The organism is Allofustis seminis DSM 15817 (assembly GCF_000374325.1).
In the GTDB taxonomy this organism is placed as follows: Bacteria; Bacillota; Bacilli; order Lactobacillales; family Carnobacteriaceae_A; genus Allofustis; species Allofustis seminis.
In genome coordinates this window covers 57672-115342 of sequence record NZ_KB894080.1, presented here as the reverse complement: position 1 = coordinate 115342, position 57671 = coordinate 57672, and the positions used below count along the sequence as shown (strand labels likewise).

50 protein-coding genes (1 of these 50 only partly in view) are annotated in these 57671 nt (G+C 38.7%); 38 read left to right on the top strand and 12 right to left on the bottom strand.

The genetic code is table 11. The features are described 5' to 3' along the window. The first annotated feature begins 94 nt into the window (after positions 1-94). The 12 genes from dnaN (at position 95) to dnaB (ending at position 15799) form a co-directional block, all read left to right on the top strand. Positions 95-1237, top strand: coding sequence for a DNA polymerase III subunit beta (dnaN, locus tag C231_RS0102500; protein WP_018659070.1), 1143 nt, complete (start codon positions 95-97; stop codon positions 1235-1237). 294 nt (positions 1238-1531) lie between these two features. Next, positions 1532-1765, top strand: coding sequence for a S4 domain-containing protein YaaA (yaaA, locus tag C231_RS0102495; protein WP_018659069.1), 234 nt, complete (start codon positions 1532-1534; stop codon positions 1763-1765). Between the two features lie 8 nt (positions 1766-1773). Continuing rightward, positions 1774-2949, top strand: a complete 1176-nt coding sequence (recF, locus tag C231_RS0102490) for a DNA replication/repair protein RecF (RefSeq protein WP_018659068.1) — start codon at positions 1774-1776, stop codon at positions 2947-2949. Between the two features lie 7 nt (positions 2950-2956). Continuing rightward, positions 2957-4861, top strand: a complete 1905-nt coding sequence (gene gyrB / locus C231_RS0102485) for a DNA topoisomerase (ATP-hydrolyzing) subunit B (protein ID WP_040407997.1) — start codon at positions 2957-2959, stop codon at positions 4859-4861. Between the two features lie 30 nt (positions 4862-4891). Further along, complete coding sequence (gene gyrA / locus C231_RS0102480; RefSeq protein WP_018659066.1) at positions 4892-7477, top strand: DNA gyrase subunit A; 2586 nt, start codon at positions 4892-4894, stop codon at positions 7475-7477. A 240-nt stretch (positions 7478-7717) separates the two neighbouring features. Further along, the gene (locus C231_RS07620; RefSeq protein WP_245533371.1) at positions 7718-9976 is read left to right on the top strand and encodes a C69 family dipeptidase; all 2259 of its coding nucleotides are present in this window, start codon (positions 7718-7720) and stop codon (positions 9974-9976) included. A gap of 231 nt (positions 9977-10207) precedes the next feature. Next, positions 10208-10516, top strand: a complete 309-nt coding sequence (gene rpsF / locus C231_RS0102470) for a 30S ribosomal protein S6 (RefSeq protein WP_018659064.1) — start codon at positions 10208-10210, stop codon at positions 10514-10516. Positions 10517-10562: 46 nt separating this feature from the next. Beyond that, positions 10563-11114: a single-stranded DNA-binding protein gene (locus C231_RS0102465; RefSeq protein WP_018659063.1), complete on the top strand. Its 552-nt coding sequence runs from the start codon at positions 10563-10565 to the stop codon at positions 11112-11114. A gap of 55 nt (positions 11115-11169) precedes the next feature. Then, the gene (rpsR, locus tag C231_RS0102460) at positions 11170-11400 is read left to right on the top strand and encodes a 30S ribosomal protein S18 (RefSeq protein ID WP_018659062.1); all 231 of its coding nucleotides are present in this window, start codon (positions 11170-11172) and stop codon (positions 11398-11400) included. A 413-nt stretch (positions 11401-11813) separates the two neighbouring features. Continuing rightward, positions 11814-13820: a DHH family phosphoesterase gene (locus C231_RS0102455; protein ID WP_018659061.1), complete on the top strand. Its 2007-nt coding sequence runs from the start codon at positions 11814-11816 to the stop codon at positions 13818-13820. 20 nt (positions 13821-13840) lie between these two features. Beyond that, positions 13841-14293, top strand: a complete 453-nt coding sequence (gene rplI / locus C231_RS0102450) for a 50S ribosomal protein L9 (protein WP_018659060.1) — start codon at positions 13841-13843, stop codon at positions 14291-14293. Between the two features lie 120 nt (positions 14294-14413). Further along, positions 14414-15799 (top strand): replicative DNA helicase, encoded by a 1386-nt coding sequence (dnaB, locus tag C231_RS0102445; RefSeq protein WP_018659059.1) that lies wholly within the window; start codon positions 14414-14416, stop codon positions 15797-15799. A gap of 68 nt (positions 15800-15867) precedes the next feature. On the opposite strand, the gene C231_RS0102440 is transcribed toward dnaB, so the two are convergent. Both C231_RS0102440 and C231_RS0102435 read right to left on the bottom strand, forming a co-directional pair. Next, positions 15868-16173 (bottom strand): YtxH domain-containing protein, encoded by a 306-nt coding sequence (locus C231_RS0102440; RefSeq protein WP_018659058.1) that lies wholly within the window; start codon positions 16171-16173, stop codon positions 15868-15870. A 20-nt stretch (positions 16174-16193) separates the two neighbouring features. After that, entirely contained in the window at positions 16194-16640 is a 447-nt protein-coding gene (locus C231_RS0102435) for a hypothetical protein (RefSeq protein ID WP_018659057.1), read from the bottom strand. 185 nt (positions 16641-16825) lie between these two features. Between C231_RS0102435 and yycF the strand changes: the two genes are divergently transcribed. The 8 genes from yycF (at position 16826) to C231_RS0102395 (ending at position 25865) form a co-directional block, all read left to right on the top strand. Further along, entirely contained in the window at positions 16826-17539 is a 714-nt protein-coding gene (yycF, locus tag C231_RS0102430; protein ID WP_018659056.1) for a response regulator YycF, read from the top strand. 48 nt (positions 17540-17587) lie between these two features. After that, on the top strand, positions 17588-19447 hold the full coding sequence (walK, locus tag C231_RS0102425; RefSeq protein ID WP_018659055.1) for a cell wall metabolism sensor histidine kinase WalK: 1860 nt from the start codon (positions 17588-17590) through the stop codon (positions 19445-19447). Between the two features lie 2 nt (positions 19448-19449). Next, positions 19450-20799 carry a YycH family regulatory protein gene (locus C231_RS0102420; RefSeq protein WP_018659054.1) on the top strand — a complete coding sequence of 450 codons (1350 nt, stop codon included), beginning with the start codon at positions 19450-19452 and terminating at the stop codon, positions 20797-20799. Beyond that, positions 20789-21643, top strand: a complete 855-nt coding sequence (locus C231_RS0102415) for a two-component system regulatory protein YycI (protein WP_018659053.1) — start codon at positions 20789-20791, stop codon at positions 21641-21643. The genes C231_RS0102420 and C231_RS0102415 overlap by 11 nt, the downstream gene beginning before the upstream one ends. A gap of 48 nt (positions 21644-21691) precedes the next feature. Beyond that, a complete protein-coding gene (locus tag C231_RS0102410; RefSeq protein WP_018659052.1) occupies positions 21692-22507 on the top strand; it encodes an MBL fold metallo-hydrolase in 816 nt (271 codons plus the stop codon). A gap of 116 nt (positions 22508-22623) precedes the next feature. Beyond that, a complete protein-coding gene (locus C231_RS0102405; RefSeq protein ID WP_018659051.1) occupies positions 22624-23787 on the top strand; it encodes a S1C family serine protease in 1164 nt (387 codons plus the stop codon). Between the two features lie 477 nt (positions 23788-24264). Next, a complete protein-coding gene (rlmH, locus tag C231_RS0102400) occupies positions 24265-24744 on the top strand; it encodes a 23S rRNA (pseudouridine(1915)-N(3))-methyltransferase RlmH (RefSeq protein ID WP_026314312.1) in 480 nt (159 codons plus the stop codon). 167 nt (positions 24745-24911) lie between these two features. Then, on the top strand, positions 24912-25865 hold the full coding sequence (locus C231_RS0102395) for a 2-hydroxyacid dehydrogenase (RefSeq protein ID WP_018659049.1): 954 nt from the start codon (positions 24912-24914) through the stop codon (positions 25863-25865). A gap of 125 nt (positions 25866-25990) precedes the next feature. On the opposite strand, the gene C231_RS0102390 is transcribed toward C231_RS0102395, so the two are convergent. The 5 genes from C231_RS0102390 to C231_RS0102370 form a co-directional block, all read right to left on the bottom strand. Next, a complete protein-coding gene (locus tag C231_RS0102390) occupies positions 25991-27262 on the bottom strand; it encodes a uracil-xanthine permease family protein (RefSeq protein WP_018659048.1) in 1272 nt (423 codons plus the stop codon). 170 nt (positions 27263-27432) lie between these two features. Continuing rightward, a complete protein-coding gene (locus C231_RS0102385; RefSeq protein ID WP_018659047.1) occupies positions 27433-28752 on the bottom strand; it encodes an Mbeg1-like protein in 1320 nt (439 codons plus the stop codon). Positions 28753-28755: 3 nt separating this feature from the next. Next, a complete protein-coding gene (locus tag C231_RS0102380; RefSeq protein WP_169333934.1) occupies positions 28756-32229 on the bottom strand; it encodes an FtsX-like permease family protein in 3474 nt (1157 codons plus the stop codon). 116 nt (positions 32230-32345) lie between these two features. After that, complete coding sequence (locus C231_RS0102375; RefSeq protein ID WP_018659045.1) at positions 32346-33047, bottom strand: ABC transporter ATP-binding protein; 702 nt, start codon at positions 33045-33047, stop codon at positions 32346-32348. A gap of 181 nt (positions 33048-33228) precedes the next feature. After that, a complete protein-coding gene (locus C231_RS0102370; RefSeq protein ID WP_018659044.1) occupies positions 33229-34962 on the bottom strand; it encodes a Na/Pi cotransporter family protein in 1734 nt (577 codons plus the stop codon). Positions 34963-35267: 305 nt separating this feature from the next. On the opposite strand from C231_RS0102370, the gene trpS reads away from it, so the two are divergent. The 11 genes from trpS to glpK all read left to right on the top strand — a co-directional run bounded on the left by trpS (position 35268) and on the right by glpK (position 45973). After that, positions 35268-36281 carry a tryptophan--tRNA ligase gene (gene trpS, locus C231_RS0102365; protein ID WP_018659043.1) on the top strand — a complete coding sequence of 338 codons (1014 nt, stop codon included), beginning with the start codon at positions 35268-35270 and terminating at the stop codon, positions 36279-36281. A 94-nt stretch (positions 36282-36375) separates the two neighbouring features. Further along, on the top strand, positions 36376-37257 hold the full coding sequence (locus C231_RS0102360) for an acetamidase/formamidase family protein (RefSeq protein ID WP_018659042.1): 882 nt from the start codon (positions 36376-36378) through the stop codon (positions 37255-37257). Positions 37258-37329: 72 nt separating this feature from the next. Next, positions 37330-37872, top strand: coding sequence for an NYN domain-containing protein (locus tag C231_RS0102355; protein ID WP_018659041.1), 543 nt, complete (start codon positions 37330-37332; stop codon positions 37870-37872). An 81-nt stretch (positions 37873-37953) separates the two neighbouring features. Further along, positions 37954-38706: an ABC transporter permease gene (locus C231_RS0102350; protein ID WP_018659040.1), complete on the top strand. Its 753-nt coding sequence runs from the start codon at positions 37954-37956 to the stop codon at positions 38704-38706. Next, positions 38699-39460, top strand: a complete 762-nt coding sequence (locus tag C231_RS0102345; RefSeq protein ID WP_018659039.1) for an ABC transporter ATP-binding protein — start codon at positions 38699-38701, stop codon at positions 39458-39460. Before C231_RS0102350 ends, C231_RS0102345 begins: the two co-directional genes overlap by 8 nt. 10 nt (positions 39461-39470) lie before the next feature. Beyond that, the gene (locus C231_RS0102340; RefSeq protein ID WP_018659038.1) at positions 39471-40451 is read left to right on the top strand and encodes an ABC transporter substrate-binding protein; all 981 of its coding nucleotides are present in this window, start codon (positions 39471-39473) and stop codon (positions 40449-40451) included. Further along, positions 40451-40975 carry a hypothetical protein gene (locus tag C231_RS0102335; protein WP_018659037.1) on the top strand — a complete coding sequence of 175 codons (525 nt, stop codon included), beginning with the start codon at positions 40451-40453 and terminating at the stop codon, positions 40973-40975. The genes C231_RS0102340 and C231_RS0102335 overlap by 1 nt, the downstream gene beginning before the upstream one ends. 217 nt (positions 40976-41192) lie before the next feature. Continuing rightward, positions 41193-42344, top strand: coding sequence for a glycosyltransferase family 4 protein (locus tag C231_RS0102330; protein WP_018659036.1), 1152 nt, complete (start codon positions 41193-41195; stop codon positions 42342-42344). Between the two features lie 82 nt (positions 42345-42426). Beyond that, positions 42427-43224, top strand: a complete 798-nt coding sequence (locus C231_RS0102325; RefSeq protein WP_018659035.1) for a TVP38/TMEM64 family protein — start codon at positions 42427-42429, stop codon at positions 43222-43224. 24 nt (positions 43225-43248) lie between these two features. After that, on the top strand, positions 43249-44262 hold the full coding sequence (locus C231_RS0102320) for an LTA glycolipid anchor biosynthesis glycosyltransferase, IagA/BgsA family (RefSeq protein WP_018659034.1): 1014 nt from the start codon (positions 43249-43251) through the stop codon (positions 44260-44262). Between the two features lie 196 nt (positions 44263-44458). Continuing rightward, positions 44459-45973, top strand: a complete 1515-nt coding sequence (glpK, locus tag C231_RS0102315; RefSeq protein ID WP_018659033.1) for a glycerol kinase GlpK — start codon at positions 44459-44461, stop codon at positions 45971-45973. Positions 45974-46095: 122 nt separating this feature from the next. On the opposite strand, the gene adhP is transcribed toward glpK, so the two are convergent. Beyond that, positions 46096-47106 carry an alcohol dehydrogenase AdhP gene (adhP, locus tag C231_RS0102310; protein WP_026314309.1) on the bottom strand — a complete coding sequence of 337 codons (1011 nt, stop codon included), beginning with the start codon at positions 47104-47106 and terminating at the stop codon, positions 46096-46098. Between the two features lie 289 nt (positions 47107-47395). Between adhP and C231_RS0102305 the strand changes: the two genes are divergently transcribed. Together C231_RS0102305 and mscL are read left to right on the top strand one after the other, a co-directional pair. Further along, on the top strand, positions 47396-48721 hold the full coding sequence (locus C231_RS0102305; protein WP_018659031.1) for a hydroxymethylglutaryl-CoA reductase, degradative: 1326 nt from the start codon (positions 47396-47398) through the stop codon (positions 48719-48721). 18 nt (positions 48722-48739) lie between these two features. Beyond that, entirely contained in the window at positions 48740-49132 is a 393-nt protein-coding gene (gene mscL / locus C231_RS0102300; RefSeq protein ID WP_018659030.1) for a large conductance mechanosensitive channel protein MscL, read from the top strand. A gap of 109 nt (positions 49133-49241) precedes the next feature. On the opposite strand, the gene C231_RS0102295 is transcribed toward mscL, so the two are convergent. Beyond that, positions 49242-50486: a thiolase family protein gene (locus C231_RS0102295; RefSeq protein ID WP_018659029.1), complete on the bottom strand. Its 1245-nt coding sequence runs from the start codon at positions 50484-50486 to the stop codon at positions 49242-49244. A 48-nt stretch (positions 50487-50534) separates the two neighbouring features. Then, positions 50535-51716, bottom strand: a complete 1182-nt coding sequence (locus C231_RS0102290; protein ID WP_018659028.1) for a hydroxymethylglutaryl-CoA synthase — start codon at positions 51714-51716, stop codon at positions 50535-50537. Between the two features lie 170 nt (positions 51717-51886). On the opposite strand from C231_RS0102290, the gene C231_RS0102285 reads away from it, so the two are divergent. Beyond that, positions 51887-52363 (top strand): YtxH domain-containing protein, encoded by a 477-nt coding sequence (locus C231_RS0102285; RefSeq protein ID WP_018659027.1) that lies wholly within the window; start codon positions 51887-51889, stop codon positions 52361-52363. A gap of 115 nt (positions 52364-52478) precedes the next feature. Here the strand turns inward: C231_RS0102285 and C231_RS0102280 are convergent, their stop codons facing one another. Further along, positions 52479-53144, bottom strand: coding sequence for a YoaK family protein (locus C231_RS0102280; protein ID WP_018659026.1), 666 nt, complete (start codon positions 53142-53144; stop codon positions 52479-52481). Positions 53145-53418: 274 nt separating this feature from the next. On the opposite strand from C231_RS0102280, the gene C231_RS0102275 reads away from it, so the two are divergent. After that, on the top strand, positions 53419-54081 hold the full coding sequence (locus tag C231_RS0102275; protein ID WP_018659025.1) for a cysteine hydrolase family protein: 663 nt from the start codon (positions 53419-53421) through the stop codon (positions 54079-54081). 427 nt (positions 54082-54508) lie between these two features. Here the strand turns inward: C231_RS0102275 and C231_RS0102270 are convergent, their stop codons facing one another. Next, positions 54509-55237 (bottom strand): MurR/RpiR family transcriptional regulator, encoded by a 729-nt coding sequence (locus C231_RS0102270; protein ID WP_018659024.1) that lies wholly within the window; start codon positions 55235-55237, stop codon positions 54509-54511. A gap of 66 nt (positions 55238-55303) precedes the next feature. Between C231_RS0102270 and C231_RS0102265 the strand changes: the two genes are divergently transcribed. From C231_RS0102265 to C231_RS0102255, 3 genes are all read left to right on the top strand, one after another. After that, positions 55304-55921: a hypothetical protein gene (locus C231_RS0102265; RefSeq protein WP_018659023.1), complete on the top strand. Its 618-nt coding sequence runs from the start codon at positions 55304-55306 to the stop codon at positions 55919-55921. 32 nt (positions 55922-55953) lie between these two features. Further along, complete coding sequence (locus C231_RS0102260; RefSeq protein ID WP_018659022.1) at positions 55954-57255, top strand: PTS sugar transporter subunit IIC; 1302 nt, start codon at positions 55954-55956, stop codon at positions 57253-57255. A 278-nt stretch (positions 57256-57533) separates the two neighbouring features. Further along, on the top strand, positions 57534-57671 hold the start of the coding sequence (locus tag C231_RS0102255; protein WP_018659021.1) for a sigma-70 family RNA polymerase sigma factor. 519 nt of this gene lie beyond the right edge of the window; only the first 138 of its 657 coding nucleotides appear in the window; it begins with the start codon at positions 57534-57536; its stop codon lies off the right edge, out of view.

The following is a 57671-nucleotide window of genomic DNA, read 5'->3' as shown; positions in this document are numbered from 1 at the left end:
ACTATTAATTATTATATAATATAAGAGTAATAGCACATCTCAAATGCAGAAGAAGTGTTACACTCAAAAATATGGACTAGAAAGAAGGAATATGATGAAATTTTCTGTTAATCGTCTTGTATTTTTAGACAAATTAAGAACTGTTCAACTTGCTATTTCAAGTAAGACTACGATTCCTATTTTAACTGGAGTCAAAATTGAAGTATCACAAGAAGGAATTAAATTGACAGGAAGCAATGCCGATATTTCCATTGAAGCTTTTTTAGAGACTACGGACGATGCTGCCCAATTAGTCATTGAAGAAACAGGATCACTTGTTTTGCAACCGGCGCGCTTTTTTGCTGATATTGTAAATAAATTACCGGATGAAACTTTCTCCTTTGCAACACAAGATAGCTTTCAAGCAATTATTAAATCGGCCACAAGTTCATTCAAAATTCATGGCATTGATGCCGATAATTATCCTTATTTACCTGATATGGATGAACATTTAGCATTTAAATTGCCAGTTCAACTATTAAAACAGGTCATTCAGCAAACCGTTCATTCTGTATCGCCCCATGAAACGCGCCCAATCTTAACAGGGGTAAAATTCGATATCGGCGGCGGAAAATTAAAAGCTGTTTCGACAGATAGCCATCGTCTGAGCCAACGTCAAGTAAGTGTTGCTGAAATAGACCATGTGGAATATTCTGTTGTTATTCCTGGCACAAGTTTAAATGAATTAGTCAAAATTTTAGATGATGAATTAGAAGAAGTGTCTGTTATTGTCGTTGAAAATCAAATTTTATTTATGACAGAAGATACTTATCTCTACTCGCGACTGCTTGAAGGAAATTATCCAAAGACTGATCAATTAATTCCAACAGAAACTAATACACAAATTACATTAAATATTGCAGCACTTCGTGGAGCTGTTGAACGTGCAAGCCTCTTAAGTCATGCAGGCAAAAATAATATTGTGACCTTAAATGTGGCTGAAGGCATCCTTCGTTTAACGGGTCAATCCTCTGAAGTAGGATCAGTTGTGGAAGATATTCCTTATATTTCTATGACAGGTGATCCTATTGAGATTTCATTTAATCCTGATTATTTAAAACAAGCTTTGCAAACTTTTGTAGGAAATGATGTCACCATTGAATTCATTTCAAGTTTGCGTCCATTTATTGTATTGCCAGCTGCAGCTGCTAATCGTGTAGATTTTGTTCAATTGATTACTCCAATTCGTACACGTTAAATATAGAAGCTATTTTTCATCATTTTAATTCTTAATGATGTCATAAAAAAATGTCCTAAGACACTGAATCGACTTGCCAATATTTGTTTGGAAGTCTTATTCAGGTAAAGGGCATTTTTTATTTTGAGCGTTAAAAATTCCATTTAAACGATTTTTTGTCAAAAAGAATTAAATTGAATAAATTACCAAAAATTAAAATTAGGGGGAATATGAGCCGATTAACGAAGTCGCCCTTTGAGTTTTGCTCATTTTTTTAGTATAATGGGAATATATTTTAAGTGAAGGGGTATGGGGATGGAAAAAGAGCAACTTACCATTAATCGTGAATATATTACATTGGGGCAATTTTTGAAAATGACGGACATTATTTCAAGTGGTGGCATGGCCAAAGCTTATTTGCAGATGATGCCAGTACTTTTAAATGGTGAAGAAGAACGTCGTCGCGGTAAAAAATTATATCCTGGCGATGAGATCGTTGTATCAAATGTTGGCACATTTGTGATTGTTCAAGATCATGTATCGGATTAGGAATTTTCATGTATTTGGAGCAATTACACCTTAAAAATTTCCGCAATTATACCCACGCCTCCCTTCAATTTTCAAAGCATGTCAATATTTTTATTGGCAATAATGCACATGGCAAGACGAACTTATTGGAAAGTATTTATTTTCTAGCACTTGCGCGCAGTCATCGCACGAATAAAGATAATGAATTGATTTTATTCAATAAAAAAAATGCCTATATTAGTGGCGATCTTTTTTTGCGTGGTCAAAAAGTAGCACTTGAGATTATGCTATCTGATCGTGGCAAGCAAGCGAAAAGCAATCATCTAGAACGCAAAAAATTAAGCGACTATATTGGCACGATGAATGTTATTATGTTCGCGCCAGAGGACTTAGAATTAGTTAAAGGCTCACCAGCAATTCGGCGTAATTTCATTGATCGTGAATTAGGTCAAATGGACAAAATTTATTTATATCATGTGAGCCAATATCAGCAAATTTTGAAGTTGCGCAATGAATATTTAAAGCAGTTACGTCAAAAAAAAGCACATGATACTTTATATTTGGACATTTTAACGGAACAATTAGCGGCCGAGGGAGCAGAAGTGCTTGCGCGCCGTTTGGTATTCACGCATCAGTTAGAAAAATGGGCGCAACCGATTTTGGCCGATATTTCGCGTCAAAAAGAAACATTAGCAATTAATTATCAGTCCAGCCTACCAAGTAGCGAAGCATTACTAGAAAATGAAGAAGAAAACACAATCACAATGGCCTTAAATGAAGCATTCTTAAATGCTTATCGAAAAATTCAAGCAAAAGAAATTGAACAAGGTACGACAACCATTGGTCCGCATCGTGATGATTTATCTTTTTTTGTTAATGGCCAAAATGTGCAAAATTTCGGTTCACAAGGGCAGCAGCGGACGACAAGTTTGAGTGTAAAGTTGGCTGAAATCGAATTAATGAAAGAACAAACAGGGGAATATCCTATCTTATTACTTGATGATGTATTAAGTGAATTAGATGATCAGCGCCAGACCCATTTGCTCTATAGTATTCAAAAGAAAGTGCAAACTTTTTTGACAACAACTAGTATTGAGGGCGTGCACACAAAGCTTTTACAGTCGCCTAAATTATTTGAAATTGAAAATGGACAGATCTTATCAGAAAATTATTTAGAAAAGGGGCAGATCCGTGAAAAACGATAAAGCAGCGATGAGTCATTATGATGCGAGCAATATTGAAGTCTTAGAAGGGCTAGAGGCTGTTCGCAAACGTCCCGGAATGTATATTGGAACGACCAGTCTAGAAGGCGTTCATCATCTTGTTTGGGAGATTGTTGACAATGGGATTGATGAAGTAATGGCTGGTTTTGCCGATGAAGTAACCGTAGAAATTCATCCAGATAATATAGTACGCGTAACAGATAATGGACGCGGAATTCCTGTTGATATTCAACAAAAAACAAAACGCCCAGCTGTTGAAACTGTTTTTACAGTATTGCATGCAGGTGGTAAATTCAGCGGTGATAGTTATAAAGTGTCCGGTGGACTGCATGGTGTAGGTGCAGCAGTCGTCAATGCACTTTCCAGTTTTTTAGAGATTAGAATTCATCGCAATGGCAAAATCTATCATCAACGTTATGAACGGGGTGTCGTTCAAAAAGATTTAGAAGTCGTTGGCAAGACGGATCATACGGGAACAGAAGTCTTATTCCGTCCAGATGAAGCGATTTTTCATGAAGGGATTGATTTTGACTATCAAAAATTAGCAACACGCATCCAAGAATTAGCTTATTTGAATAAAAATTTAAAAATCTCAATTACTGACTTTAGACCAGAAGAACCTATAACGAAAATCTTTCAATATAGTGGTGGTATTAAAAGTTATGTAAGTTATTTGAATGAGAATAAAACTGTTTTATATGATGAACCCATTTATTTAATGGGTGAACAAGATGATATTGAAGTCGAGCTTGCCTTGCAACATACTGATGGTTATCATATGAATTTAGTCAGTTTTGCTAATTATATTCATACGCATGAAGGGGGCACGCATGATTCTGGATTTAAAGCAGGACTAACACGTGCGATCAATGACTATGCACGCCGCAATGATTATTTAAAAGAGCAAGATGAAAATTTCTTAGGAGAAGATGTTCGAGAAGGCTTGACTGCAATTATTAGTATCAAGCATCCAGATCCGCAATTTGAAGGACAGACTAAAACAAAACTCGGAAACTCCGAAGTGCGAACGATTGTGGACCGCATTTTTTCTGAACATTTCGAGCGTTTTTTGATGGAAAATCCAAGTGTCGGTAAGAAAATAATTGACAAAGCATTCTTAGCGGCTAAAGCCCGAATTGCAGCAAAAAGAGCACGCGAAGTCACACGCAAAAAATCCGGTCTTGAAATTAGCAACTTGCCTGGAAAATTAGCTGATTGTTCATCCAATGATCCTGAAAAAAATGAACTTTTCATTGTCGAAGGGGATTCGGCAGGAGGTAGTGCAAAACAAGGACGCTCACGCCTTTTCCAAGCAATATTACCTATTCGCGGGAAAATCTTAAATGTAGAAAAAGCTTCCATTGACCGTATCTTAGCTAATGAAGAAATTCGTGCACTATTTACTGCAATGGGGACAGGTTTTGGTGAAGAATTTGATGTGAGTAAAGCACGCTATCATAAATTAATTATTATGACAGATGCGGATGTTGATGGAGCACATATTCGTACATTGTTGCTCACTCTATTATTCCGCTATATGAAACCAGCACTTGAAGCAGGTTATGTCTATGCAGCAATGCCACCACTTTATGAAGTGCGTCAAGGCAAAAGCTCCATTTATTTGGATTCTGATGAAGAATTAGAAAGACATCTTGCTAGCTTGCCTGCCAACACGAAACCCGCCATTCAACGCTATAAAGGGTTAGGTGAGATGAATGCCGATCAATTATGGGAGACGACAATGAATCCACAAACGCGCCGCCTTACACAAATTTCAATCGATGATGCCCAAGAAGCAGACCGCGTGATGAATATGTTAATGGGAGAAAATGTTAGTCCGCGGCGTGATTTTATTGAAGAAAATGCCCACTACGTTCAAGACATTGATTTATAAAGAAGAAACGATCAGAAAGGAACAATGTAAATGAGTGATATTGAAAGAAAACGTGGAGTTGAGAAAATAAGCGTCGCCCATGAAATGAAAAACTCATTTTTAGAATATGCTATGAGCGTTATCGTTTCTCGTGCATTGCCTGATGTACGTGATGGCTTAAAACCCGTTCATCGCCGCATTTTATATGGGATGCATGAATTAGGGATCACTCCTGACAAAGGCTACAAAAAATCCGCCCGTATCGTAGGAGATGTGATGGGGAAATATCATCCTCATGGCGACTCTGCCATTTATGATGCAATGGTTCGTATGGCGCAAGACTTTAGTTACCGCTATCCTTTAGTTGATGGTCATGGTAACTTTGGTTCGGTCGATGGCGATTCTGCCGCAGCAATGCGTTATACTGAAGCAAAAATGAGCAAAATTTCGCTTGAAATGTTGCGCGACATAAAAAAAGATACGATTGATTATATTGACAACTATGACAGCACCGAAAGAGAACCGACCGTTTTACCTGCCAAATTTCCTAATCTGCTCGTTAATGGAGCCAGTGGGATTGCGGTTGGTATGGCAACTAATATTCCAACGCATAATTTGCGCGAAACAATCAATGCTTGTCGACTTTTATTGAATTATCCAGAAGCAACGACTGCGGAATTAATGGAAGTCTTGCCAGGCCCTGATTTTCCAACAGGAGGACTTGTTTTAGGTAAAGCAGGTATTCGTAAAGCATATGAAACAGGACGCGGCTCTATAAAAATTCGTGCAAAAGTTCGAATTGAAACAAATAAGAGCGGGCGTGAACGTATTATTGTCGATGAATTGCCTTATATGGTCAATAAAGCACGACTTGTTGAACGCATTGCAGACTTAGCGCGCGATAAACAAATTGATGGCATTACTGGACTGACTGATGAATCAGATCGCGAAGGTATGCGAATTGTTATTAATGTACGCCGCGATTGTAGTGCCAGTGTTATTTTAAATAATTTATATAAAATGACTGCACTCCAGACAAGTTTTGGCTTTAATATGTTAGCCATTGTCGGCGGTGTCCCTAAAACGTTGAGCTTAAAAGAAATTTTATCCTGTTATTTAGACCATCAGCGCGAAGTGATTCGTCGCCGTACGATTTTTGACAAGAATAAAGCGCAAGATCGTGCCCATATTTTGGAAGGATTGCGCATTGCACTTGATGCAATTGATGCAATTATTGCAATTTTGCGCAGTTCAAAAACAGGTGCCATTGCCAAAGAAAGATTGATGGATGGCTTTAATTTATCAGATCGCCAAGCACAAGCTATTTTAGATATGCGTATGATTCGCTTAACAGGGTTAGAACGAGAAAAAATTGAAGCAGAATATCAAGAACTTGTCCAACTCATTCAAGATTTAACAGATATCTTAGCAAATCCAAAACGTGTCGATGAGATTATTGAAGAAGAATTGCAAGAAGTTGCTGACAAACATGGTGATGATCGTAAGACAGAATTATTAGTGGGTGAAGCTTTAAGCATTGAAGATGAAGATTTGATTGAAGAAGAAGAAATCGCCATCACCTTATCGAACAATGGCTATATGAAACGCATGGCAATTAGTGAATTTCGTGCTCAAAATCGCGGTGGACGCGGTGTCCGCGGTATGGGAACCAATGCCGATGATTTTGTTGAAACGATGATTACATGTTCAACGCATGATACATTATTATTTTTCACGAATGCAGGAAAAGTATATAAAGCCAAAGGATATGAAATCCCTGAATATGGTCGAACAGCAAAAGGTATCCCAGCAATCAATTTCTTAAATATAAAAAATGAAGAAAAAATTCAAACCATTATCAATTTAGAAGAAAAACCAGCACAGCATGAAGAATTCTTTTTTGTAACACGCCTAGGTGTCGTTAAACGAACGGGTGTTGAACATTTCCAAAATATTCGCAGCAGCGGCATCATTGCCATTAAATTAGATGACGATGATGAGCTAGTCAAAGTCTTACTGACAGATGGCCACCAAAATATTATCATCGGAACACATAATGGACAAGCGGCCTCATTCAAAGAAGAAGTAGTTCGTAGTATGGGTCGAAATACGGCTGGTGTTCGCGGCATTAAATTGCGTCCAGATGATTTTGTCATCGGTGCTGACATTCGTCCAGAAGGCCATAAAGTTTTTGTTATTACAGAAAAAGGATATGGTAAATTGACCCCTGTTGAAGATTATGAATTACGCAATCGCGGGGGTGTCGGTGTTATCACACTAAATATTACTGAACGTAATGGCCATTTGATGGGACTAGCGACCATTAAAGGAGACGAAGACATTATGGTTATTACAGATAGTGGCATCTTAATTCGTTTCCGTGCCAGCGATGTGTCAACAACAGGCCGCAATACACAAGGAGTACGTCTAATGCGTTTGAATGAAGAAGATTGTGTCTCTACTTTCTCAATTGTAACTGCTGAAGAAAAGCAGTTAGAAGCAGAAAGTCTAACGAAACGTCATCCACTGGAACGACTAGAAAATGACACATCATCAGAAATAAATAAAGAAGATGGCTTAGAAGAGCTTTTAAAACGAGCGGAATCTGGTACATCTACAGATCAAATGGATGAATAAATCAAAAATTGCGACACAATAATGTGTCGCAATTTTTTATATATTATTATAAAAATTAAAAAAGTATGAGAAAAAAAGGCTTAATATTAAATGTATATAAAAAATTCAATCTCTGCTATATTAATCGTTGAAAACGGTTTTATGTAATGTTACTATTAATGCGAAATAGAACTCTAAAAGGAGGGTCGAAAGGTTTTATTGTAGTAAGTATAAAAATAGGAGGTAAATATTGTGAAACAGATGAAAAAAGTTTTTAAACTGATGATAGTAGCAGTCGCATTTTTGATTGCACTTCCTTACAGTTTAGTAGAAGCTTGTACAGGTTTCATTATTGGAAAAGATCTAACGAAAGATGGCTACACAATTTTTGGACGTACAGAAGATTTGGAAGAGCATCATAATAAGAACTTTGTTATCATTCCTGCTCAGACATATGAAGATGGAGAAGTCCTACATGACCGCGAAGCCAATCAAACATACAAACATGCAAAAGAAGAATATGCCTATTATACATTTTATGATGGCGACCGTAACTCACTTTACGGATTCTATGGTGAACATGGCTTTAACGAATTTGGCGTAGCAATTACTGCGACCGTGTCAGCTAAATATAATGATAAAATTAAATTAGTTGATCCATATGTTTCAACTGGTTTAACAGAAGCAGTAATGACAAACTTAGTCTTACCACGTGTTAAAACTGCTCGCGAAGGTATCGAATTCATTGCCAAAACGATTGATGAAGTCGGTGCAAAAGAAGGAAATATCGTAGTGATTGCAGATAAGAATGAAACATGGTACATGGAAATCTTATCTGGTCACCAATATGCTGCAATTAAATTCCCAGATAACAAATTTGCAGTATTCCCTAACACTTTCTATCTTGGCGCAATTGATGACTTTAAAGAGGAAGACATTATTATTTCAAAAGACTTAGTGAAAACTGCAAAAACTGCCGGAAGCTATGTTGAACGTGATGGCAAATTCCACGTTGCTGCTTCCTATGCACCACCAATTGATGACCGCAACCGTTCACGTACTTATGCTGGAATTAAAAACTTAGATCCAACAAGTAAAGTAACATATGAAGATGATCTCTATGAATTACTACAATCACCAACCGATCCAAACAAAAAATATACAGTAAAAGATGCAATGGCTCTTCAAAGAGACCGCTTCGAAAATCTAGACAAAAAATTCGTTCCAGATGATCTAAAAGGAAAAATTTCACTTAAACCAGGTGAAGAATATAAATATTCACTTGGAAATAAAAATGTCATGGAAGCACATATCTATGAAATGCGTAAAGATATCCCAGCAGAATTCGGCGGTGTCTTATGGGTAGCAATGGACGCTAGCCGTAATAATGCCTACATTCCATTCTATGGCAATATGAAAGAAACACATAAATCATTCCAAGTCATGAATGTGAACTATGATCCTAACTCATTCTATTGGGTTGCTGATAACATCGACAATATGGCAAGCTCCTTCCCAGATCTATTTGGTAACACAATTCAAGAAATGTGGAAAGAATATGAAGCTGAAGCTGCTGAAGAATTAGCAAAACAAAATGCTTATTATCTAGAAGCACAATTAGCACCAGATCATGCTTCTTTTGAAGTAACAAAAGACGCTTTAGAAAGAACTGAAAAACTGTTCAAGAAAATGAAAGCTGTCGAAGCTGAAATGGAAGCTAAAATCAAAGAAGCAGGCAAACCTTACAAAAAATTTGAAGATGGCGAAGTACCACCTGTCTTCAATGAAGTCAAAGAAAAAGAATTTATCACAGAAGAAACAGAAGAAGTTCCTGACCCCGCAGAACAAATTGAAGGTAAAAAAGTACGTATTAAATCCGTCTTGAAACATGGTATCAAATATGAAGTTAATCCAGATGCTCCAATTGGACGCGATAAGATTAAACAACAAGGTGTCGATGGTTCTATGGAACGCGTTGTTGACAAAAATGGCGACCAAGAAACAGTATTAGAAACTGTTAAACATGAACCTTCTGTTCCACAAATTATCGTAGTTGGAACAGGATTAATCACAACGCAAACGATTCCAGAATATACGGTCATTGATTTCGAAGTAGAAACAATTGAAGATGACACTCTTGAAAAAGGTAAGACAGAAATCGTTCAAGAAGGTAAACCTGGAATGCATGTCGTTGCTACACGTTATTACAAATTGAATAACAAAGACTATAAAGAAGAAGTTGTCTATGATGGTGTAACAACTGAAGCAGTCAAACAAATTGTTAAAGTTGGTACAAAAGTTGTTGAAGAACCAACCCCAGCTCCAGAACCAAAACCAGAGCCAGCTCCAGAACCAGAGCCAAAACCAGAACCAAAACCAGAACAAGGTAAAGAACAAAGCAAAGGCGATAGCAAAAAACTTCCTAAATCAGGAATGGATATGCTAAGCCCACTTGCTGCTTCTGGTATGATTCTTGCAGGACTTGGTGCATTATTTGAAGAACGCAAACGCAGAAATTAAGATAAACGTTAAAAACTAGTTGTCATAAACAACTGTAAAAAGGCAGTGTCAGTAATATCTCTGACATTGCCTTTTGTTATGCTATTTTGCTCTAAAAAAGATATAAAGTAATTTGCTTTTAAACAATGGATTATGCTATTCTTATGAAGTGAGTAATATGAATCTATTACTCTCCTTGCTCAAACTCATGATGAGATTGGGCCACTAGACCAAAAGGAGGTGCAGTCGAAGATGGAAGCAGTAAAATACGAAATTTTATATATTATTCGTCCGGATCTTGGTGAAGAAGGCAAAAAAGCTTTAGTTGAACAATTTGATACGATTCTAAAAGATAACGGAGCTGAAATTGTTGATTCTTCTGACTGGGCAACAAAACGTCGATTAGCTTATGAAATCGGTGGTTATCGTGAAGGAGACTATCATTTAGTAACATTCACGACAACACAAGCAGAGCCAATCAACGAATTTGAACGCCTAGCATTAATCAATGATGATATCTTACGTCATATGGTTGTTCGTTTGGACCATTTAAATAACTAATTCTATCAAATGTTTCACGTGAAACATTAAGAAAGGAGCCACAATAATGATAAATAATGTGACATTAATTGGACGCTTAACACGTGATCCTGAATTCTCACAGACAGGAAATGGTGTATCTTTAGTACGTTTTTCCTTAGCAGTTGAGCGTAACTATACTAATGCACAAGGAGAAAGAAGCACAGACTTCATTAACTGTGTAGCCTGGCGAGGACTTGCAGAAACTATTTCTAAATTAACAGTAAAAGGCTCTCTTGTAGGAATTACTGGTCGTATTCAAACGGGTAGTTATCAAAATAACGAAGGTCGTACAGTTTATACGACAGATGTAGTAGTTGATAATTTTCAAATATTGGAACCGAAATCAGTCACTGACCAAAGACGTCAAGATGCAGGCCAAAGTGGTGGATATAGCAATAATCAATATGCAAATCCAGCAAGTGGCAATAATTTCGGCGGCAACAACTTTAATCATGCACAAAATGGACAGAACAATGTAAATAACAGTCCTTTTTCTGGTGCAACAAGTTTTCCAAATAATCCATTTGAAAAAAATGACGATATCACAGATATTTCAGATGATGATTTACCATTTTAAGCAAAATGGAAAAATAATAAGAATTTAAGATTCTCGTATCAAAGGAGGAAACATCATGGCTTTTCGCGGAGGACGCAGAAGACGTAAAGTTGACTTTTTTGCAGCTAACCATATTGAACACATCGATTATAAAGATGTTGATCTATTAAGACGTTTCATTTCAGAACGCGGTAAAATCTTACCACGTCGCGTGACTGGAACAGGTGCAAAAAACCAACGTAAATTAACTCGAGCTATTAAACGTGCTCGTATTATGGGTCTGTTACCATTTGTAGCAGAAGACTAAACAATCATTTAAAAAACAATAAAAGACAAGCTAAAAGCTAAGGAGATATTCACTCCTTAGCTTTTTTATTAATGACTGCGATATAATGATTACATTTATATATTTTATAAAGAGCAGGTTCTTTTAGTAATGACCACAATAATCTTTTTAATAATTAATATCTATTGATAGATTACGCTTCAAAAAAATATAAAATATGATAAAATTCATTTGAAATTATGCAATTTAAATGAAAGCGTTATTGTTCCACGTGAAACATTTAAAAAATAACAACAATCGTCCTTTTTATTTTTAAAAGATTGTTTCACGTGAAATATTGTAAATAAAAAATGGAAACACTTGTTGAACCTAGTAACTGTAAGCTATCCATGTTAAAATAAGAAAGACAAATCATCATCTAAAGAGGAGCTATTATGAAGTTATTCGAAAACCAAGCGGGCAGACCGCGACTGTTAGAAGATAATGAGATAAAAAGCTACCTGGCCATTATTGGTGTATTACTATTGGTATTAATTGCTACTGGCATTTTTGCTAATAAATGGGCAGGCTTATTTCTTGTGGTCTTAATATTAGCGATTGTTGTGACGTCCCATCGCTTTATTACTACTTATTTAAAACGATTGAATGATTATATATTAGATCTATCATATCGCATAAAACGTGGCGAACAAGAAGCCATTATCCAAATGCCGATTGGAATTTTGATGTATAACAATTTTGGCGAAATTCAGTGGATCAATCCTTATTTACAGTCGCAATTATCAGTTTCTGTTCTAGGGAAAGAAATGAAAGAAATTCATCCTACAATTGGTGAGCAGCTACAAAAGCAAATGCACTCAGAAGGGGAAGAGTCGATTGAGTCTTTTATTATAGAGTGGAATGGGAAACAATATGATGTCAGTATTCATAATGATGTTCAAACCATTTATCTTATGGAAGTTTCAAAATATTTAAAAATTGAAGAAGATTATCAGATGTCGCGTCCTGTATTTGGCTGGTTGAATCTTGATAACTATGACGAGATTGTTAAAGGCCTAGATGACCGCGATATTTCAGAATTCGATAATATTGTGACAACTTATCTTTCAAATTGGGCACATGAACATCAAGTCTATTATAAGCGACTGGCAGATGATCGTTACCTTCTATTGCTCCAATATGGTGAACTAAAAAAACTTCAAGAAGAAAAATTCAGCGTTATCGAAAATATTCGCAAACATACAACGAAGCGCAATGCGCCATTGACGATCAGTATTGGAATTGCCTTTGGAAATACGAATTTTATTGAATTGGATGAGATTGCCCAACGCAACGTCGATCTAGCGTTAAGTCGTGGTGGCGATCAAGCAGTTATTCGTGAAGTGGGTGGAAAACCAACCTTTTACGGTGGTAATACGAACCCTATGGAAAGACGAACACGTGTTCGGGCGCGTATGATCAGTGAATCCCTTCAACAAGAAATGAAACAATCAGAGACAACTTATGTTATGGGACATCGCTACCCTGATATGGATGCCATCGGTTCGGCACTAGGTGTGGCTCGTATTGCCAAGATGATTGGCCAAGAGTGTAAAGTCGTCATTGATTATGATCATATTGGACTTGATATTCGCAAATTGATGAAAGAAATTGAAAAATATCCTGAAACTTTAGCATATTTTATTTCAGCAAAAGAAGCAGAAAAAGCAATTACTGCAAAAGATCTTATCGTATTAGTCGATCATCATATGATTTCGCTATCGATTGCCCCTCAACTCTTTAAGAAGAATAATCGTTTCGTTGTCATCGACCATCATCGTCTGGGACAAGAGTCTGAAGTGGAGCCGATCTTTGCTTATATTGAGCCTTATGCTTCTAGTGCATCCGAATTGGTGACGGAATTTTTTGAACATGTGCCAGTTGTGGGTGTGAGCGGTATTAATCGAATTGAGGCAACGGCAATGCTTGGCGGAATTATCGTGGATACGAATAGTTTTAGCTTAAGAACAGGATCGCGCACGTATAATGCTGCCAGCTATCTTCAATCAATGGGTGCAAATCCAGCACTTATCCAACGATTGCTAAAAGAATCGCCAGAAGATTATTTCAAACGAAATGAAATTATTGAAAAAATGGAAGAAGTGACTCAAGGAGTCGTTATCGCTTGTGGTAAATTAGATCAAATATATACACAAGTCATGGCAGCACAGACAGCAGATACGATTTTAACGATGGAAGGTATCGAAGCGGCATTTGTGATTGTCCCATTAAAAGGTGATAAAATAGGAATTAGTGCGCGTAGCCTAGGTGAATTGAATGTACAACGTGTGATGGAAAAAATGGGCGGCGGCGGTCATCTAACAAATGCGGGCGCACAACTGGAAGATACATCCATTACAGAAGTAAAAACAACGCTCATTCAAATACTGACTGAAAAATAAGACAGAAAGAAGGAGCCATTATGGAAGTTATTTTATTACAAGATATTAAAGGAACAGGCAAAAAAGGTGATATTGTTGACGTTTCGACAGGGTATGCACAAAATTTTCTAATCAAAAAAGGAATGGCACAACAAGCCACCAATGCAGCACGTGGTGAATTAAAAGCAAAACAGCGTGCACAAGCAATTGCAGAAAAAGAAGCAAAAGAATTGGCCGAAAAAAATAAACAGCGCTTAGAAGAAGAACCAATTGAAATCAAAGAAAAAGCGGCAGAAGATGGTCGCTTATTTGGATCAGTCACTACAATGAAAATTGCTGACGAAATAAAAAAACAACGCGGCATTAAAGTCGATAAACGTAAAATCGAACAAGCTATGCCAATGCGTGCAGTTGGAACACAGACAGTACGCATTAAATTGCACAAAGATGTGGAAGCAAAAGTTACGGTTCGTGTATTAGGTGTCGAAAAATAAACAAAGACAAGCCCCTTTAGCCAATACGTCAAATGCTAGTGAATGTGACGGTTTTGAGGGGCTTTTATGTCATGTAATTATGGTATGATAGACGATGAAGTCAAAGCGAGGGAGAATAATATGGAATTTAATGCAGAGCGTATACCACCGCAAAATATTCAAGCAGAGCAGGCCCTTTTAGGCTCCGTCTTACTTTCGGCGGAAGCTTTGGTGCAAGCGCAAGAATATGTCTATCCCGGTGATTTTTATCGTCAGGCACATCGCTTAATTTTTGAAGCAATGATTACATTAAATGAGCAAAATGAAGCCATTGATTTGATTACATTGGTGTCTTATTTGGAAGAAAGAGGCCAGCTTGAACAAGTGGGCGGACCGAGCTATCTAGCTGAACTTGCCGATATGGCGCCTACTGCAGCTCATGTGGAACATTATGCAAAAATAGTAGAGCAACGGGCTATTTTGCGCCGATTAATTCAGGCATCAACTGAGATTATTTCACAAAGTTATGATGAAAGTGCAGACGTTCAAGAATTGCTAGATGATGCAGAACGTAAGATTATGGAAGTTTCTTCGCATAAAAAACGTAATGGTTTTGTGAAGATTGAAGAGGTCTTACATGAATCATTACAACAAATTGATGAACTTTATCAGCACAACTCTACCATTACAGGACTTTCAACAGGTTATAAAGCATTAGACCAGATGACCTCAGGCTTGCATCCGGATGAATTAATTATTGTCGCTGCTCGACCAGGTGTTGGGAAAACAGCTTTTGCACTAAATATTGCGCAAAATGTTGGCACTCGCACAGACGAAACGGTTGCAATCTTCAGTTTGGAGATGGGAGCCATTCAACTAGTGAATCGAATGCTATGTGCAGAAGGCTTGATTGATGCAGGAAGAATGCGCAATGGTCAACTATTGCAAGAAGAATATGAGAAATTAATCATTGCTATGGCGAGCCTCTCAAAAGCTAATATCTTTATTGATGATACCCCTGGCATTCGTATGTCAGAAATTAGAGCAAAAGCACGCCGTCTGATGAAAGAACAAGGAAAATTGGGACTGATTATCATTGACTACTTGCAATTGATCGAAGGAAGTGGGCGAGAATCACGTCAACAAGAAGTATCTGAGATATCGCGTCAACTCAAAAAATTGTCAAAAGAATTGCAAGTCCCTGTTATTGCACTCTCTCAGCTATCACGTGGAGTCGAACATCGTCAGGATAAACGTCCAATCTTAAGCGACTTACGTGAATCTGGAGCAATTGAACAAGATGCGGATATCGTAGCCTTTTTATATCGTGAAGATTATTATCGTCCAGAAGAAGATGAAGGAGGCAATATTCCAGAGCGTGAAACAAGCGATGCCATTGAGGTCATTATTGAGAAAAACCGTTCAGGTGAACGTGGCACAGTGGAATTATTATTTATTAAGCATTTCAACAAATTCAGCTCCATTACACGCTATGATAAAAATGATATTCCACCAGAACGCCATTGAGCATTATTAGAGCATAAATAAAATGCAGACATATTCATAAGATATGTCTGCATTTTTTATTTGTAGATTTATTGAAAATGGCGCGGTGTTCGTTTTAAATCGGCTTCAATCTCGGCAATGGTTTGTTCAAGACGTTTTTGGCGATCAAGTGCTAGTTGTTGTTGCTGGCGGACTTGCTCATCAGCTTCTATATAAGAAGTCTTAAAATCATTTACAAAATCACGTGCAAAAGCATCAACTTCCCATGCCAATTCATTGAGACCTTGTTTTAAATGTTGGCGCAACTGTTCTCCTTTTTTAGGTGCAAAGAGTAGTGCAGCAAAACCGGCCACTGTAGCGAGTGTGAGTGCTTGACCAACTGATAATTTTTTCATGGTATTCTCCTTTAACATGGTCATTTATTTGAAAAACGCGCTTTTTGTTTTTGGAAAGTTTTTTTGAGGGCATATGTGAAAATTTTCCAAATGTGCGGTGTTTCATCTTTTATTTGCTGGATCATTGATTTGGAAACTTTTACCACAAGACGTGGCAACACTTCATTTAATTGATCGAGTGAATGTTGCAACTCTTTTTGTTTTGTTTGGAAATGTTGCAACGACAAGGTGTCTGATTGAAGTGTCTTTTGTAAACACGCTATTTTTTGTTTGAGTTGTTTTAATTTTTCATTTTGAAATTGTATTTCTTGCGTGAAATGATGAATTTCCAGTTGAGTTGATGTGGCAAGTTGTGTAATTTGCGTGATGACGGGTTGAATTATTTTTTTAGATTTGATGCATGAAATGATCAATATCATAATACTTCCGCCCACTAATAAAAGACTGATCCACTGAATGCTAGACATCTTACCCCTCCTCCTTGAATCTTCTCCTTTTAGAATACCATATGGCTATTCAAATATAAAATAATCGTACTCTTTAGCATCCATTTTCCGAACAAAGTCTTCTCATCTTTGCGAACATTACAGTCTTAAGGTATAATTAGGTATTGAGATAAGAAAATAAGTCTAAAGATAGCGGGGGAAAATTAATGAAAAAAATATTAGTGGTCGATGATGAGAAGCCAATCTCTGATATTATAAAATTCAACCTCGAAAAAGAAAGCTATGAGGTCATAACGGCTTTTGATGGGGATGAAGCGTTGGAAAAGTTCCAGCAAGAGGATGTGGACCTGATCATCTTAGATGTTATGTTACCTAAACGTGATGGACTAGAAGTGTTGCGCGAAATTCGTAAAACAAGTGACGTGCCAGTCATTATGGTAACCGCAAAAGAACAAGAAATTGATAAAGTACTTGGTCTTGAGATGGGAGCAGATGACTATGTTACGAAGCCATTTTCCAATCGTGAATTAGTGGCGCGTGTCAAAGCAAACTTGCGCAGACAAAGTGTACGCATACAAGAAGCAAGCGAAAAACCAACTGCAGAAGAAATAGTTATCGGTGACCTAGTTATTCATCCTAGTGCCTACTATGTGTCAAAGCGTGGTGAAATGATTGAATTGACACATCGCGAATTTGAATTGTTGCACTTTTTAGCGTGCCATGTGGGCGAAGTTATTACACGCGAGACATTGCTTGAGAAAGTGTGGGATTTTGATTATTTAGGAGATGTGCGAACTGTCGATGTTACAATTCGCCGTCTGCGTGAGAAGATTGAAGATAATCCAAGTCATCCAACATATATTATTACACGCCGCGGAGTTGGCTATTATCTAAGAAATCCAGAAAGTTCAGAAAATTAACATTAAAAATTGAAATATTTATAAAATTTGCAAGTAAGGAGTAGCTCGATGATTAAGCGCATAATGGGATCTATTAAAATGAAAATAACAGTCGTGATCGTCTTGACGTTCATGTTTGCGCTGCAATTAATCGGAGCGAATTTCATTACGCAGACAGAAAAGAAATTGATTGGGACATTTCAAAGCGATCGCCAAATGCAGATGGATTTTTTGAAAAATAGTCTGTCCCCCATTTTGGAAGAACATACGCAAGAAAAAAAATTACCAGCCCATGAATTGACAGCTCAAGAAGAAATTAATCAATTGCTATTAGATTTTTCGGGCAGCGGTATTACAGAAGTTTTTGTCGTCGACCGTAACTTTGTGATACTAGGCACAAGCGATAATATTCAAGAATCAACGGTTGGAAAGATTTCTAACGATCAAGATTTGCGTAAGTCTGTCATCCAAGGTCAACAGACGGCAAAACAAGTGATTGATCAACAATTAAATGCAAGACGCTGGAAAATTGTTTCACCTGTCGAAACAAAAAAACAACCCGGTGAAATTATTGGAGCAATTGTGATGGAAAGTGATATCGAGACTGTCTACACTCAAGTAAGTGAGATTACATGGATGTTTTTGAGTTCGAGTTTCATCGCTATCATTTTGTCGGGCATTTTAGCGAATTTTGTTTCAAGTGCTTTGACAGAACCAATTAAAGAAATGCAGCTCCAAACGAAAAAAATTGCGGATGGAAATTACTCTGGTGAAGTAACTGTCTACGGGCATGATGACTTAAGTGTGTTAGGTATGTTAATTAATGACTTATCCAATGAGGTGGAGTCTGCCCAGAAAAGTGTCGATGCAGAACGCCGACGTCTAGATTCTGTTCTATCTAACATGACAGATGGGGTCATTGCAACCAACCGCCGAGGAAAAGTGGTCGTTGCCAATGCGATGGCGGCACAACTTTTAAATGTTGAACGGGCTGATTTGCTTGATCATGATATTTTAGATGTGCTTGAGTTGAATGATCAGCTAGAATTAAAAGATTTATTCAAACAAAAACGTGATGTCCTTATTCGCCGCAAAACAGCACGCGGGACCGTCTCCTTGCGTATATCTTTTGCACTCATTCAAAGTAATCGAGGAATTATTAATGGGACTGTCTGTGTTTTGCATGATGTGACTGAACAGGAGCAGATTGAAGCAGAACGTAAAGAATTCGTTTCTAACGTGTCCCATGAATTGCGGACGCCATTAACATCTATGCGCAGCTATATTGAAGCATTAATTGATGGTGCTTGGAAAGATGAAGAACTTGCACCAAAATTCTTAGAAGTGGCTCAGTCAGAAACGGACCGTATGATTCGTATGATTCAAGATTTACTCCATTTGTCACGCATTGATTCTGGACGCAGTGAGTTGGATCTAGAAATTATTGATATGAATCAGATGTTGACGCAGATTATTCAACGTTTCCGCATCTTGCTAGATTCTGAAGAATATAAAGGCAAAAATTATCAAATAAAAGAAGAAATTGTTGATGAGATTGTATTTGCTGAAATTGATCTGGACCGCATGACTCAAGTCATTGACAATATTATTAATAATGCAATTAAATATTCTCCTGATGGGGGAACCATCACAGTACGTATGGAAACGATGAATCAGCATGTACTTATGTCTATTCAAGATGAAGGAATGGGAATTCCAGCAGAAGATTTGGATAAGATTTTTACCCGTTTTTATCGTGTGGACCGTGCACGCAGTCGTGCTATGGGTGGAACAGGTCTAGGCCTTGCGATTAGTAAGGAAGTTATTGCGCAACATGGCGGTCAGATTTGGGCTAAAAGTATCGAAGAAAAAGGAACGACTGTTTATATTGATTTGCCTTACATTCCTTTTGAAGATGAGGAGTGGTAGTGATGAATAATCGAGCCAAACTGAGAAAAAGTATTCTAATGGTGTTAGTATGTTTAAGTTTTGTGCTATCTGCTTTGCTATGGACGTCTGGTAATACATTTTGGGGTGTGGAAGAAAAAGCTAAAAATACCGACTCTTCCACTAAATTAGCAGCACCTTCTATTGTGGAGCATCAATTGACAGATTTTTATCAGCCTATTTATTATATTGCTCATCATGCAGGAAATCAGGGCATTGGGCAAGCCATTGTAGATGGCGAAAGTCAAGCAAAAATTGACCAATTTCTAACAACTGCAACCTTTGATCGCATTCTAGAGGAAGAGGAACTTACGCATACCCAATATGCTGAATTAATACAGGCTGGGACATGGTTAGAACTCGTTTATGATGATGTGTTGCCTCTTGGAATTTTTAAAGAGCGCTTTGAAAGTGTATCCAAAGATTGGAGCGATTTTACGTTTGATCGTATGCTTATTTCACGTACCGATCCCGCGCTACTTTATTTCTATAATGAGTCGCAAAAAGTTGCTGCATCGCTTAAGGCATTGAAATTTGATGTGACTGCATTTGAGAATTTAGTGACAGAATCAGCAGCGGAAGGTGTGCCCGTTTTTTCGGCAACACTTAAAGACTGTAGTGTCTATTTACCCGTTCATACGCAAGATATCTCACATAAAAGTTATATTATTGAGAAGTTACCGAATAGTATTTATATGAATTATTTTTTCCCTGATACCTCAATGGTGGATTCGCGCACAACCAAAAATATTACGCGCTATATTGATCTAACAAAAGAAGTAAGTATCAACCAAGAAACAAATATATTGACATTTTTAAGTCAAAAATCAACAACGGAAATTAGCAGCTTGACCGATCGCTTTATTCGAAGTTTTGAGATTGTCAATGATTTGGAAAATTGGCAAGATGATATCATTTATCATATGTATGATGCAAAAAATGAACGCATCTCTTTCTTACGTTATATTGGCGATTATCCTGTATTCACGGCCTCTAATAATGAATCCATGATAGAAATTAGTATCGAAGGCGACCAGCTGTCGCATATTTTGTTACCTCTTCGTTTTATTCAGACACCGATTAATATTCAGTCTGCGGAACTAGAAGAGATTCCAAGTGGCTTTACAGTATTAGATGATTTAAGAGATCATGGCATTGTTGTTACTGAAGAAGTCGAAAAACTTACCATTGGCTATACGTGGAAAGAACGCGATGAAAATCAAAAAGTTATTGATCTAATTCCACAGTGGTATGTATGTGCACATGGCAAATGGCAACCGCTGGAGTCCTTTATTGCCGAAAAGACAGGAAGTGAGGTTGCATATGAATTTTGAGAAAGTTGAGCGTATTTTTATTATCGCTTTCGTATTGCTGAATATCTTCTTATTCGTCAGTTATGTGAATCGGCAAAATTTGCAACATATTTCGCAAGACTCCAATCAAGTGGACATTTTAAAAGAGATGGAAAGTGCAGGCATTGAAGCCCCTAAGAAATTAGCTACCGAAACAGAGCAACAAAAATTATTTTCCATGCAAGCGAATGCCAATGAATTGTTGAAAAATAAACAGGAAGAATTACGCAATCAAGCAGGAAATATTAGTGAGGAAGGGAGCCTGTATCGCAGTTTGCTTTCAGACCCGATCATCCTTCAAGGAACGCCCGAAAAAGGCTTCACCAAAGAAGATACAAAAAAATTAAGCGAGATGCTGATGACGAGTCTTTTTTTATTTGGTGAAGAGTATATGTATTCCCATTATGATGAGGTTTTGAAGCAATTTGTTTTTTATCAAAAAGTTGATAATATTCCAGTTGCAGATGGCACTAGCCAGATTGTGATGAATGTCAATGATAAGGGGCAAGTATTCTCTTATGAGCAGACTTATGCTGGGCCAATGAGCAAACAAGGTAAGCCTTTGACAATTATTTCGGCATTGCGTGCAGTTGAGATTTTATTTATTAATAATCAATTACCTAGCGGAAGCAAATTATCCATGCCCGAGTTAGCATATCGCCGCAGTCTGCACTTGGAAGATTTAAGTATGTATACCCCAGTGTGGATTGTAACGTTGACCAATGAAGCGGGCGAAAAAAATAATCTACGTGTCGATGCTGTCAGTGGTACAATCTTGCGTGATGAAACCGCAACAAAAGCTGAAGAAAATGAAACAGAAGAATAAAAGTATCAAGACCAAAAATAGACATGGACGATTGAAGGAGACTTTTTTGTGATTCAACCAAATAACCAAACCGGACTGCACATTAGCATTCTTGCAAGTGGCAGTACGGGGAATGCCATTTATGTGGAAAGCGAAAAAACAAAATTACTTGTTGATTGCGGCTTACCAGGCAAAAAAATACATGAACTTTTTAACCAAATTGACCGTTCTCCCGATGACTTAGATGCGATCTTAGTCACACATGAGCATGCAGATCATATTAAAGGTGTAGGTGTATTAAGTCGGCGACATGATTTAGATATTTATGCTAATGAAAAAACATGGGACGCGATGGCACCTAAGATTGGCAAAATTGCTAAAGAACATCAAAATCATTTTCAGCGTGGGCAATTAAAAACAATTGGTGACATTGATATTTTGAGTTTTGGTGTATCCCATGATGCAGCTGATCCACAATTTTATGCCTTTCAAAAAGATAATGAACGCTTTGTTATTTTGACGGATACAGGATATGTTAGCGATCAGATGCGTCATGAATTGAAAAATGCAGATGCTTATTTGATGGAAAGCAACCATGATGTACAAATGTTGCGCATGGGACCTTATCCTTGGCATCTCAAGCAGCGCATCTTAGGGGATAAGGGACATTTATCCAATGAAGAGAGCTCGCTGGCTATGGCGGAAATGATCGGCGACCGTACGAAACGTATTTATCTAGGACATCTGAGCCAAAAAAATAATATGAAAAGTGTTGCCCGTTCTACAGTTGAAGATATCTTGCTTCAAAAAGAAACGGGCGTCAATGAGAAATTTTTCCTTTATGATACGGATCCAGACGAGGCACAGCCCTTATTCAAACTCTAAGCATAGCTAATAAATGAAAGTCTGACCGAAAAATTTCATAATCTTTAATAGAATTTAACTTTTTTAAGTTATGATAGAACGCGTAATAGATTGTGAGAGATGAAAGGATGATTTCGATGAAAAGTAAAAAAATGATGTTAAGTACAGCTGCAGCTACGCTATTGTTGCTTGCTGGTTGTACCCCAAATAATGCCAATAAAACAAAAGATGCTGAAACAACTAAAAAAGAAGATCCTGTCGAAATTAGTAAAGAAGTTATGGATGTATCGACTGCAATTACTGAAGCTGTCCAAAAGACGGAAGGCGCTGTTGTTTCAATTATTAATTTGAAAGAAATGGGTAATTATGGTCATTCTTGGCTTACAGGCGGGGCAGGAGAAGAGGATGAAGAAGAATCATCACTACAACCTGCGGGAACAGGAAGTGGCGCTATTTATAAAATTACTGATGATCGTGCATATATTTTTACGAATCATCATGTTATAGAAGGTGGCGATTCGGTCGAGGTTTTATTTGATGATGGGCGTCATGTCGAAGGAAAAGTCGAAGGTGCCGATGTATGGACCGATTTAGCCGTTATCTCAATACCTGCTGAAGGGGTCAAAAATAAATTAGAATTTGGCGATTCAGACAAAGTGAAAGTTGGAGAACCAGCCATTGCGATTGGTTCACCGCTTGGTACTGAATTTGCCTCGAGTGTTACAAGTGGTATTATTTCGGCAAAAAATCGTACCCTTCCTGTCGATACTGACCACGATAAAGAGCCCGATTGGGAAATGACAGTCTTACAAACAGATGCAGCTATTAACCCTGGCAACTCTGGGGGCCCACTCATTAATATTGAAGGTCAAGTTATCGGCATTAACTCGATGAAGATCTCTGTCAGTGAAGTTGAAGGAATGGGTTTTGCTATTCCAAGTACTGAAGCCATTGCGATTATTCGTCAATTAGAAGAAAAAGGTGAGGTCGTTCGTCCAGCACTTGGCGTGTCAATTGTTGATCTGCAAATGGTTTCTAAAAGATTCCGCGATAATGAATTGAATCTTCCAGATGATGTGCGTGAAGGTGTATTAATTACGCAAACTAAAAAAGGTGGTTCAGCTGAAGCGGCAGGCTTACAAGCGGGCGATGTGATTGTTGAAATGGGCGGCGAACCTGTTGAAAATAGCGTCGATTTACGTCGTAGCCTCTACCAATCAAAAGTAGGCGATGCCATTGAAGTAACTTATTATCGCAGTCAAGATAAAGAAACAAAAACAGTAAAATTATTAGATAAATAAGAATAAGGACTAATCGAGCAAGTCTGCTTTAATCGATAAACAAAAGCAGTACTTATCCACTCGATTAGTCTTTTTTATGGCATTCATTTCCATTAAAATAGAAAAATAACTAAAGTTATGCACAAATGCTGTGGAAGATGCAATGTTGATGAAGTAAAATGTGGATTTGAACATGTGTTTGTGGATAAGTTGGTGGAGAAGTGCATAACTATCCCCTTTCTTAAAAATAATTATCCACATCATCATTAAGCAATAATTTGTTATCAAATTGTAATATGAATAAAGCGTGTGGTTATGCGCTTTATAATAAAATAAAAGAAACAGAAATCTGTGGATAAGATGTGCATAACTTTTTAAATATACGTTCCCTTTACGTGAAAAGCCTTGAAATTATCGGCTTTATTAAAAATGAGTTTTCCAAAACTGTGGAAATGTGGATAACTTTGGGGATAAAAAGAGAGGATTTAAGGGCAAATGATGAAAATATTGTGTATTGTGGTGGGAAAGCTAAAAGAGGACTATTTATGTGCAGGTATTGCTGAATATACAAAACGCCTCCGTCCTTATTGTCAGCTTGAAGTGGTCGAGATTCCAGATGAACCAACACCACAAAATGCGAGTGAAAAAGAAGAAAGACAGATCAAAGAACGTGAAGGTGCAAAAATTATTGAAAAAATTCCCGAGCATAGCTATACCATTGCTTTAGATTTACATGGCAAGATGCTTACGAGTGAAGAATTTGCCCAAATGTTGCAACAGCAGCAAGATTTTGGAAGCGGTCATATTACACTTATAATTGGCGGTTCATTGGGACTAAGTGAGGCGGTAATAAAGCGTGCAAATGATAAGATAGCGTTCGGACGATTGACCTATCCACATCAGCTGATGCGTTTAATTTTGCATGAACAACTTTATCGTGCATTCAAAATTATGCGTGGTGAGCCCTATCATAAATAAGTGGTGCATAAATATTCTGATGCCTTCAAAAAATGACACTTTCCAAAAAGTGCAAAATTCATGTATAAAATCAACATTTTGTGTACTTTTTTTATACATAAAAGATAATGAATCAACTGTTTTTTACTGTTATGATGGAGAGGAACAAATAAAGGAGGAAATTGGGAATGAAAATAGGATTATTAGAACCCTTACGTGTGCCAGATACCCTTATTGAGGAATTGGCTGCCCCATTAAAGGAAGCAGGTCATGAATTTATCTACTATAATGAAAAGACAACGGATGTGAATGAATTAGCCAAACGTTCAAAAGACTTAGATATTGTCATGATTGCAAACAATCCTTATCCAAAAGAAGCATTTGAAAAAGCAACCCAGTTGAAATTAATTAATGTGGCATTTACAGGTGTTGACCATGTGGATGTGAAAGCAGCTGCTGAAAGAGAGATTCTCATTACAAATGCTGCAGGCTATTCTAATACTGCAGTGAGCGAGTTAGTGATCGGTTTAGTGATCGATTTGTATCGTCAGATTAGTGCAGGTGATGAAGAAATTCGTGCCGACAACTTCCCAGGGCCTTTCCAAGGAAAAGAAATCAAAGGCAAAACAGTTGGCATTATTGGAACAGGAAATATCGGTTTACAAACGGCGCGTCTATTTAAAGCATTTGGTGTAGAACTTATTGCATATAGCCGTAGCGAAAAAGAAGAAGCTAAAGCATTAGGCATAACTTATATGTCTTTAGATGATGTTATGGCAAAAAGTGATATTATCTCAGTCCATCTTCCACAAAATGAAGAAACAAAAGGTATGATCAGCCGCGAAAAAATTGCATTAATGAAAGACACAGCACTACTTATTAATTGTGCGCGCGGTCCAATTGTTGACAATCAAGCATTAGCTGATGCACTAAATGAAGGTCAGATTGCTGGAGCAGGCATTGATGTATTCGATATGGAGCCTCCTCTTCCAGCAGATTATCCATTGCTCCATGCTAAAAATGCACAACTTACACCACACGTGGCTTATTTAACAGATGAAGCGATGGTCATTCGGGCACAGATTGTATTTGCAAATACAATGGCTTTCATAGAAGGTCATCCACAAAATATTGTCGGTTAATGATAAACAATTAAAGAAAAACGTTCGCTTAAAATCGCGAACGTTTTTTTGATGGGATAATAAAGATCATTAGTAGCAGACGATCTATCCATGAATATTATGCCTCTACACTCGAAAGAGGACCATTATACCTCAGTGCGTGGCAATGTTAGATTTAATAAAATACCAACGATTGCACTCAAGCTTGTTCCTGAAAAAGTGATCCATCCTAGATCAAATACTGCACCACCCAGTCCAATCACGAGCATAGCACTGGCAATAATCAAATTACGCGGTTGTCCAAAATCCGTATGATCTTCAATCATCACTTTCAGACCATTGCTTGCAATAACACCATAAAGCAAAATGGAGATACCTCCAAGCACAGCAGTTGGAATACTGGAAATAAGTGCTGTAAATTTACCTAAAAAACTTAAAGCGATTGCAAATAAGGCTGCATTTCGAATAACATAAACACTTGCAATCCCAGTCATTCCAATAACACCGGTATTTTCGCCATAAGTTGTATTGGCTGGTCCACCGATTAAAGCAGAGAAAGCAGTAGCAAGACCATCGCCAGCTAATGTTTTTTCAAGGCCAGGATTTTCAAGGAAGTTTGTGCCACAAATCTGACCTAAGACCGTATGATCACCGATATGTTCGGCACCTGTTACTAGAATAAGTGGGATCATCGCAAAAGCTTCTGGTCCGAAATAAAGCGTATAAGAATCAAAAAGGTGTGTAGGAAAAGGGAAGATGAGTGATGGAAATGAGAGCCATGGGGCCTCGATAATTGGCGTAAAATCGACTAATCCAAGGCATGCACTTATGATATATCCCCCGACAATTCCAACTAAAAAAGGAATGATTTTTAAAAAGCCTTTTGCTTTTGTATTGATAAGGGCAGTAATAATAAATGTCATAATGGCAGCGACCATCATGCGCCAATCGCCACCTACGATAAAGCCAGCATTTTGGACGGCGCTAGCAGAAAGGGATAACCCGATGACCATAATCATAGGCCCAATGACAATAGGGGGTAGCAATCTTGTGATCCATTGGTTGCCTACTTTTTTTATAAGCAGTGCAAGCACTAAATAGCCTAACCCTGCCATGAAGATTCCAGTTTGAGCAGCCGAAATATCGCCTCCCATCTGCTCCATTGCAATTTGCATAGCACCAATGTAAGCAAAGCTGCTGCCAAGATATACAGGAACTTTTTTATTGGTCACCCATTGATAGATGAGCGTGCCAGCACCAGACGCAAAAAGAGCAACAGATACAGGCAATCCTAATAGTATAGGTACCAATATTGTTGCTCCAAACATTGCAAATACATGTTGAAAACTAAGAAGTAATCCTTTCGCCCATGTGGGTTTCTCGTCAATTCCTAAAATAATGTTGGATTGTTTTGACATTGTCATCTTCCTTTACTAAAAATTAGCTCAGGCATCATTTACCACAGCCACTCATGTTGGTTGAAAAATTCACCTGAAATATCATAGCAACTTCCGGCATGCTTGACAACTCATAAGCACAAAAAAAGAATAAATCGCTCATAAAAAAGCCATTTATTCTTTAATAAATGCTAGTGCCAAGGGGGTAACCAGTCTTTTAAGAGATGTTCGAGGGTATCTTTCATTGTTTCATAAGTAGTCTGAGCATGATGAGTCGTCTGTTGGGTCGTTTGAATTGTTGAAAAAAGAGTACTATTTTGTATGAGCATATCTTTAGCAATGACCAAAAAGCGGTAGCCAATGCGGTCAATTAGGGCACGATCCTGTGCATTGAGTGCATCGAAATGAGATTTGAAATGACGTAAAAAAGTAAAAATATCATCATCAATCTCATTGAAAGAAGCATAGCCCATTGATTTTAGCATCTGGAAGAGTACTCGATAAAAGGCTAAAATCTCATCTGGTTCAAATTCTTGTGCCCATTTTTCGTAGGTGTCGTTGAATGTGTGGCTCCAAGGACTAATATCATTAGCACGCATTAGTTGACAATATGTGGCATCAACTTTCCAAAAGCGCAAATTATGTTGAAAGACTGAAAAATTATAACTTGAAATAATATCAGGTACCACAAGTGGGCATAAACGGCTGCCCACAATGGCCGCTTCAGGAATATAATGCTGTGTTTTGTGGCATAGTGGATGGTGATGCAACTTTTTGGCAAGATCTGGAGCAAGTCCAGGTCCATCAAAATTCATAACTTTTTTTATGCAATCTGTTGAAACTTTATGGGGCAAGGGTAATAAGGCACTGGGTGCATCATTATAGTCCGACAAAAAAGCCGCAAATAATGCTAAATGTCCCCCTTTAGAATGTCCTGTAATCACAAAAGGTCCAGGCAGATTATTAAAAATGTCTGCCAAATATTCAAGTGCCACGCGATGTGCAGGAACGGATGGTTTCATTAAAAGTGTTACATTTTCCATCCAGGAGATGAAAGATGCATTTGATCCGCGAAATGCAACAAATTGTTCAGGCACACCAGGTAATATAAAGACGAGTGAGGAATAGTCCATCTCTTGTTTGGGTGCTATTTTTGTTTGGATTAAGCCAAATTGCACATGCTGATAACGCGGTAAATGCGCTAAGACTTTTAATAATTCTTGCCGATATTCTGTTGCAACGAGATGATTTTTCAAGTAATAATCTTTTGGCTTTTTGCAAAATTCATGATAAATAGTTTGCACGCTTATAAAAAGTGGGTGCTTTTTATCCGTTGTGAGCCATTTTCGTGAGGGCGGGGCTATCTCTTTTGCATAAGTGAGGGACGGCACCCACAGCTCAAATGGCAAGTAAGAAATATCTAAAAGAACCATCATATCCATCTCAGTATAGGGACAATCAATAAATGATAGATGCCCAACTTCTTTTACATAATCCATGACAGTTATCATCTGCTAATCGCCCCCTTTTAGTGCATCGACCATATTAATATGTTTGAGTTTGCGGTGGACGATAAACATTACAAGAGTCGCAAAGGTAAAGGTTAATAGAGCAGACATCGCATAGCTTTGCCAAGAAATATGGCGACTGAAGCGCATCATATCCACTTCGGTCGTTCGGATGAGAAAACCATGCAATAAATACCCGAACCCATATCCAGCCACGATACCCATCAGTGTAAGAAAAATATTTTCACGGTAAATATAGGCTGTAACTTCGCGATCATAAAAACCGAGTACTTTAATGGTGGATAATTCACGAATACGTTCAGCTACATTAATATTGGTCAAATTATATAAGACAGTAAAAGCCAAGAGGGCAGCAGAGATGACGAGTACATGAGTAATAATATTTAGACTGTCAATTGTATCTGTGAATGAGCGTTTCACATCATTCAAGTTTGAAATGCCCATAATGGCAGGTTGTTTGAGCAATTTTTCGCCAAATTCCGTTGCACTCAACTGTTTTGTATCATATTGAATAAGTTTCAGATTTGGCTCAGCAGGTTGATTTGTGATTTCAGTATATGTTTCAGCAGTCATATATAAGAAATGCCCAAGATAATTTTCGGCAATGCCTGAAATTTCAAACTCAAAGCTTCCACGATCGGTCGATTCAATGGTCAATGTGTCGCCTGCTTTTATGCCTAAGAGTTCGGCCAATTTCGTTGTAATATAGATGGTGCCATCAGTTAAAGGCAGTGGTTTTTTTGTTTTAGAATCTTGCAACTGAATAAAAGCGGGCAGACGCTCTGGTTCTTGGACTGCATAAAGTGTTACTTGTTGGGTATTCATGCCTTTTTTTTCTGTTTTGGCAGTCATTGTTGTAATGGAGAGCGTGTCTTGAATGGCTTCTTCCGACTGCAAAAAGTGTTCCAAAGTGGCACGATCTGCCTCATCAGCTTCTTTTAGTGCTGCAATTGCTTGATAATGACTAAGTTCATCAAATTGTAAATTTGGAATATCAATGACCGAATCACTCAGTCCAAATCCTGTTAAAATAAGCCCGCAGCTACCTGCCACACCGAAAATCGTCATTAACATACGTGTCTTATAGCGGAACAAATTGCGGAATGTTATCTTATAGTTGAAACTTAATCGCTCCCAGAGTGGTGTAATTTTTTCGAGCAAAATACGTTGCCCTTCTTTTGGCGCTTTAGGTCGCAATAATTGTGCAGCACTTAAACGAAGCGAATGTAATACTGCAAGCAGCGTTGCAAAAACAGTTGCTAAATAACTTGCAAATAAAGCGGTCGCTGTAAATAGTGGATAAGTATCCAGTTGTATGTCTGGCAGATTATAAAGCGAACGATAACTATTATAAATGAGCTGTGGAAAGAGTGGATAACCGATAAAAAGCCCCATAGCAGCGCCTAAAGTAGTCGCTAAAAAAGCATAAACAATAAATTTGAGGGCAATTTCTTGGCGGCGATAGCCCATTGCTTTCATAATTCCAATATATTCTCGTTCTTCATCCACCATACGTGTCATTGTAGTTAGCGAAATCAAAATAGCAATAAAAAAGAAGAAAATAGGCAATACACCTGCAATAGCATTAATACGCGCGGCATTATCTTCATATTCAGTATAGCCTGGATTATCGTCGCGATCGTTGATGATGTAGCGAACTGTTGGAAGATCTTTAAGCAATGCTTTGGCATCGTTAAGTTTTGCTTCATTTTCTGCTATTTCATTTTCGGCTGCAATGGATTGACGTTCAAATGTTGCTTTTTGTTCATCAAGGGTTGCTTTGCCCGCTGCCCATTTTTCTTCTTGGGCTGCTAGATTCGCTTCCGCTGCTGCAATTTGATCGTCAAAGAGTGCAGATTGTTCTATTAATGTCTGTTTTGCTATACTAATTTTTTGCTCTTGTTCGGCGAATTCATTTGCTTTGGCCTCGAGCTCTTTTTGCTTTTGTGCAAGATTTTTTTCGTTAGCTTGGAGTTGTGTTCGCAATGCTTCAAGTTGCTCTGGGGTATAGCCGTTAAGTGCTTGACGCTTTGCTGCTAACTCTGCTTGTTGCTGGTTAAGTTGCTGCTTGGCATCCTCCAGTTGTTGGCGCGCCTGATCCAGTTGCTTTAATTGTTGTAAGATTTCACTACGGGTAAATCCATGGAGTTGGTCGACTCCTAGTTGCTCCATCTGTTTTAAAAATGCTGTCAGTTGCGGACGTTTTGCTTCTTTTTCATTTAAGCTTTTTTCATTTTGTGCCAATTCTTCTTGAGCAGCAGCGAGTGCTTCTTCTCCTTCGGCAATTGCTTTTAAGCCTGCTTCCAGTTGAGTTAGTTCATCACTTTTTTGCTCTAAGAATTGTGCAGCGGCATTCCATTCATCTTTTCCTTCTTGGAGTTTTATACGTCCATCTTCTAAGCGGTCAGCACCACGCTGCCACTCATCCCATGCATCATCCAGTTGTTGGCGCCCCGCTTGTCTTTTATTATTCAATTCAATTTGCCCAGCATTTAATTGGTCGCGGGCATCTTTTAACTCTGCTTCAGCTTGTATTAATTTCTGGCGTGCATCATCTAGTTCAGTGCGTGCTTCTTGTAGGGCTTCCTCGCCTTTTTGAATTTCTTCTTCCAATGTGCCACTTATTTCATCTTGTTTATCGGCGGCACGACGCTCCAGTTTTTGCTCTAAAAGCTCAATAAAATCATCACGCCGATCTTTGTAAGATGTGCTATAGGCTGCTTCATGCATGAGTTGATCTAAAGTGAAATAAACATCTGTATAACGTTTGGTATCGAACGCTTCTGGTAAAATAACCGCGAAGGCATTTAATTTTCCTCCACCAACAAGTGAATTGCCACGTGTAGGCTCTTCAATAAATAGAGGCGAGCGAACGAAGCCGACCACTTGAAAAGTATGTTGCGTTAACAAAAGTCCTTGAGTCATATCAGCGGATGCAAATTCTTTGTCATCGGATATCTTCTCATGAGTAGCTTTAACAAAATCATCTGCAATTGTTATAGTGTCTCCTAGTTCAAATTGCGCCGCAAAATGATGTGCATCATCTAGGGCAATCTCATGGGGGGCTTGAGGTAAGCGTCCAGCAGAGATATGATAGCGATTGATTGAATGATCAGAGGAAACGTCAGCCAAGCTATAAAGGCGCACTGTTTGTTTTGTTTCTTCAAAAATAACATCTTGTGTTATTTGCGGTGTGAGTTTTCCGCCACCATTTTCATCTAGAATGTCTTCAATGGCTTCTAGATCGTCTGCTTCTAGACCAATTGTTGAGATGACTTGACCGTCCATTAAATTTTGTTCACGGTAATATTTATTGGCAGTTGCTAGCATATCGGGTCCTGCAGAGCGAATGCCCACATAAAAAGCAACACCAATTAAAATAATAAATAAAATGGCTAAAAAACGACTGATGGAATGGCGAATTTCACGAAAAGTATCTTTCCATAATGTTCGTTTCACGAGCATTCACCTCCTCTTTTCAATAAATGTCATCGGATCTATAGATAGTGTATGTGCAAATAGATGTATATAATGCCTCACATTATTTAGCTGCAATGCTATAGATTTTTATCTGATTACCATGATAGGTCAGTAACGGGGACAGGATGCTCTTGTAGCTGAATATTGCGAACGGTTGCATTGGAGATTTCAATGATGCGATCTGCCATTTTTGCAATTTCGCGATTATGTGTGATAACGACTACGGTCATATGATAGTCAATATTAGCTTGTTTCAAAATATCCAAAACGCGAATGCCTGTCTTAAAATCAAGTGCGCCTGTCGGTTCATCGCAAAGTAGCAATTTTGGACGTTTGACTAGACCGCGTGCAATGGCGACACGTTGCTGTTCGCCGCCTGAGAGTTGTGCTGGGAAATTATCCAAACGATGGGCTAATCCTACAGCGGTCAACACTTGAGTTGCCGATAAAGAATCATTTGATAATTCAGCGGCCATTTCAACATTTTCTTTAGCTGTCAAATTCGGAATGAGATTATAATTTTGGAAGATAAAGCCGATATCATTGCGCCGATAGGTTGTACGTTTAAGGTCATCAAATTCAGCAATATCAACTCCATCAATTAGAATATGACCTGCACTAGGACGATCCATTCCGCCAAGGAGGTTCAGCATGGTTGTCTTTCCTGCACCACTTGGTCCTACAATGACACAAAAATCTCCTTCTTTGATAGTGAAATTCATATTCTCGTTAGCAACGACTTTACGTGCTCCCTCGCCAAAATAGCGTGCAACATTTTTCACTTCTATGAAAGACATAGCCTTCACCTTCTTTTTGTTATTCTACCCTTTCATTTTACCATAGACCGCTTGAAAACAAGTAGTAACACGTTGACATTTCCTCTAAAGGGCCTTATTTTCTCTTAGAAATAAAAAAGATTCAGACCGCTTTTAGCATAAAAAGCTGCGCCTGAATCTCATCTATTATGATAATTGTAAATTAATTGGCTGGCTGATCTACTTTAGGTGTAACACTTAGCTCGGACTCTTCGATAATATCTTGCGGACTGTAATGATATAAGAAATTCAAATGATTGGTAACAAGTTTGCGCGTATGATCTCCGATACGTTCCAAGCTGGCCACAATGTCGATAAAGAGAATATTATCGGTTGGGCAGCTTTTTCCGCTACGAATAAGATTAATGTAGCGTGTGCGCAATTTTTCTTGCAATGCATCAATTTCTGCTTCACGCTCTAAAATATCAGATACGACCGAACGATCGCCTAAATCTATCAGATGTACGATTCCAGCAACGTTTTCTTGTGCTAGTAAGAACATGCGCTCTAATTTTGAGTCGCCCCACTGCATCTTACGGCCGTCAGTATTAGCTTTTCCTTCTTCGATACGATGTTTTTCGATATGGACGGCTTCTGTTAAGTTGTCTGTAATTTGCGTGGTATGGTCCCCGATACGTTCCAAATATTTACTCGTATTAATCATTGCTGATAGAACTTCAGTATCGGACTGACCTAGTTCATATTCAGAGATAAGCCCTAAATAATCGGTTAAATGAATATCTTTTTGATTAATTTCATTTTCTAAAATATGAATTTGTTTAACATATTTTTCATCTTTTTCATGATAATAAAGTGCTGCTAGATCGAATTGTTCTTGAACGATAAGTGCAAGTTGAATTAGCGCTTTATGTGCTTGGTGCAATGCCAATGTAGGTCCCGCATTACGCAATACTTGAACATCCAGATGAGTAGGTGCTTCTTCTTCGACTTGCTTGTCGGGCATTAATTTTTCCATCAAACGTGCAATTTGTGGAATGAACCAGAATAAAATAATAACATTTAAAATGTTGAATAACCCATGTGCAAATGCAATTTGCATAGCAGGTGCTAAGCCTAATGAATCGGTGGCATAAGTAATTATCAATGTGAAAGGATGCAACAAAATAATCGAGAAGATTGTTCCCATCACGTTGAAAAAGACATGTGCGCCAGCTGTTTGACGCGCTGCAACATTTGCACCAACTGTTGCCAAAAGAGCGGTAATCGTTGTTCCAATATTATTTCCAAATAAGACAGGTAGCAATCCTCCCAATGTGATACTTCCTTGGGCATAAAGTTGTTGTAAGATCCCAATTGTTGCACTTGATGATTGCATAACCATTGTCAGGACCGTTCCAACTCCGACCCCTAAGACTGGGTTCGTGGATAGACGTGCCATTAAATCGTGGAATGCTTGAACTTCTTGCAAAGGTTCCATCCCTGTTCCCATCAGTTCCAATCCATAAAAGAGCATCCCAAAACCAATGATCACTTGACCAATATGTTTAATTTGCGGATTTTTGAAGAAGAACATTAAGATACTGCCAGCACCGATAATTGGCAGTGCATATTGTCCAAGATTAATCCCAATAATAAACGAAGTAACGGTCGTTCCGATATTGGCTCCCATGACCACGCCAATGGCTTGCTGTAATGTCATAAAGCCACTACTCACCAAACCGACCGCTAAAACAGTTGTTCCTGAACTGCTTTGAATCAGGCTGGTCACGACCACTCCTGTTAAGACTGCTTTAAAAGGGGTCGAAGTGAATCGCTGTAATAACTCGCGCAAACTATCGCCAGCCGTCAGCTTCAAGCCGTCCCCCATCAAAGAAATTCCAAACAGGAAAATTCCAAGCCCTCCCACAAATTGAAAGAGCATCGCTTGCATATCCAAGCTAATTCCTCCCATTCTACTTCATAATCCAATCATTATGAAATTCTTTTCACAAACATAAGTATGTTCATTTGCGATCGTAAAAAAATTTACACGATCTTATAATAACTTTTACTTATTCATTATACTTCAGATGAAAGACTAATCCAAACCCTTTTTCTATTTATTCATGACTTTCAAGAGAAAATTTAAAAAAGTACACAACATTTTTTGGGATGTACTGGAATAAAAGGGTCCACTTTCTAAAATAAGCGACGGATATGGTATAATAAGTGCGATAATTTTTGAGTACTGGAGTTGAAAAGATGAGTAAAATTATTTTAACGGGCGACCGACCAACTGGAAAATTGCACCTCGGTCATTATCTAGGGTCCTTAAAAACACGTGTCAAGCTTCAAGAAGATAGCACCAATGAAATATTTATTATGATTGCGGACCAACAAGCATTGACAGATAATGCAGATAATCCAAAGAAAATTCAAGAAAGCATCTATGAAGTGGCACTTGATTATCTTGCTGTTGGATTGGATCCTGAACGGACAACCATTTTCTTGCAGTCGCAAATTCCACAACTGCCAGAGTTGACTGTCTATTTCTTGAACTTGGTGACTATGGCACGTTTGGAACGTAACCCGACCGTTAAAAGTGAAATCAAAGACAAAAAATTTGGCGCAAGTATTCCTGCAGGTTTCTTTGTCTATCCTGTCAGCCAAGCTGCTGATATTCTAGCTTTTAAAGCGACACATGTTCCAGTAGGGGACGACCAGAAACCGATGCTTGAACAAGCGCGTGAAATTGCGCGCGATTTTAATCGCATTTATCAGACAGAAACTTTTGTTGAACCAGACATTATTCTTCCGCCAAAAGGACAAGGTCGAATTGTTGGCATTGATGGCAATGGCAAAATGAGTAAATCGCTTGGAAATGGTATTTATTTATCAGATAGTGAAGAAGAGATTCAGCGCAAAGTGATGAAGATGTATACTGACCCTAATCATATCCATGTGGAAGATCCAGGCCAAGTTGAGGGTAATGTAGTATTTACTTATTTAGACTTGTTCGATCCAGACAAAGAAAAAGTTGCTCAGTTAAAAGCACACTATGAGCGTGGTGGCTTGGGTGATGTCGTCTTAAAACGTTACTTAAATGAAATATTGCAAGATCATTTGCGCCCAATTCGTCAGCGCCGTCAGGAACTTGCTGGCAACCGCGAACATATCTTGGCACTTTTGAAACGTGGCAGTGAAAGAGCTGAAAAAGTCGCTGCACAAACGTTAGCAGAAGCTAAAGATGCGATGGGCATTCAATATTTTGGCTAAAGCCAAGTGCTACCACTTTAGGTAGAGGTAGCCGAAAGTATATCCTCATGAGATTAATTTAAAATAATATACCAAAATAAAGGAGATGGATTAAATGAAGAGAATTAGTAAGGAAACGGTTATATTTGAAATGAATCGCAATCAGCCACCTGTTGCCAAAGTGGCCTCAAAAGAAACGGTCATTTTTGAAACACTTGATTGCTTTTCCAATACGGTAAAATCAGAAGCGGATACGATTAAGACGATTGATTTTTCTAAAGTGAATCCAGCGACAGGTCCTTTATTTGTGGAGGGAGCCGTTTCTGGCGATACATTGAAAGTGACAATTGATAAAATTACAATCACAAATACAGGGGTGGCGATGACTGCACATGGTATGGGACCGCTTGGCGAAAAGATTACAAAAGAACAGACAATTATTGGTCAAGTCCATGAAGACAGTATCGAATTTTTAGGACTCACATTACCTAAGCGGGTTATGATCGGAGTTATTGGAACAGCACCTGGAAAAGAAGGGGTCAATACAGGCACACCAGATACACATGGTGGCAATATGGACACTATTTTAGTACGTGAAGGTGCAACACTTTACTTACCTGTTGAAGTGGATGGTGCTTTGCTTTCGATGGGTGATATGCATGGCGCGATGGGGGACGGAGAAGTTGGTGGCAGTGGACTTGAAGTAGCAGGAGAGATTCAAGTAACGGTTGAAGTCTTGAAACAGTGTGACTTACCATTGCCATTTATTGAGACAGATGAGCTATATGTTGCAATAGGTTCAGCTCCTACATTGGATGAAGCAGCGACCGTTGCAGTTGATCAGATGACGCAATTTGTGATGAAACGTACCCATATGAACTTGAGCGAAGCGACCATCTTACTCTCACTTGCTGGGGATTTGAAAGTTAGCCAAGCTGTCAATCCAAATAAAACGATGCGTGTAGAGCTTCCTAAAAGTGTTCTAAAGCGCCCATAGATTGTGAATGCATTGAACAGTTAATAAGAATGTATAACCTTGATGAAATAAAAAAGGGAGGCGAAGGAACATATGCGAAAAAATATATTATATGTCGATGGCTATAATATGATCGGCGCTTGGCCGCAATTAATCCAGCTAAAAAATCGTGAGAAATTAGCGGATGCGCGCGATTTATTGCTTGAGATGCTGTCGGAATATGCAAAATATCGACAGATTGATGTTCGTGTTGTTTTTGATGCGCAATTTGTTCCAGGAGCTGCCCATTCTGATACGCAAGGTGTATTAACTGTCATCTATACGCGTGAAGGTGAGACAGCAGATAGCTACATTGAGCGTGTAGTGGGGAAAGAGAATTTATATACGACACGTGTTGAAGTTGCTACGAGTGACTTAGCAGAGCAGTGGTTGATTTTTCAGCGGGGTGCAACGCGGAAGTCGGCGCAAGATTTGTATCTAGAGGTGATGCAGACCAAAGAAGAGATCCGCGATGAAATGGTGCAGTATCATCTGCGAAATCGCCGGCGCACGTCACCCATTAAAGCACATGACCATGTAAAGTTGCGCCATTTTTATGTGGATTTAGTAACCAATGCACGCAAAAAAGAAAATTGAGTAAGTGAACCTATATATAAGCGTTAAGCACATGTGGTAGTGGTGAAGAAGAGAGATTGATAAAAAGGAAGGGCAGCAAGCATGAAGAAATGGCAAAAAACACTTGTTGTAACAGCAGTAATAATAATGTTATGGCAAATTGTGTGTGCGAGCGGTCGCTATAGCACCTTTTTATTGCCCACACCACAAATGGTTTGCCAAAGTTTTATAGATGCTACAAAAAGTGGCCAGCTCCCACGTCATATATTAGCTAGCCTTAGCCGAGTATTTGTCGGTTATCTGCTTGCTTTTATTTGTGCGATGGGGCTGGCGATTCTTTTATTTATACGACCAGCATGGGCACAGTGGTGTGATGGATTTAACCAATTTATGCGCGCAGTGCCTCCACTTAGTTTGATTCCTTTGTTAATTATTTGGGCAGGCATTGGCGAGTTGCCAAAGATAATGGTTATCTTTCTTGCAACGTTCTTTGCTATGTATATGAATTTTGAAAAAGGGTTAAAAGGTGTTGATAAACAACTAATCGAGGTCGGACGTAGCTTTAAAATGTCGCCTTATGAAATTTTTAAATTTATTATTATTCCAGCATCGCTGCCCGATATTCTTGTGGGTATGCGGATAGGCATGGGATATAGTTATCGCGCAATTATTGGTGCGGAATTAGTGGCAGCTTCGAGTGGTCTAGGCTATATGATTAATATTGCAAAGTCGATGTCTCATACCGATGTTGTCATTATGGGCATTATCTGTATTGGGATACTTGGACTTTTATTTGATGCAGCATTTAAGTATGTCATCAAAACAATATTGAAAGGACGAGCAGTTGGTGACTAAGATTGTACTAAAAAATGTTAGCAAAAAATATAACTTAAGACAGTCGCCGACCTCTGAGAGGGTGAAAGAGGCTACTTTTTTTGCGGTCAAAGCGATCAATCTTACGCTAGATCCAGAAGCTATTACAGTTATTCTAGGGCCGTCTGGTTGTGGCAAAACAACATTATTGCGGCTGATTATGGGTCTAGAAGCGGTGAGCAGTGGCGAAATAGTTGCACCTGGAATGAAGTTCGGTCTGAATTTTCAAGAGCCGCGCCTGATGGAATGGTTGACCATCTATCAAAATGTCATCTTCTCAAAGGCACATGGCTCAGTTGCTGATCCTAAAGCCGATCATTTGTTAGAAATGGTCGGACTGACACCATTTAAACATGCTTATCCTCATCAACTTTCAGGTGGTATGAAAAGCCGCACAGCCTTAATTCGAACGCTTTTTTATGGGGCAGATTATCTCCTGATGGATGAACCATTTGCAGCGCTCGATTATTTTACGCGGCGGCATATTCAAGATGATTTATTAGCACTTTATCATGAAGAAAAAGTTGGCATGTTATTTGTGACGCACTCTATTGATGAGGCATTACGCTTAGCGGATCGTATTCTTATTATGAATGAGGGACAATTATATAATGACTTAATCGTAAATAGTCCCCAGCGCGATCTTCTAAGTGAAGCAATGATTGCACTAAAAAAAGAAATTATTGAAGACCTCAATCAAATCGATCAACAAAATAAAGAAAAAAATAAAAAATAGGAGGATAAAAATGAAAAATTTATTCAAACGACTAGGCATGGCCTTGATGATTGTAGTGTTGGCAGTGGGACTTGTTGCTTGTGGTGGCAATGCTAAAGATAAGAAATCAGCAACTGAAGATGAGAAAGCATTAGGAATTGATCATTTAGCGATCACTTATGTCACCTCACCGCTTAATGTTCCATCTATTGTCGATAAAAATGAAGCATTCTTTGAAGCAGAACTTCCTGGAGTAGCTATCAATTATGAAGAAATTACTTCAGGAGCAGATCAGACAGCGGCTTTAGCATCAGGTGATGTACAGCTATTACATTGTGTTGGAGGCACGTCAGTCATTGCGGCAGCGGCAGCAGGTGTCGACATTAAAATCATTAACTTATATGCACGTGCACCGCAAGCTTATACATTATTTACAACAGATGAATCAATTAATACTCCTGAAGATCTACGTGGAAAAACAATTGCTGGCCCTACTGGCACAAATTTACATGAAATGTTAATTGCTTATTTAAAAACAGCAGGGATGACCATTGAAGAAGTCAATTATGTGAATATGCCTATCCCAGAAGCGCAAGCAGCGTTGGAAGCGGGTTCAATTGATGGAGCACTTTTAGGAGGTGCTAGTGGTTATAAAGCAAAAGAAGCAGGACTGCATTTAGTAACAGATGGTGAAGGTTTAATTGCAGGTACAATGTGTGTGGCAACGAGTCAAGCATTCATTGATGAACATCCACAAGTGATTAAAGCTATCACGGCTGCTCAAGAAAAAATGCGTCAATTTATGACCGATTCAGCTGATAAAGCAAAAGAAATGACGATGAAAGAGTTGGGCATTGATGCGAAAGCATATGATGCAATGATCACACAATATAATTTTGACATGGATGTTTCGGATGAAGACATCAAAGGGTTGCAAGCAACAGCAGACTTTATGCTGGCAACAGGAATGATTAAAGAAGCCATTCAAGTAGAGGAGTTGTTCGTCAAATAATGATTACAATAATAGAAAATCAAAAAGAAAAAAAGGTGACCTATGAACAACTATTGTCCGCACATCATGGGGAGATGGTGTGTGGTGTCTCTTTAGCTTATCGTCTATTAAGTGAGTTGTCACCAATTCATAGTGGCCCCGTCTACTTTTATAATGGGGTCGGAGATAATGCAGAAGGTGTTAATGATTCAGTCAAATATATTTTTCAAAAGCATTTGACTCTCGATTTAGATAAGGAAAAATGTGCCACTAAAAAGGCACTTGCCGCACCAAATGGGGGCAAATATTATTTTCAATTGATTAGCGATTACTGTTGCATAGAAGCAATGTTAGTAGAAGGCGCATTATCGATAGAATTCATGAATTTAAGTCATCAAGTCAAGCAACTTGGCAAAGATTGTCCAAAAGCGTTGCACCAAAAACTTTTAGACGTCCGCCAAGCACAAGCGGATAAGCTACAAGCATTGCCTTTTGACCAGATATTTTCAATTCATAATATTTCCCCAAAAGAAAGCTTGCAGTAGATGAATAATGGGGGTTAGTTATTTTTTAGTAGATAGTTGTTTCAATAATAGTTGAAATGATCATCGCTCTAAAAGGTAAAATTAAAAGAATGTACAGTATGAAAATTGCAGGGATAGTTTAACAATTGTGAAGAAATTTTTTTGTTAGGACTTAAGATGGATGAAGTTTTGTGCAAGCTGTGCTATCCTATGTTAAATGTTTGGAGGGAAGAAGAGCATGAGAGTACTCATTGCAACGGAAACTTATAAGCCAGCAATTAATGGTGTCGTTACATCGACTTTGACACTCAAAGAGGCTTTAGAAGCTGCTGGTCATGAAGTATATGTCCTAACATTAGGGGCACATGATTCAGAAGATCCGATTCATCATGTATGCGCTGTTCGTTCCTTCAGTGTGAATAAGTTATATCCAGGGGCGCGTCTATCTTTTGCCAAGACATCCCCTTATATTCGCAAATTAGTGGACTGGCATCCCGATATTATTCATACGCAAGGGGAATTCAGTACGTTCCGAATTGCACAAGCCATGGCGCATGCGTTAGATATTCCAATTGTGCATACATATCATACGATTTATGAAGATTATACGCATTATTTCTCGCCAAGTCGTCGTCTCGGCAAGAAAATTGTTGAAACGCTATCGCGGGAACTATTGGAACGAACGGCACAAATTATTGCGCCAACACCTAAAGTTAGTGCAATGCTACATGGTTATGGTATTGATATTCCAATTACAGTGATTCCAACAGGATTGAATTTAAAACAATTCTCTGAAAGAATTCCTCAAGAAAAAAGGCAGCAAGTGCGTCAACAATTGGGCATTGAACCAGATGATTTTGTATTGGTGTCACTCGCACGTGTCGCAAAAGAGAAAAATATCGATGAGCTTATCCGCTATATGAAGCAACTGGATGAGGCGCATTTGAAGCTATTAATCGTTGGCGATGGTCCATATCGGGCAGCGCTTGAAGAATTGGTGGAGACGCTAGCATTAACAGACAAAGTACGCTTTGCTGGAATGGTTCGTCCCGAAGAAGTCTCGCTTTATTACCAATTGGGAGATCTCTTTGTTAGTGCTTCAACAAGCGAAACACAAGGCTTAACATATATCGAAGCTCTTGCGAGCGGTCTACCTGCATTATGTCGTCAAGATGATTCTATTGATGGCGTTATAGAAGATGGTAAAAATGGCTATCAATATCAAAATTTTGATCAATTCAAAAAATATCTTGAAAGTTTTGTCCACCAGCCAATGACTTGCTCAACTATGGGCCAAGCAGCGCGTCAATCAGCACTTGATCATTATTCTGCTGAAGCTTTTGCTAAGAAAGTGCTTGAAGTCTATCAACGTGCGATAGATAATGACTAAATAAAAAATAACCGGAAGACTTTATTTCAACTCTTTGGCGCATTCGTCTTCTTGGTTTATCCAAGCAGAGGGAAGGATTGCTATGAATACATTCCATAAAAAAGAAGCGAAAAGACTTGAAACATTAGAAACTAAAAGAAAAGATAGTGCACAAGCAGCAGAAAAACAAGTTAACGAAACATCACCGCTGAATTCGCACATGGATTCGGGAAAGTTATCGAGCGAGACAATTGATACCTTGCACCGCTATCAACGCGAAAAAATAAAAGCGGAAGTTCCTGACACATCTCAAAAACAACAGTGGAAGGCCCGTCTTTTTAAGACAATTAATATTATTGGTATGATAGGTTCGATCTGGTTCATTTATCAAGGATTTGCGACTGGCTTTCTGACAGATTCTGAACGAATGGCTGCCTTTTTGAATCGTGCAGGCTATGGTGCTCCTATTGTGTTCATTTTTATTCAACTGTTGCAAGTGGTCATTCCAATTATTCCTGCGGGCGTTACGATTCCAATTGGCACGCTTGTCTTTGGATTTTGGTACGGCTTTTTCTTGAATTTCGTGGGAATTATGGTAGGTTCGGTCATTATCTTTATGCTGGCCCGCCGTTATGGTCGTCCTTTTGTGCAGATGGTATTGGATGAACGCAGTTACAAAAAATATGCATCGTGGATGGAAAGCGAGCAAGGCTTTGAGCGGCTTTTTACTTATGCGATGTTTATTCCGCTGACACCGGCTGATTTTTTGTGCTGTTTTGCAGGTCTGACGCCTATTCGCTTTAAGAAATTTATGATCGTATTGACGCTCAGCAAGATTCCAACGCTGTTTCTCTACCAATATGGAACCGCCGGCTTGCTAAAATTATTTATTCATCATTAAATCAAATGGAATAGAGGGAAAGGCATGAAAGTATACCTACATAGTGATTTTCAAGAAAAAATAAAACAAAGTGGTGTCGGTCGTGCACTCTATCATCAGCAAGCTGCGCTTGAAAAAGAACATATCCCTTATACACTCACCGATACAAAGGACTGGGATGTGGTCCATATTAATACAATATTCCCAAACTCTTACTATCTTGCTAAAAAAGCTCGCCGTCAAGGTAAAGCGGTTGTCTACCATGCACATTCAACGGCTGAAGATTTCAAAGATTCTTTCCGCTACTCTAATACGGTTGCTCCATTATTTCGCAAATGGTTGGAGAAATGTTATGGAACGGCAGATTTGCTCTTAACACCGACTGAATATTCAAAAAGTTTACTTCAGTCCTATGGTTTGCATGCTCCAATTGAGTCAATTTCTAACGGGATTGACCTAAACTTCTGGCATGCTACCGATTATGAAATGAAGAAATTTCGTGCTTTTTATGTCCTCGATGAGAATCGACCACTGATTATTTCGGTCGGTCTTCAAATTAAGCGTAAAGGGCTATTTGATTTTATCGAGTTGGCGCGGCGATTGCCAGAAGTGCAATTTATTTGGTTTGGCTATACTGATCCAAAAGTGCTTGATGAACAGACCCGTCAAGCTTTAAGTACACGTCTGGAAAATTTGCGTTTTGCGGGATATGTTGACCGGGAAATTGTTCGTGTTGCCTATCAAGTGGCAGATCTTTATCTTTTCCCAACATATGAAGAGACAGAAGGCATTGTGCTGCTGGAAGCTTTGGCTAGCCGTATTCCGACCATTGTGCGCGACTTGCCAGTGTTTGATGATTATGAGGCGAATAAGCATCTATATAAATTCAAGGATCTAGCAGACTTGGAACAGACTATTATTGGCATACTCAATCAAGAGCTCCCCGATTTAACGCAGGCAGGCTATGCAAAAGTCTCTGAAAAAAGTATCGGAAAAATTGGGCATCAATTGCGCAGCTGCTATCAGCGCGCCCTTAAAATTGCTCAAGAACGAAGATAAGGCGCAATATGCGCAGGATAACGCGCATCTCTTATTTTAAAGAAATGGCATTATAACAGATTGTGGAAGCACAGTCTGTTTTTTAATTGTTAATCGTGTGCTTTATTAATATATCCATTGACATAAATGAAAGCAATGTGCATATATTTATGATACGATAAATGCGCAAAAACTTGTGACATTGGGAGGGAATAAGATGGCGAAAAGCAAAAAGGACGCGACCTATATCTTAGCGATTGATCAAGGAACAACGAGCACACGTGCCATTATCTTTAATAAAAAAGCAGAACAAGTGGCGGTGGCGCAGCGTGAATTTCAGCAAATATTTCCCCATTCAGGATGGGTGGAACATTCTGCCATTGAGATTTGGAATTCTGTTCAATCAGTAATTGCAGATGTTTTTATTGAAAGTGATATTTCACCAAGTCAAATTGCGGGCATCGGCATTACGAATCAGCGTGAGACGACAGTTGTATGGGATAAGACGACAGGGTTGCCGATTTATAATGCGATTGTCTGGCAATCTCGTCAAACAGCACCGCTTGCCCAACAATTAATTGAAGAAGGCTATGAAAAGATGTTTCACGAAAAAACAGGGCTTGTCATCGATGCTTATTTTTCGGCAACAAAAGTTCGCTGGTTACTTGATCATGTGCCACATGCACAAGAGCGGGCAGAGCGTGGCGAATTGCTTTTTGGCACGATTGACACATGGTTAGTGTGGAAATTGACCAATGGTGCAGTCCATGTGACCGACTATACGAATGCGGCACGAACGATGTTGTTCAATATTAAAACGTTGCAGTGGGACGAAGAGATTTTGCAGCTTTTAAATATTCCTCGTGCTATGTTGCCAACTGTGCATTCTAATTCAGAAATTTATGGTCAGACTGCTAATTTTCATTTTTATGGTGAGGCTATTCCGATTGCAGGTATGGCGGGGGACCAGCAAGCAGCGCTGATTGGGCAATGTGCTTTTGAACCAGGTATGATCAAAAATACTTATGGAACGGGTTCTTTTATTGTGATGAATACAGGCCAGCAGTTGGAACTTTCGCAGAACAAATTATTAACAACAATTGCATATGGTCTAGAAGGGCAGATTCATTATGCACTGGAAGGTTCTATTTTTATTGCAGGTAGCGCGATTCAGTGGCTTCGGGACGGTTTGGAAATGATCGAGTCCGCTGATCAATCCGAAGCATTGGCGCAGGCAGCCGATTCTGAAGCGACAATTTATGTTGTACCAGCCTTTACAGGACTAGGAGCGCCTTATTGGGACCCTGATGCACGTGGCGCAGTCTTTGGTTTGACACGTGGAACTTGTCGCAATGATTTTGTTAAAGCAACGCTTCAGTCCATTGCTTATCAAGTCCGCGATGTTATTGATACGATGAAAAAAGATACAGGCATGGAGCTATCGGTCTTGAAAGTCGATGGTGGAGCTGCGATGAATGATTATTTGATGCAATTTCAGGCAGATTTATTGCATCTGGAATTAGCTCGAGCAAAAAATTTAGAGACCACTGCACTAGGAGCAGCCTTTTTAGCGGGGCTTGCAGTAGGCTATTGGGAAAATTTAGAAGAAATTAAAACGTTGCAATCTACAAGTCAGTCATTTTATCCGCAAATGTCAGAACATATGTGCGAGGTGCTATATCATGGATGGCAAAGAGCGGTCTTTGCGACACAATATTTCACGCGCAAATAAAAAAATATAAGCTAGCATTCAAATATAAAAAGAAAAAGCTCGCAATGGCACTTTACAAACTCACTTGTGAGAGTCTAAGTGTTCAGTTGCAGAGCTTTTTTATTTAAATTATGAGGAGATGATTAATTTTTAAGATCGATAACCATGCGACCACGAATTTCTCCGCGTTCCATTTCATCAAAAATATCATTAATATCTTCCATTGGGCGCATTTCACAATTTGGTACAACTTTTCCTTCAGCACCGAATTGGAACGCTTCTTTCAGATCTTCACGTGTTCCAACGAGAGAACCAACAACTTGGATACCATCTAGTACAAGGCGTGGAATGGATAGATCCATTGCGGCACTTGGGAGTCCAACTGCAACAACGCGAGCACCTGCACGAACGGCGCCAACGGCATCGTTAAAGGCAGATTTTGCGACAGCCGTTACGACAGCACCATGAACGCCACCTAATTCTTTTTGGACAAATTCAGCTACATCTGTTTTAAGTGGATTAATGCAAATGTCGGCACCATATTCTTTAGCAAATTCAAGTTGGCCATCATTAACATCAACTGCAACAACTTTTAAGTTGAAGACATTTTTAGCATATTGGAGTGCTAAGTTTCCAAGTCCACCCATGCCAGAAATTAAAATCCATTGTCCAGCATTTAAATGTGCTTCTTTGATCGCTTTGTAGCAAGTAACACCTGCACATGTAATGGAGCTTGCAGCGGCAGGGTCTAATCCGTCTGGAACTTTTACTGCATAGTCTGCGGTAACAATGACTTCTTCTGCCATACCACCATCTGCTGTATAGCCAGCATTTTTAACACTGCGGCAAAGTGTCTCACGACCAGTACCACAATATTCACAGTGGCCACAACCTTCAAAGAACCATGCGACACTTGCGCGGTCGCCGACTTTCAATGAAGTAACACCAGGTCCGACTTCTTTGACAATGCCGATTCCTTCATGACCAAGGACACGTCCGGTAACATCACCGAAGTCGGCATTTTTAACGTGTAAGTCGGTGTGGCATACACCGCAGCATTCCATATCTAGGAGTGCTTCACCATATTCGAGCGGACGCATTTCTTTTTCGATAACTTCCGCTTTGTGATCGGCTGTTGCCACAATTGCTTTAATTTTATGGGTCATTTTTCCCTCTCCTTTTTTTAAATCTCGTGATAATAATAACAAACTTTACAGCAAAACTCAACATCTCGGTTAATAATTTCAACTAGGCTAAAAAAGTTTTGCGCTTTTATTAGGCAAAAATCTTTTTAGTTCGTGAAATCTAACCTCTGCTATCATACTGGAAAGTTATTATTTTTTCACATGAAAGCCCTTACTTTTTTAAAATTTAAAACCCGTTACTTTTAAAATCACACAAATTCCAGCATAATAAAGGAAATAATGAAAAAGGAGGGGCCTTTTGAAAAAAGAATTTTTGCAGCAATTTTATAAAAAAAGTCATGCTGAGAAATTGCATGCACTATATGAAGCAGAAGTTATATCCCAAAAGACATATGAATATCTTGAGAGTCGAAGCATTCATCTTGAGCCGTCAGTGGCCGATCATATGATCGAAAATTATCTTACGAACTTTGAGATACCATTAGGCGTTGCACTGAATTATGTTATTAATGGGCAAGAATATGTACTGCCAATGGTCACTGAGGAACCATCTGTTATTGCGGCAGCTAGCCATGCAGGCAAAATTATTAGCCAAAGTGGCGGATTTCATACGACATTTCCTAAGCGTTTAGTGGTGGGGCAGTTAGCATTTTTTGATGTGAAAGATAGTGCCGCTGCTTCCCAAGTGCTGATGCAACATACAGAAGAAATTATTCAGTTAGCTAATGCATCACACCCAAGCATTGTTTCTCGCGGTGGAGGTGCAAGAGAAGTAAAGGTTCGCATTTTGCCAGCTGATAAGACCTTTGCCACGCCAGAGCTGCTTGTCATGCACTTACATGTAGATACATTAGAAGCGATGGGCGCTAATATTGTGAATACAATGATGGAAGGCATTAAAATATATGTCCAGCAACTAATTGGAGCTGAAGCATTGATGGGTATTTTGTCCAATTATGCTACTGAGGCACTTGTTACCGCAACTTGTACAATTTCGCCAGAATATTTAGCACGTGGTCAATATTCAGGGGAATGGGTTCGCGATGCAATTGTTAAAGCTGGACAATTTGCAGCAGTCGATCCTTATCGTGCAGTAACACATAATAAAGGCATTATGAATGGTGTAACAGCACTTGTTCTTGCCAGTGGAAATGATACGCGCGCTGTCGAAGCTGGAGCTCATGCTTATGCAAGTCGCAGTGGTCAGTATCGGGCACTTTCGGTGTGGACGACTAATGATGCTGGGCAACTTGTTGGACAACTGACCTTACCACTGACATTAGGCACGCTTGGCGGAACCATTAATTCTCATCCAACTGTCCAGCTTTGCTATGAAATATTAGGACATCCTACTGCTAAGCAATTGGCTGAGTTAGCTGTATCCCTTGGATTAGGTCAGAATTTGAGTGCGCTTTTAGCACTTGTGACAGAAGGCATCCAAAAAGGGCATATGAGTTTGCAGGCGAATTCGCTTGCTTTAAGTGTCGGTGCCTCTCCTGAAGAAGTGCCAGCTGTTGTATCCTTGTTGAAAAAAGAAGCACATCTTGACACCGAAGCAGCAAAACGCATTCTAAATATCGTTCGTCAAACATCTCAAGCGCAAAGACCACATCACACATTGTAAAATAAAAAGGAGAATATGATGATTAAAGAATTTAAAGCATTTATTATGCGAGGGAATATATTGGATCTGGCCGTTGGTGTTGTAATGGGGACAGCATTTACAGCCGTTGTCAATGGATTAGTTGAAGGCATTATTATGCCATTGATTGCGGCAATTGCAGGGAATGCAAGTGTGGCAGATATGGCGATCACATTAAATGGCACCGCAATTCCTTATGGTATCTTCTTGCAAGCATTGGTTGACTTTTTATTAATTTCACTTGTTTTATTCTTTATCTTAAAAGCTGTCAACAAAGTGCGTACCTTGCACCATCATGAAGAAGCAGAGGAGAAGCCAGCAGCACCGACAAGCGAAGATTACTTACGCGAAATTCGCGACTTATTACAACAGGAAAAAACATCAGCTCAATAAGATAATTTTTTACAAAAAATCGGACAGTGGTATGTCATCAAAAGATAGGCATTCACCATTGTCCGATTTTATTTATTTTTAAGTATGTTGCAAGTGAGGGTGTGAGCCATTAGATATTTTCACAATTGCGCACTAAGATTGCGATGCCCATTCCACCGCCGACACATAGACTGGCGATGCCATATTTTAAATGTTCGCGTTTCATACGATGAATCAAGGTGACTAAGATGCGGTTCCCACTTGCGCCGAGCGGATGACCCAGTGCAATGGCTCCGCCGTACGGGTTGACTCTTTTTAAAAGATCGGCTTCTTCCATGTCTGCTTTCTGTGCTAATTGCTGAATGACAGCGACACTCTGCGCTGCAAAAGCTTCATTCAATTCAAAAGTACCAATGTCTGAAAGGGTGAGCCCTGTTTTTTCTAAAATGGAGAGGATAGCTGGTACAGGCCCCATTCCCATAAGCTGAGGTGCGACCCCAACTTGAGACATGGCTACAATTTCTACAAGAGGAGGGATAGCTAATTGCTCAAGCATCTGCTCATGCACAAGGACAGTGGCACTAGCACCATCATTGATGCCAGAAGCATTTCCTGCTGTTACAGTTCCATCTTTTTGAAAAACGGGGCGTAAAGCGGCTAATTTTTCCTGTGATGTCTGACGATTAATATATTCATCTGCCATTACATATTCAATGTTGCGTCCAATTTTTGCTTCGATTGGAACAATTTCATCATTGAAGTATCCAGCATCTTGTGCTTGAATGGCTTTTTTCTGACTTGCTAGCGCAAAAGTATCTTGCATTTGGCGTGAGATATGATATTTGGCTGCAACTTTTTCGGCCGTTATGCCCATATGAATTTGTTCAAAAGCATCTGTCAGTCCATCATTAATGATACTGTCACAAGCAGTAGTGTGCCCAAGCTTATTACCACTGCGCATTGCAGGCAATAAAAAAGGTGCTTGGCTCATTGCTTCAACTCCTCCAGCAACGACTGCATCATTCATTCCCATCTGTAAGCTCAGCCATCCATTCATTACAGCTTTCAAACCACTACCGCAGACCATATTGACACTGCTCGCAATAGAGTTTTCGCGACATCCAGCATGCAATGCAATTTGTCGTGCAACACCTTGGCCAGCGCCAGCACTGAGCACATGGCCGATAATGACTTCATCGACCATTTCTTGTGGAAGAGTGCTTGCAGAAATAGCAGCTTTAACGGCAGTTGTTCCTAATTGTGCTGGCGTACAATGGGCAAGCTGACCTAAAAAAGAACCGATAGGCGTGCGCTTAGCCCCTACAATGAAGATGCGGGGATGATTTTGGATGGGTGGCATTTGGTTTTGACTCATGACTTTTTCTCTCTTTCTTCATATTTTTTATAAGATGAGGGCAATGAATTAAATCATTTTATAGTAGCGTTTGTGGGCGCTGATTTTTTCGAGCACGACTTGTCCTGGGCGACCAAGTGAAGTATCCGCCAACCAGTTACCCGCTTCATCGACTGCGATACGCTCGGATAGTACCATTTCATAAGTGGGAATATCAAGTAAGAATCGGTGGTCAAGCAATTGTTCATGCCGTTCTTTTTGCAGATATGTTTCAAAGTTGGGCATTAATTCACCAGCAAAGAATTCACCTACTGCACCTGAGCCATAACTGAACATTCCAATGCGTGCACCTGCACGTGCGGCTTCAGCTTGTTCCAAGAAAGAGATCAAGCTTAGATAAAGACTTCCTGTATATAAATTCCCAACGCGGCGATTATAGATAACTGCTTCATCATAAATGGCAGTGAATGTTGAAAGTGTCTCATCAGTCAAATCACCCGTAGCGGCAAGCGACTGTAATGTTTTTTTGCCCATTTTCGTATAAGGTACATGGAAAAGAAGTGCATCAAAATCTGTCGCTACTCGACCAGTGAGTGCTTTGTATCCATTCCATGCCCCTTGGAATGTTTCAACATAGGCTTGGTTTGAATATTTTCCATCAACGAAAGGTGTATCGGAATAGAGCGGACGCCAAAAATCAGAAATTTCAACAGTATAAGGAACACTCTGGGTATCAAAGGCCATAATTTTAGCATCACTTGATAGAAGCATTGCGACCGCACCAGCACCTTGTGTCGGCTCCCCTGGAGTATGTATGCCATAATTGGCAATGTCGCTAGCAATGACTAAGACTTTTTTATCAGGATGCAGACTAATATGTCCCATTGCCAAACGAATCGCAGCTGTAGCACTGTAGCATGCTTGTTTCATTTCAATGGCACGTGCATGCGGTTGGATACCGAGCGCTCTATGAATCCAGGTACTTCCTGATTTTGAATGATCTACTCCTGATTCAGTTGCCAAAATAATCGTATCAATTTCTGCTTTATCTGCCGCGGTCAAATCAAGGCTGATCCCTGCATTGATGGCTAAGGCGACGGCATCATAATGCACAGGACTGACGGCCATCTGGTCTTGTCCAATACCAATGGTGTACTTGGCAGGGTCAACATCACGTGCTTGTGCAAGATGTTTCATTTCAATATAAAAAGGGGGTGTAAAAAAACTTATTTTCTCAATTCCAATCTTCATTTGCTATTCCTCCAAAATTTCCTAAAGTTTCACAGATATCATGTACTATAGGCGATAAAGATTAAAAAAACTTAAATTTTCCGTTGAAATTGTCTATTTTAGAAGATTTTCCTACACTTTAGCACTTATTTTATTTATAATGAATATATAAATAATTGGAGGCGATAAACATGAAAAAAGTGTTCGCATTTGTACAAGGCGCACTTGCAGGATTTGTACTTGGAGTATTATTCGCTCCAAAAAGCGGTGAAGAAACACGCGCAGAACTTACGGATAAAATGAATGAATTGAAAGAGCAAGGTAAAGAATATGCATCCCTTGCAGCTGAAAAAGGAACAGAACTTGGAAAAGCAACCAAAGAAGCAGCAGAAGATATTCGTGTCTCCCTTGTGGATTCTAGCAAAGAATTGCGCGACTCCTTTGAAAAATCTGCAAAAGAAGTGGGTAAAAGTGCAAATGAACTTGCAGAACAAGTAAAAGGCAAAGTAAACGAAGGCCTAGATGAAGCAACAAAAGCAGTAGAAGAACTCAAAAAAGATGCAATGAAAACTGCTGAAACAGCTAAAAAAGAAGCTGGAAAAATTGCTGAAGATGTTAAAAAAGAAGCAAAAGATGTCAAAAAAGATGTCGAAAAAGCAACAAAATAAATAAAATAAAAAAGACTCATCTTTAAAGATGAGTCTTTTTTTATTTTGGCACTATATTGACTAGCACAAAATGATTCAAAAAATGACACAAAAATAGCGGGCTTCCCCGCTACGATTATTCATCTTGTTCAATGGAACTCAGCCGGTAACAAAATGCAGCAGCGAGCAGCTCCAACACAATTCCTACAAGAAGGACGGAAAAATGCGTTTTATAATGAATGAGTGCTGAAATGGATGTTCCAAGGAAAAAAGTAAGCAAATATAAAATGTTAAAAGTTAGCGAACGAATATTTACAAGATGGCTCCCTCTCAGCAGGCCCCCCATCAATATTCCAATCTCTGTCAACAGGCCCGTCATCGAAGTTGTACGGATCCGTTTGTGGCGACTTGGGAGAGGAAAAGCGTTTTGCATTCCTAATCTTACAGCGACCACCGAGATACTTAGCACGATAGAATCCGTTAAAAACCAGAATAATGTAAAAAGTGCTGCAAATAATAAATGAAAACCAAAAAAATCCAAATCGCGCACTTGGTGTGAAATATGAAATTGGCTTAGGAATCCAACAATCATACTGCCTAAAAAATAGCAAAATACATAAAAGAGAAGGACTAAGGCAGCATGTTTTTCTCCGGCAAATCCTAAAATGATCATACTACTCATATTGCCAGTCATTACACCAGTCATTTTACCAAATGCCATAATGGTTAGGGCATTCAAAAATCCCGCCAATGCATGTAATAAATAAGTATAAACAATCTCTAAATTGGCTCGACGATCCAAACAGTTCCCTCCTCCATACGTATTTCATATTAGCTATTATACCATAGTTATTGCCCAACTTGGGAAAGTTCATCTTTAGATCAAAAATTATGATTAAAAAAGTGCTTTCAACGCTAAATGTTCAAAAAAATAGTATGCAATTTATCCTCTAGAGATAAAAAATGGCGGTTACTTTATCCTCGCGAACCTTGCGAAAACCTTTACATTACGCGGTTTTTGCGATAAGATATACATGTAACAAGACAAAAAACAAAAACATAGGGAGGAAAAAAGTATGCCAAGAAATGCTTTTTTAATCATTGATATGCAGCGTGACTTCTTAGATGAAGATTCACCATTAGTAGTTAAAGCGGGTCTAGAAGCTTTACCACACATCGAACGTGCTTTGGAAGCAACACGTAAATCTAACGTGCCTGTATTCCACGTATTCCGTCTATATCGCGGAAATGGATCTGACGTAGAAGTTACACGTTATGAAGGATGGAAATCAAATGGTGGTTCTTTAGTACCAGGTACAGAAGGCGCAGAAATTCCTGCATCTATCGCTCCAATTGATGGCGAATACTTAATCGTAAAACAACGCTGGTCAGCATTCTTCATGACAGAATTAGATCTTGTATTACGTCGTTTAGGCGTACGTCAAGTTATCTTGACTGGTGTTCAAACCCCTAACTGCATCCGCGGTACTGCATGGGATGCTAACTCACTAGACTATGAAGTGATCTGCTTAACTGATGGAACAAATGCAGCTAACGCAGAAGTTCATGAACAAAACCTACGTGACATGAAAAACATTGGTGTTAAATTAATGACCACTGATGAATATGTAGAAAATCTAGAAAAAGACCCAGAAGGACCAGAAGCTAACTTACAAGCTGAAGTTCGTAAAGAAATTCTAGCATCAGACGTTATTCCTGAACCTTCAAAAATCTACTAATCATTAAAAGCAAAATCGTTTTGATTAATGAAAAGCAAGCGTATTTTCCGCTTGCTTTTTTATTATAATAAATAGATTAGAAGGTAGAAATAAAAAACATGATTTTGGCGAAAAAAATTAGAAGTATCTAAAAATAATTTTAAAAATTTTCAGAAAAATATTGACAACGCTTTCAGATATGTTATGATGAATGAGAAGCGAAAGACCCAAACTTTGCTTTTCATATTTTTAATCATCTCCTTTCTGTGGGACACCCGAATTGCGGGTGTCTTTTTTTTATAAAAAAAGCCAAGGACAACTACTTTTCATATGAGAAAAGCAGTCATACTTGGCTTTTTGTTTACTTTTTTGGTAAACATGTTCATTCTTCCGCTATCATCGTCTATTTTATATTTTAAAAATTTATAATCATGTTAAAGGAGGTGTCTTAAGTATAAAGCAAGTACTCAAATAAAATGAGTACATAACCAAAGAAAGGATGAGGGGCTCTTGAAAAACTAGGGACGAAAGGATCATAGAGGTCAAGACTGATATCAAGTGTGGCCAGTTGCGCGACTGTTGAGGACGGATTATTGGTAAATGAAATAATATCGAATGTTTTTTCACAAGCGTCGCGTACAATGTCTTCTATTGAAGTCGTTTCGCCAGATTCTGAGATGACAAAAATTAATAAATGATCAGGTGTAGAAGAGGCAATCAATTGCAAATGTTTGCGCATAATGACCCGAAAGCCTCGCAAAATGAGTGAATCATACATAAAACTTGCGACATGAGAAGAGAAGCCAGTCGATAAGATTAAAAGAGTGCTGTCTTGATGTTTTTCCAAAAGTTCTTGGAAATCGGTCTGTTTATGTTGGACAAGTTGTATGACTTCATTGATCCCTTTTTGCAATAGGGCAGCATCTGATGTCGGAGTGGAAATTGGCGAAAGTGCAGCAGGAGGTAATACTTTGAATCGTTCAAGGAGTGCAGTGTAACCCGACAAATGTAATTTCTTTGCGAGTTTCACAATGGTTCCTGTCGATACATAGCAACGAGTTGCAAGATCGCGGATGGCTAAGCCGTCCAGCTGATGACGATGCGTATCTAGATAATTCAAGATATTTTTTTCAACAGGCGTCAGTAAGAATTTGCGGTTCAAATCGTTGAGATCCACGTCAGTTCCCTCCCATCAAATTTATAAGCACTTATTAATTAAAAATTATAAAAAGGAGTCGATATGATGTCAAAGGAAAGATATTTAGCTGATCCATGGGCACGAATAAAAACGCGTAATAACTTGATGGCAGATGAAGTAATCTCGGCACTACAAAAAAGTATTCGCCGTGGATATACAAAAGAAGCCTGTGAGTTTGCTTATGAACTTTATATTTCTTCACCGCAAATGGAAGAAAAATTGTGGCGCCGTCTGCTAGCAATCTCAGTTGAAGATATCGGTTTTGGCAATCCAGAAGCATGCATCTATATTCATACGCTCAATGAAATGCGCCAAACATTTGAATATAATGAGTCGGATCGTGCCATGTATATATTTCATGCAATTCGCATCTTGTCAGAGTCGACAAAAGATCGTTCAACTGATCTGCTTAAAAATATTGTCATTAAAAATTTTGCGATGGGATATGTTCCAGAAATTCCTGATTATGCACTAGACAAGCATACAACGCGTGGCAAAGCAATGGGTCGGGACTCGATGCATTTTTTGCATGAAGCAAGTCAAGTTCATCCGCAGCTAGAAGTCGATAATCATTATAAAGAAATGTATGAAGAAATCTTAAAAAAATATGATCCCGAAAATGTCGTAGAATCAGCATTTCAATTTAATAGTTATCAAGTATAGAAAAAAGAGTTACCGAAAGGAGAATTTGAGCAATGGAAAATAATATCAAAATGAATAAATTAGAAACTATTCTGACCCCTATCGCTAATCGATTAGGGAATCAACGCCACTTAAGAGCGATCTCAAGTGGTATGATGTTTGCACTGCCTTTTATCGTGATCGGTTCATTTTTTATGATTTTTGCGAATCCGCCAATTAATATGGAGATGTATAATCCAGCAACTGCTGGTATAGGTCTGCGCTTTTTAGCGGCATGGAAGACTTTTGCTTTAGATCATATAGGGCATATTATGCTTCCCTATGATTTAACAATGGGACTTTTTAGTGTTTATGCAACCTTTGGCATGAGCCATTTTCTCGCAAAAGAATATCATCTTGATGCGCCAGCTGCTGGCTTTATTAGTGTCGCTGCTTTTATGATGGTGGCAACGAAAGTAATAGAAGGACAACTGTCGATGGAATATTTGGGCACGAATGGCCTTTTTGTGGCAATTATTATTTCATTGCTGTCGGTTGAAGTAACACGTCTTTTTAGCCAAGAAAGATATCAAATTAAAATGCATGAATCTGTGCCACCTGCTGTGATGAGTTTTTTAAATTCATTGCTTCCTTTAGTGGCTAATATTATTTTGATATATGGTGTGAGCTTAGTCTTATTCAAAGCTACTGGTTTATTATTGCCAGAATGGATCATGAGCATTCTAACACCAGCCGTTAATGTGGCCAATAGTTTGTGGGGATATATTTTAATTGTTACTTTTGGGAATATTTTATGGCTGATTGGAATTAATGGACCATCAATTATTTTCTCCATTATTTTTACGATTGGAATTACCAATACAGGCGAAAATGCGTCACTGCTAAGTGCAGGTCAAAGCGCCATGAGTGCAATGAATCTTCAAATGTTTCGCATCGCAATCATGGGAGGATCTGGTGGAACGCTGGGACTGTTGCTTTTAATGTTACGAAGTAAAGTAAAATATTTACGTACCTTAGGAAAAGTTTCAGCAATTCCAGTGATTAGTGGCATTAATGAGCCGCTGATTTTTGGAACGCCAATTGCTTTTAATCCCATTTATGCTATTCCTTTTTTAGTGTGCCCGATCATTAACTTGATTGTAGCCTACTATGCACAAGTGTGGGGCATCATCTCTAAAGGATTCATTGTCGACCCTTCATTTACACCATTTTTTGCGCAAGCATATCTTTCTTCGCTTGATTGGCGAAATGTCGCCTTTGTCTTAGGACTCGTCTTATTGAATGTATTTATTTATTATCCTTTCTTCAAAATACATGAAAAACAAATCTTACAAAATGAAATGAAAGCTTTATAATATAAGCTATTATATGAATGAAAAAGAACCTGAGCCCTCAGGTTCTTTTTTTATTATAAATGCTATGTACTGCCAATCATAAGATGTAATGACAAAATGATAACAAAAATCATAAAACCAATTCATTAAACGTAAGAAAAATAAAAAAATATGCCAAGATTGCAAATTTAAAAATTTTGTGCCCTTTTGTGCTTTTTTAATGAGATGTGGAGGCAATTTTAATGCACTAAAATGAGGACCACTTGGCCAAGTAAATTCAATATGAAAGGACGACATATATGGCAAAACATTGCCAAGACAAAAAAGGTGAAGATATGCCAGATATAAAAAAACTTTCTGCCAAAAGTTCTCAATCCCCCTCATATATAAAAAGGCAACTAAGCGAGCAACATGCACGTGAGTTGTTGCAGCTACAT

Excerpts from the sequence above, each read along its gene's own strand:
- C231_RS0102405 (WP_018659051.1), top strand. The coding sequence starts at position 22,624 with ATGAAAAGTAAAAAAATGATGTTAAGTACAGCTGCAGCTACGCTATTG.
- C231_RS0102360 (WP_018659042.1), top strand. The coding sequence starts at position 36,376 with ATGAAGAGAATTAGTAAGGAAACGGTTATATTTGAAATGAATCGCAAT.
- rplI (WP_018659060.1), top strand. The coding sequence starts at position 13,841 with ATGGAAGTTATTTTATTACAAGATATTAAAGGAACAGGCAAAAAAGGT.
- C231_RS0102275 (WP_018659025.1), top strand. The coding sequence starts at position 53,419 with ATGCCAAGAAATGCTTTTTTAATCATTGATATGCAGCGTGACTTCTTA.
- rpsF (WP_018659064.1), top strand. The coding sequence starts at position 10,208 with ATGGAAGCAGTAAAATACGAAATTTTATATATTATTCGTCCGGATCTT.
- mscL (WP_018659030.1), top strand. The coding sequence starts at position 48,740 with ATGATTAAAGAATTTAAAGCATTTATTATGCGAGGGAATATATTGGAT.
- dnaB (WP_018659059.1), top strand. The coding sequence starts at position 14,414 with ATGGAATTTAATGCAGAGCGTATACCACCGCAAAATATTCAAGCAGAG.
- rlmH (WP_026314312.1), top strand. The coding sequence starts at position 24,265 with ATGAAAATATTGTGTATTGTGGTGGGAAAGCTAAAAGAGGACTATTTA.
- glpK (WP_018659033.1), top strand. The coding sequence starts at position 44,459 with ATGGCGAAAAGCAAAAAGGACGCGACCTATATCTTAGCGATTGATCAA.
- C231_RS0102435 (WP_018659057.1), bottom strand. The coding sequence starts at position 16,640 with ATGTCTAGCATTCAGTGGATCAGTCTTTTATTAGTGGGCGGAAGTATT.
- yycF (WP_018659056.1), top strand. The coding sequence starts at position 16,826 with ATGAAAAAAATATTAGTGGTCGATGATGAGAAGCCAATCTCTGATATT.
- C231_RS0102395 (WP_018659049.1), top strand. The coding sequence starts at position 24,912 with ATGAAAATAGGATTATTAGAACCCTTACGTGTGCCAGATACCCTTATT.
- C231_RS0102350 (WP_018659040.1), top strand. The coding sequence starts at position 37,954 with ATGAAGAAATGGCAAAAAACACTTGTTGTAACAGCAGTAATAATAATG.
- gyrA (WP_018659066.1), top strand. The coding sequence starts at position 4,892 with ATGAGTGATATTGAAAGAAAACGTGGAGTTGAGAAAATAAGCGTCGCC.
- C231_RS0102295 (WP_018659029.1), bottom strand. The coding sequence starts at position 50,486 with ATGAGTCAAAACCAAATGCCACCCATCCAAAATCATCCCCGCATCTTC.
- C231_RS0102420 (WP_018659054.1), top strand. The coding sequence starts at position 19,450 with ATGAATAATCGAGCCAAACTGAGAAAAAGTATTCTAATGGTGTTAGTA.
- rpsR (WP_018659062.1), top strand. The coding sequence starts at position 11,170 with ATGGCTTTTCGCGGAGGACGCAGAAGACGTAAAGTTGACTTTTTTGCA.
- C231_RS07620 (WP_245533371.1), top strand. The coding sequence starts at position 7,718 with ATGAAAAAAGTTTTTAAACTGATGATAGTAGCAGTCGCATTTTTGATT.
- C231_RS0102440 (WP_018659058.1), bottom strand. The coding sequence starts at position 16,173 with ATGAAAAAATTATCAGTTGGTCAAGCACTCACACTCGCTACAGTGGCC.
- C231_RS0102290 (WP_018659028.1), bottom strand. The coding sequence starts at position 51,716 with ATGAAGATTGGAATTGAGAAAATAAGTTTTTTTACACCCCCTTTTTAT.
- dnaN (WP_018659070.1), top strand. The coding sequence starts at position 95 with ATGAAATTTTCTGTTAATCGTCTTGTATTTTTAGACAAATTAAGAACT.
- C231_RS0102375 (WP_018659045.1), bottom strand. The coding sequence starts at position 33,047 with ATGTCTTTCATAGAAGTGAAAAATGTTGCACGCTATTTTGGCGAGGGA.
- recF (WP_018659068.1), top strand. The coding sequence starts at position 1,774 with ATGTATTTGGAGCAATTACACCTTAAAAATTTCCGCAATTATACCCAC.
- C231_RS0102335 (WP_018659037.1), top strand. The coding sequence starts at position 40,451 with ATGATTACAATAATAGAAAATCAAAAAGAAAAAAAGGTGACCTATGAA.
- C231_RS0102385 (WP_018659047.1), bottom strand. The coding sequence starts at position 28,752 with ATGATAACTGTCATGGATTATGTAAAAGAAGTTGGGCATCTATCATTT.
- C231_RS0102320 (WP_018659034.1), top strand. The coding sequence starts at position 43,249 with ATGAAAGTATACCTACATAGTGATTTTCAAGAAAAAATAAAACAAAGT.
- gyrB (WP_040407997.1), top strand. The coding sequence starts at position 2,957 with ATGAGTCATTATGATGCGAGCAATATTGAAGTCTTAGAAGGGCTAGAG.
- yaaA (WP_018659069.1), top strand. The coding sequence starts at position 1,532 with ATGGAAAAAGAGCAACTTACCATTAATCGTGAATATATTACATTGGGG.
- C231_RS0102415 (WP_018659053.1), top strand. The coding sequence starts at position 20,789 with ATGAATTTTGAGAAAGTTGAGCGTATTTTTATTATCGCTTTCGTATTG.
- C231_RS0102465 (WP_018659063.1), top strand. The coding sequence starts at position 10,563 with ATGATAAATAATGTGACATTAATTGGACGCTTAACACGTGATCCTGAA.
- C231_RS0102390 (WP_018659048.1), bottom strand. The coding sequence starts at position 27,262 with ATGTCAAAACAATCCAACATTATTTTAGGAATTGACGAGAAACCCACA.
- C231_RS0102330 (WP_018659036.1), top strand. The coding sequence starts at position 41,193 with ATGAGAGTACTCATTGCAACGGAAACTTATAAGCCAGCAATTAATGGT.
- C231_RS0102325 (WP_018659035.1), top strand. The coding sequence starts at position 42,427 with ATGAATACATTCCATAAAAAAGAAGCGAAAAGACTTGAAACATTAGAA.
- trpS (WP_018659043.1), top strand. The coding sequence starts at position 35,268 with ATGAGTAAAATTATTTTAACGGGCGACCGACCAACTGGAAAATTGCAC.
- walK (WP_018659055.1), top strand. The coding sequence starts at position 17,588 with ATGATTAAGCGCATAATGGGATCTATTAAAATGAAAATAACAGTCGTG.
- C231_RS0102285 (WP_018659027.1), top strand. The coding sequence starts at position 51,887 with ATGAAAAAAGTGTTCGCATTTGTACAAGGCGCACTTGCAGGATTTGTA.
- C231_RS0102355 (WP_018659041.1), top strand. The coding sequence starts at position 37,330 with ATGCGAAAAAATATATTATATGTCGATGGCTATAATATGATCGGCGCT.
- C231_RS0102260 (WP_018659022.1), top strand. The coding sequence starts at position 55,954 with ATGGAAAATAATATCAAAATGAATAAATTAGAAACTATTCTGACCCCT.
- C231_RS0102265 (WP_018659023.1), top strand. The coding sequence starts at position 55,304 with ATGTCAAAGGAAAGATATTTAGCTGATCCATGGGCACGAATAAAAACG.
- C231_RS0102340 (WP_018659038.1), top strand. The coding sequence starts at position 39,471 with ATGAAAAATTTATTCAAACGACTAGGCATGGCCTTGATGATTGTAGTG.
- C231_RS0102455 (WP_018659061.1), top strand. The coding sequence starts at position 11,814 with ATGAAGTTATTCGAAAACCAAGCGGGCAGACCGCGACTGTTAGAAGAT.